The organism is Nostoc sp. FACHB-888 (assembly GCF_014696655.1).
In the GTDB taxonomy this organism is placed as follows: Bacteria; Cyanobacteriota; Cyanobacteriia; order Cyanobacteriales; family Nostocaceae; genus Nostoc.
Window position 1 is genome coordinate 1 of record NZ_JACJQM010000023.1, and the last position, 57671, is coordinate 57671.

51 protein-coding genes and 1 tRNA gene are annotated in these 57671 nt (G+C 42.1%); 24 read left to right on the forward strand and 28 right to left on the reverse strand.

What is annotated here, in order from left to right:
- Positions 1-161: 161 nt before the first annotated feature.
- Both H6G26_RS16080 and H6G26_RS16085 read left to right on the forward strand, forming a co-directional pair.
- Positions 162-1316, forward strand: coding sequence for a hybrid sensor histidine kinase/response regulator (locus H6G26_RS16080; protein WP_190730216.1), 1155 nt, complete (start codon positions 162-164; stop codon positions 1314-1316).
- Between the two features lie 154 nt (positions 1317-1470).
- Positions 1471-2853 (forward strand): aldehyde dehydrogenase, encoded by a 1383-nt coding sequence (locus H6G26_RS16085; protein WP_190730217.1) that lies wholly within the window; start codon positions 1471-1473, stop codon positions 2851-2853.
- Between the two features lie 81 nt (positions 2854-2934).
- Here the strand turns inward: H6G26_RS16085 and H6G26_RS16090 are convergent, their stop codons facing one another.
- From H6G26_RS16090 to H6G26_RS16100, 3 genes are all read right to left on the reverse strand, one after another.
- The gene (locus H6G26_RS16090) at positions 2935-3540 is read right to left on the reverse strand and encodes a sulfite oxidase-like oxidoreductase (protein ID WP_190730295.1); all 606 of its coding nucleotides are present in this window, start codon (positions 3538-3540) and stop codon (positions 2935-2937) included.
- A gap of 278 nt (positions 3541-3818) precedes the next feature.
- Positions 3819-3989: a 50S ribosomal protein L32 gene (rpmF, locus tag H6G26_RS16095; RefSeq protein WP_190730296.1), complete on the reverse strand. Its 171-nt coding sequence runs from the start codon at positions 3987-3989 to the stop codon at positions 3819-3821.
- A 168-nt stretch (positions 3990-4157) separates the two neighbouring features.
- Positions 4158-4649 (reverse strand): hypothetical protein, encoded by a 492-nt coding sequence (locus H6G26_RS16100; protein ID WP_190730218.1) that lies wholly within the window; start codon positions 4647-4649, stop codon positions 4158-4160.
- Between the two features lie 199 nt (positions 4650-4848).
- Between H6G26_RS16100 and H6G26_RS16105 the strand changes: the two genes are divergently transcribed.
- Positions 4849-6738: a caspase family protein gene (locus H6G26_RS16105; RefSeq protein WP_190730219.1), complete on the forward strand. Its 1890-nt coding sequence runs from the start codon at positions 4849-4851 to the stop codon at positions 6736-6738.
- Between the two features lie 84 nt (positions 6739-6822).
- On the opposite strand, the gene H6G26_RS16110 is transcribed toward H6G26_RS16105, so the two are convergent.
- Positions 6823-7200 (reverse strand): Mo-dependent nitrogenase C-terminal domain-containing protein, encoded by a 378-nt coding sequence (locus H6G26_RS16110; RefSeq protein WP_190730220.1) that lies wholly within the window; start codon positions 7198-7200, stop codon positions 6823-6825.
- A gap of 523 nt (positions 7201-7723) precedes the next feature.
- Here H6G26_RS16110 and H6G26_RS16115 point away from each other — a divergent pair.
- Entirely contained in the window at positions 7724-8920 is a 1197-nt protein-coding gene (locus tag H6G26_RS16115) for an SLC13 family permease (RefSeq protein WP_190730221.1), read from the forward strand.
- A gap of 18 nt (positions 8921-8938) precedes the next feature.
- On the opposite strand, the gene H6G26_RS16120 is transcribed toward H6G26_RS16115, so the two are convergent.
- The 4 genes from H6G26_RS16120 to H6G26_RS16135 all read right to left on the reverse strand — a co-directional run bounded on the left by H6G26_RS16120 (position 8939) and on the right by H6G26_RS16135 (position 13758).
- Positions 8939-9499, reverse strand: a complete 561-nt coding sequence (locus H6G26_RS16120; protein ID WP_190730222.1) for a Uma2 family endonuclease — start codon at positions 9497-9499, stop codon at positions 8939-8941.
- Positions 9500-9647: 148 nt separating this feature from the next.
- Positions 9648-11420: a ribonuclease J gene (locus tag H6G26_RS16125; RefSeq protein WP_190730223.1), complete on the reverse strand. Its 1773-nt coding sequence runs from the start codon at positions 11418-11420 to the stop codon at positions 9648-9650.
- Between the two features lie 276 nt (positions 11421-11696).
- Positions 11697-12581 (reverse strand): 4-hydroxy-tetrahydrodipicolinate synthase, encoded by an 885-nt coding sequence (dapA, locus tag H6G26_RS16130; RefSeq protein WP_190730224.1) that lies wholly within the window; start codon positions 12579-12581, stop codon positions 11697-11699.
- A 133-nt stretch (positions 12582-12714) separates the two neighbouring features.
- Positions 12715-13758 (reverse strand): aspartate-semialdehyde dehydrogenase, encoded by a 1044-nt coding sequence (locus H6G26_RS16135; RefSeq protein ID WP_190730225.1) that lies wholly within the window; start codon positions 13756-13758, stop codon positions 12715-12717.
- 1016 nt (positions 13759-14774) lie between these two features.
- Between H6G26_RS16135 and tig the strand changes: the two genes are divergently transcribed.
- From tig to H6G26_RS16155, 4 genes are all read left to right on the forward strand, one after another.
- On the forward strand, positions 14775-16208 hold the full coding sequence (tig, locus tag H6G26_RS16140; RefSeq protein ID WP_190730226.1) for a trigger factor: 1434 nt from the start codon (positions 14775-14777) through the stop codon (positions 16206-16208).
- A 336-nt stretch (positions 16209-16544) separates the two neighbouring features.
- Entirely contained in the window at positions 16545-17243 is a 699-nt protein-coding gene (gene clpP / locus H6G26_RS16145; RefSeq protein WP_190730227.1) for an ATP-dependent Clp endopeptidase proteolytic subunit ClpP, read from the forward strand.
- Positions 17244-17252: 9 nt separating this feature from the next.
- Entirely contained in the window at positions 17253-18593 is a 1341-nt protein-coding gene (gene clpX, locus H6G26_RS16150) for an ATP-dependent protease ATP-binding subunit ClpX (protein ID WP_190730228.1), read from the forward strand.
- A 104-nt stretch (positions 18594-18697) separates the two neighbouring features.
- Positions 18698-19612 carry an alpha/beta hydrolase gene (locus H6G26_RS16155; protein ID WP_190730229.1) on the forward strand — a complete coding sequence of 305 codons (915 nt, stop codon included), beginning with the start codon at positions 18698-18700 and terminating at the stop codon, positions 19610-19612.
- Between the two features lie 12 nt (positions 19613-19624).
- Here H6G26_RS16155 and H6G26_RS16160 read toward each other — a convergent pair whose 3' ends face one another.
- Together H6G26_RS16160 and H6G26_RS16165 are read right to left on the reverse strand one after the other, a co-directional pair.
- The gene (locus H6G26_RS16160; protein WP_190730230.1) at positions 19625-20821 is read right to left on the reverse strand and encodes an FAD-dependent oxidoreductase; all 1197 of its coding nucleotides are present in this window, start codon (positions 20819-20821) and stop codon (positions 19625-19627) included.
- A 44-nt stretch (positions 20822-20865) separates the two neighbouring features.
- The gene (locus H6G26_RS16165) at positions 20866-21849 is read right to left on the reverse strand and encodes a GntR family transcriptional regulator (RefSeq protein ID WP_190730231.1); all 984 of its coding nucleotides are present in this window, start codon (positions 21847-21849) and stop codon (positions 20866-20868) included.
- 317 nt (positions 21850-22166) lie between these two features.
- Here H6G26_RS16165 and H6G26_RS16170 point away from each other — a divergent pair, with 317 nt between their 5' ends.
- The 4 genes from H6G26_RS16170 to H6G26_RS16185 all read left to right on the forward strand — a co-directional run bounded on the left by H6G26_RS16170 (position 22167) and on the right by H6G26_RS16185 (position 24960).
- Complete coding sequence (locus H6G26_RS16170; protein ID WP_190730297.1) at positions 22167-22907, forward strand: dienelactone hydrolase family protein; 741 nt, start codon at positions 22167-22169, stop codon at positions 22905-22907.
- Between the two features lie 121 nt (positions 22908-23028).
- Complete coding sequence (locus H6G26_RS16175) at positions 23029-23931, forward strand: S1 RNA-binding domain-containing protein (RefSeq protein WP_190730232.1); 903 nt, start codon at positions 23029-23031, stop codon at positions 23929-23931.
- A gap of 252 nt (positions 23932-24183) precedes the next feature.
- Positions 24184-24519, forward strand: a complete 336-nt coding sequence (locus H6G26_RS16180) for a transposase (RefSeq protein WP_242053740.1) — start codon at positions 24184-24186, stop codon at positions 24517-24519.
- 153 nt (positions 24520-24672) lie between these two features.
- Positions 24673-24960 (forward strand): hypothetical protein, encoded by a 288-nt coding sequence (locus H6G26_RS16185; RefSeq protein WP_242053742.1) that lies wholly within the window; start codon positions 24673-24675, stop codon positions 24958-24960.
- A 41-nt stretch (positions 24961-25001) separates the two neighbouring features.
- Here H6G26_RS16185 and H6G26_RS16190 read toward each other — a convergent pair whose 3' ends face one another.
- Positions 25002-25964 (reverse strand): GUN4 domain-containing protein, encoded by a 963-nt coding sequence (locus tag H6G26_RS16190; protein WP_190730233.1) that lies wholly within the window; start codon positions 25962-25964, stop codon positions 25002-25004.
- Positions 25965-26557: 593 nt separating this feature from the next.
- Here H6G26_RS16190 and H6G26_RS16195 point away from each other — a divergent pair.
- Together H6G26_RS16195 and H6G26_RS16200 are read left to right on the forward strand one after the other, a co-directional pair.
- A complete protein-coding gene (locus H6G26_RS16195) occupies positions 26558-27433 on the forward strand; it encodes an SDR family oxidoreductase (RefSeq protein ID WP_190730234.1) in 876 nt (291 codons plus the stop codon).
- A 93-nt stretch (positions 27434-27526) separates the two neighbouring features.
- Positions 27527-29023 carry an HlyD family efflux transporter periplasmic adaptor subunit gene (locus H6G26_RS16200; RefSeq protein WP_190730235.1) on the forward strand — a complete coding sequence of 499 codons (1497 nt, stop codon included), beginning with the start codon at positions 27527-27529 and terminating at the stop codon, positions 29021-29023.
- A gap of 176 nt (positions 29024-29199) precedes the next feature.
- Here the strand turns inward: H6G26_RS16200 and H6G26_RS16205 are convergent, their stop codons facing one another.
- From H6G26_RS16205 to H6G26_RS16220, 4 genes are all read right to left on the reverse strand, one after another.
- Positions 29200-31068: a S8 family peptidase gene (locus H6G26_RS16205; protein WP_190730236.1), complete on the reverse strand. Its 1869-nt coding sequence runs from the start codon at positions 31066-31068 to the stop codon at positions 29200-29202.
- A 387-nt stretch (positions 31069-31455) separates the two neighbouring features.
- Entirely contained in the window at positions 31456-34158 is a 2703-nt protein-coding gene (locus tag H6G26_RS16210; RefSeq protein ID WP_190730237.1) for a type I secretion system permease/ATPase, read from the reverse strand.
- The gene (locus tag H6G26_RS16215; protein WP_190730238.1) at positions 34107-34889 is read right to left on the reverse strand and encodes a peptidylprolyl isomerase; all 783 of its coding nucleotides are present in this window, start codon (positions 34887-34889) and stop codon (positions 34107-34109) included. Before H6G26_RS16215 ends, H6G26_RS16210 begins: the two co-directional genes overlap by 52 nt.
- 411 nt (positions 34890-35300) lie before the next feature.
- Entirely contained in the window at positions 35301-36098 is a 798-nt protein-coding gene (locus tag H6G26_RS16220) for a TIGR00297 family protein (RefSeq protein ID WP_190730239.1), read from the reverse strand.
- A gap of 427 nt (positions 36099-36525) precedes the next feature.
- On the opposite strand from H6G26_RS16220, the gene H6G26_RS16225 reads away from it, so the two are divergent.
- Positions 36526-36957, forward strand: a complete 432-nt coding sequence (locus tag H6G26_RS16225; RefSeq protein WP_190730240.1) for a VOC family protein — start codon at positions 36526-36528, stop codon at positions 36955-36957.
- Positions 36958-37003: 46 nt separating this feature from the next.
- Here H6G26_RS16225 and H6G26_RS16230 read toward each other — a convergent pair whose 3' ends face one another.
- Positions 37004-37639, reverse strand: a complete 636-nt coding sequence (locus H6G26_RS16230; RefSeq protein WP_190730241.1) for a triacylglycerol lipase — start codon at positions 37637-37639, stop codon at positions 37004-37006.
- 510 nt (positions 37640-38149) lie between these two features.
- On the opposite strand from H6G26_RS16230, the gene H6G26_RS16235 reads away from it, so the two are divergent.
- Positions 38150-38686, forward strand: a complete 537-nt coding sequence (locus tag H6G26_RS16235) for a hypothetical protein (RefSeq protein ID WP_190730242.1) — start codon at positions 38150-38152, stop codon at positions 38684-38686.
- A 41-nt stretch (positions 38687-38727) separates the two neighbouring features.
- Here the strand turns inward: H6G26_RS16235 and H6G26_RS44275 are convergent, their stop codons facing one another.
- The 6 genes from H6G26_RS44275 to H6G26_RS16265 all read right to left on the reverse strand — a co-directional run bounded on the left by H6G26_RS44275 (position 38728) and on the right by H6G26_RS16265 (position 45203).
- Positions 38728-39804 carry a VIT domain-containing protein gene (locus H6G26_RS44275; RefSeq protein WP_199326934.1) on the reverse strand — a complete coding sequence of 359 codons (1077 nt, stop codon included), beginning with the start codon at positions 39802-39804 and terminating at the stop codon, positions 38728-38730.
- Positions 39805-39867: 63 nt separating this feature from the next.
- Positions 39868-40941 (reverse strand): tetratricopeptide repeat protein, encoded by a 1074-nt coding sequence (locus tag H6G26_RS16245; RefSeq protein ID WP_190730243.1) that lies wholly within the window; start codon positions 40939-40941, stop codon positions 39868-39870.
- A 68-nt stretch (positions 40942-41009) separates the two neighbouring features.
- Positions 41010-41717 carry a 16S rRNA (uracil(1498)-N(3))-methyltransferase gene (locus H6G26_RS16250; protein WP_190730244.1) on the reverse strand — a complete coding sequence of 236 codons (708 nt, stop codon included), beginning with the start codon at positions 41715-41717 and terminating at the stop codon, positions 41010-41012.
- Between the two features lie 13 nt (positions 41718-41730).
- Positions 41731-42375 (reverse strand): Uma2 family endonuclease, encoded by a 645-nt coding sequence (locus H6G26_RS16255; protein ID WP_190730245.1) that lies wholly within the window; start codon positions 42373-42375, stop codon positions 41731-41733.
- Positions 42376-42482: 107 nt separating this feature from the next.
- Positions 42483-44399, reverse strand: a complete 1917-nt coding sequence (gene sir / locus H6G26_RS16260; protein ID WP_190730246.1) for a sulfite reductase, ferredoxin dependent — start codon at positions 44397-44399, stop codon at positions 42483-42485.
- A gap of 264 nt (positions 44400-44663) precedes the next feature.
- Positions 44664-45203 carry a hypothetical protein gene (locus tag H6G26_RS16265; RefSeq protein ID WP_190730247.1) on the reverse strand — a complete coding sequence of 180 codons (540 nt, stop codon included), beginning with the start codon at positions 45201-45203 and terminating at the stop codon, positions 44664-44666.
- A gap of 392 nt (positions 45204-45595) precedes the next feature.
- On the opposite strand from H6G26_RS16265, the gene H6G26_RS16270 reads away from it, so the two are divergent.
- Positions 45596-46537, forward strand: coding sequence for an ADP-ribosylglycohydrolase family protein (locus H6G26_RS16270; RefSeq protein ID WP_190730248.1), 942 nt, complete (start codon positions 45596-45598; stop codon positions 46535-46537).
- Positions 46538-46683: 146 nt separating this feature from the next.
- Here H6G26_RS16270 and cutA read toward each other — a convergent pair whose 3' ends face one another.
- From cutA to H6G26_RS16290, 4 genes are all read right to left on the reverse strand, one after another.
- Entirely contained in the window at positions 46684-47016 is a 333-nt protein-coding gene (cutA, locus tag H6G26_RS16275) for a divalent-cation tolerance protein CutA (RefSeq protein ID WP_190730249.1), read from the reverse strand.
- A gap of 5 nt (positions 47017-47021) precedes the next feature.
- Entirely contained in the window at positions 47022-48023 is a 1002-nt protein-coding gene (locus H6G26_RS16280; RefSeq protein ID WP_190730250.1) for a transposase, read from the reverse strand.
- A gap of 21 nt (positions 48024-48044) precedes the next feature.
- Positions 48045-48896 carry a hypothetical protein gene (locus H6G26_RS16285; RefSeq protein ID WP_190730251.1) on the reverse strand — a complete coding sequence of 284 codons (852 nt, stop codon included), beginning with the start codon at positions 48894-48896 and terminating at the stop codon, positions 48045-48047.
- Positions 48897-49033: 137 nt separating this feature from the next.
- Positions 49034-49693 carry an Npun_F0813 family protein gene (locus H6G26_RS16290; protein WP_190730252.1) on the reverse strand — a complete coding sequence of 220 codons (660 nt, stop codon included), beginning with the start codon at positions 49691-49693 and terminating at the stop codon, positions 49034-49036.
- 357 nt (positions 49694-50050) lie between these two features.
- Between H6G26_RS16290 and H6G26_RS16295 the strand changes: the two genes are divergently transcribed.
- The 7 genes from H6G26_RS16295 to H6G26_RS16325 all read left to right on the forward strand — a co-directional run bounded on the left by H6G26_RS16295 (position 50051) and on the right by H6G26_RS16325 (position 54661).
- A tRNA-Arg gene (locus H6G26_RS16295) sits at positions 50051-50123 on the forward strand.
- 68 nt (positions 50124-50191) lie between these two features.
- The gene (locus tag H6G26_RS16300; RefSeq protein WP_190730253.1) at positions 50192-50881 is read left to right on the forward strand and encodes a group I intron-associated PD-(D/E)XK endonuclease; all 690 of its coding nucleotides are present in this window, start codon (positions 50192-50194) and stop codon (positions 50879-50881) included.
- 292 nt (positions 50882-51173) lie between these two features.
- Positions 51174-52286 carry a tyrosine-type recombinase/integrase gene (locus H6G26_RS16305; RefSeq protein WP_190730254.1) on the forward strand — a complete coding sequence of 371 codons (1113 nt, stop codon included), beginning with the start codon at positions 51174-51176 and terminating at the stop codon, positions 52284-52286.
- Positions 52287-52356: 70 nt separating this feature from the next.
- Positions 52357-53460: a site-specific integrase gene (locus tag H6G26_RS16310; protein WP_190730255.1), complete on the forward strand. Its 1104-nt coding sequence runs from the start codon at positions 52357-52359 to the stop codon at positions 53458-53460.
- A gap of 211 nt (positions 53461-53671) precedes the next feature.
- On the forward strand, positions 53672-53902 hold the full coding sequence (locus H6G26_RS16315; protein WP_190730256.1) for a hypothetical protein: 231 nt from the start codon (positions 53672-53674) through the stop codon (positions 53900-53902).
- Positions 53892-54134 carry a hypothetical protein gene (locus H6G26_RS16320; protein ID WP_190730257.1) on the forward strand — a complete coding sequence of 81 codons (243 nt, stop codon included), beginning with the start codon at positions 53892-53894 and terminating at the stop codon, positions 54132-54134. The genes H6G26_RS16315 and H6G26_RS16320 overlap by 11 nt, the downstream gene beginning before the upstream one ends.
- 152 nt (positions 54135-54286) lie before the next feature.
- Positions 54287-54661: a hypothetical protein gene (locus H6G26_RS16325; RefSeq protein WP_190730258.1), complete on the forward strand. Its 375-nt coding sequence runs from the start codon at positions 54287-54289 to the stop codon at positions 54659-54661.
- A gap of 437 nt (positions 54662-55098) precedes the next feature.
- Here the strand turns inward: H6G26_RS16325 and H6G26_RS16330 are convergent, their stop codons facing one another.
- Positions 55099-56856, reverse strand: coding sequence for a hypothetical protein (locus H6G26_RS16330; RefSeq protein ID WP_190730259.1), 1758 nt, complete (start codon positions 56854-56856; stop codon positions 55099-55101).
- Positions 56853-57047 (reverse strand): hypothetical protein, encoded by a 195-nt coding sequence (locus H6G26_RS16335; RefSeq protein ID WP_190730260.1) that lies wholly within the window; start codon positions 57045-57047, stop codon positions 56853-56855. Before H6G26_RS16335 ends, H6G26_RS16330 begins: the two co-directional genes overlap by 4 nt.
- Between the last annotated feature and the right edge of the window lie 624 nt (positions 57048-57671).

A 57671-nucleotide genomic window follows, 5' to 3' on the forward strand; every position in this document is an offset into this window, starting at 1 on the left:
TGTCAATGATTGCAATGCTTTTAGTAATTTTTTAATATAATTTTTAATATTGTTTTGTATTTGTAACTAAGAATTTAGCATAACAAGTACTGAAGAACCAAAACTATACTAATAAACCAGTTTTCCTAAAAATTTACTTTTACCCCATACCTTGCGTCTATATGACTTCACAATCTTCTCACTCTGACAAAATTCTAGTTGTTGATGATTCTCCTGATAACGTGTTTTTGATCAAAACTATTTTGGAGGAAGAAGGTTACACCATTAGCACCGCAGAAAATGGTATTTCGGCCTTGGCAGAATTAAAAGCTTCTCCTTGTGACTTGGTTCTGCTGGATCTGATGATGCCAGATATGGATGGGTACGAAGTCACCAAGCACATTCGTGGAGATATGAAATTGCCACAATATATCCCCATATTGCTGATAACTGCCCACGATGCGCCCAACGTCGCCCACGGATTAGACTTAGGTGCTGATGATTTTATCCGCAAACCTGTAACAGTAGATGAATTGCTGGCACGAGTGCGATCGCTTCTGCGTTTGAAGCATAGTATGGATGAACGTGATGAAATTGCCCGTCAGCGAGAAGATTTTGTCTCCCGTCTCACCCACGACTTACGCACTCCCTTAGTGGCGGCTGATCGTATGTTGATGCTATTTCAACAAGGCGCTTTAGGAGAATTATCATCCCAAATACAGGAAGTAATCGCCATCATGGCCCGTAGCAATATCAACCTGCTTTCTATGGTCAACACCTTATTAGAAGTTTATCGTTTTGAAGCAGGTCGCAAAACTTTGGCATTTCAACCAGTTAATCTGGGGCAATTGCTAGAGGAGGTGACTGGAGAATTGGCACCTCTAGCTCAAGACAAAGCACTGTCTCTAAATTTGGACTTTACTGAAGATTCAAGCACAAACACAGTGATGGGCGATCGCTTAGAATTGCATCGTCTATTTACAAATCTTATTGGCAATGCAATCAAATTTACCGACTCTGGGTCTGTGACTGTTCATTTCACTTTTCAACACCAGTTAGATAAAAGTAGTCAATCTCAGTTATCTGAAAAATCTAATTCCGTCGAATATATTAGCATTGAGATAGCGGATACTGGCCCAGGTATTCGTCCTGAAGAACAAGCAACTATATTTGAACGATTCCGTCAAGGTAGCCACAAGAGTTCTGGTAGTGGCTTAGGACTCTATCTTGCTCGCCGAATTGTCGAGGCACATCAAGGCATTATTTTGTTGAATTCTGAGTTAGGCAAAGGTAGCGTATTTATTGTCCTTCTACCGACTACAAAATTAGAAAAATAGTAGTTATAAATTATGAATTACCGAATTTTTACCCTGATAATTCATAACTTATAATTTGATTATTATATATTAGAAAATAATAAAAATTAATAAATTAAGTGTGCTGAGATAGCAACGATAACATTGAATAAATAGTTTTTTATGGAACGAAACAATGATTACCACTGAATTATCTAATATTGGCAATATTATCCAGAATCAGCGTGAGTTTTTTAAAAGTGGCAAAACTAAAGATGTCACTTTTCGTATTGAACAACTCAAAAATCTTAGGCAAGCAATCATTGAGCATGAAGAGTCAATAGTCGAGGCACTAAAAGCAGATTTACATAAACCAACAGTGGAGAGTTACCTTACAGAAATCGGTGTCATCAAAGAAATCGATTATGCTATAAAACATCTCAAAACCTGGACTAAGCCCAAAAAAGCACCCGTTTCTTTTGATTTTTTTTCCTACTCAGCGAGAATTTATCCAGAACCGTTAGGGGTTGTTTTAATTATCGGGCCTTGGAACTATCCATTTCAGCTAATTATCTCACCGTTAGTAGGTGCGATCGCAGCCGGGAATTGTGCAATTCTCAAACCTTCAGAAATTGCTTCTCATACGTCTGATGTTATTGCTAAGATTATTGCCAAACATTTTGACCCAGCTTATATTGCAGTGGTGGAAGGGGGTGTTGAAGCTAGTCAAAAACTACTTGCAGAAAAATTTGACCATATCTTTTTTACTGGTGGCACAGCCGTTGGCAAAATCGTTATGGTAGCAGCAGCAAAATATCTTACACCAGTTACTTTAGAATTAGGCGGCAAAAGTCCTTGTATCGTAGATAGTGATATTAATCTTGAACACACTGTCAGACGAATTACTTGGGGCAAATTTATTAATGCTGGACAAACTTGTATCGCTCCTGACTATCTTTTAGTTAATAAAACAATCAAAAAAGATTTAATAAATGGGCTGGAAAAATGCCTAAAAGAATTTTATAGTGATAATCCTGTAAACAGTCCTGATTATGCTAGGATTATCAGTCAAAAACATTTTGAGAGATTGGTTAACTTTCTCAAAGATGGTGAAGTTATCATCGGTGGAGAAAATCAACCTTCAGAGCGTTATCTTGCCCCCACAGTGATTGATAATGTCTCCTTAGAAGATTCTGTAATGCAGGAAGAAATTTTTGGACCCATTCTACCCATTATTGAATATACTGACATTGCCGAAGCGATCACTTTGATTAACTCTAGACCTAAACCCTTGGCGCTATACTTGTTTTCCCAAAACAAAAACCTACAAAAGCGAGTTTTGCAGGAAACTTCATCGGGTGGAGTTTGTATCAACGATACAGTGATGCAGGTTGGTGTTTCGTCTTTACCATTTGGTGGGGTGGGAGATAGCGGTATTGGCAACTATCATGGCAAAGCTAGTTTTGACACCTTTTCCCATAACAAAAGCGTATTGCAAAACTCATTCTGGCTCGATTTAAAATGGCGATACGCTCCTTATGAAGGCAAATTACCAATAATCAAGAAATTTTTGGGATAAAAAGGTTAAAGGATACAGGTTATAGGGTACAGTTTTTCTTGACTGTAACCCATAACCTGTAACCTATTCCCTTCTGAACTTTTAAAACCCAAAAGCATTACTGTAACGCTCCTCAGCCCAAGGTTCACCACGGCGGTGGTAGCCATTGCGTTCCCAAAAACCAAGTTCTTCACCAGCTAAAAACTCTAAACCATTAATCCACTTAGCACTTTTCCAAGCATAAAGATGGGGTACAACTAGCCGCATTGGGCCACCGTGTTCAGATGGAAGGTCTTCGCCAAAGACTTTAAAGGCAAAGAAGTTTTCTTCGCGCATAAAATCTTCTACAGAAATATTGGTAGTGTAGCCGCCGTAGCAGTGTTCCATAATATGGGCTACTTTCGGTTCTAGCTCAATCAGACCCATGAAATCTATAACTTTAATGCCAGTCCATTTAACATCGAGTTTAGACCAGCGCGTTACACAGTGGAAGTCTGCTGTGAATTCATGTTGAGGCAGCGCCATAAAGTCTGACCAACTAAAGGTAGCAGACTTTGCCAAACCCCAAACTCGAAACTCCCATTCCTGAGTGCTGACTTGGGGAGTTGCACCGTAAGTTAATACGGGGAAACCTTTAGCTAAGTGTTGACCAGGAGGAACGCGTTCCCCCTCTTCATTCCCTGGTTTCTGAAAAAATTTTCCTAGCATAGTTAGAGAAAACTTGTTTTTCTTAAGATATTTACAAGCTTTTTGCTGAGTTGCCAACAGCACCAAATTTTTTACTTTCTATATGATTACTTGATCATTACTCATCGATAATAGGTAATGGGTAATGGATATTCCCAATTACTCACTACCAATTTTTCTCGATCTAATGAGCTTGTTTAGAGTATCTATAATTCAAAATGCAATCAGGAAAGCTAATAAAAAGCGTTTATCCAGTGGTAAGAAGATTGGTGCTGTTTATGCTTTTCCTGACTGGAGAATTATGATTCTTCCTCTTCTTCAGCAGTTGGATAGACAAATGTAGAACGTCCAGTCAAAATTGACTTACCCAAAGAGAGGGCTTTTTGAGCTTCGATGACGGCTTTGTGCCTCCAGGTAGCTCGACGTTTATCTCGTTTTGATTTGGAAGTTTTCTTCTTAGGAACAGCCATGTCAGCAGATATTGCGATTTTTGACAACCTTCTTATTCTAGGCCATCCAATGACGCGAAGAACAACAGGTAAATTTAATTGATCGGTTGAGACTGAAGTAGGGCATGGGGTAGAGGGAATTCCAATTACCTCTTTTCATCTCCTGAAGCCCGTGTCAAGCTAAACTCGTCATTTTTGGGTTGGTAGACTGCTAGCTGCTGGAACTGCATTAGAGCTATTTTCAAAGAAAAGTAATGATCGCGCAGTTTTAAAATAAGTCGCCCAATTTTGAGCATCGGGACGCGATCGCCATTGGGGACGACTAACATCTAATGTCAGAACTGGTGCGATCGATCCATAATTTTGTACGGATACTATGATTGAAACATCAGTTACCAAGATATCTTGGTCGAAGCTTCTCTGAGCGGCTGCCCTAGCGGCTGCTTCCGCCCTCCGGAGAATGGTTTCATAGTTTTCTTCCGGCAGACGGTCAATAGCTAGATCAATTCTAGCGGTGTAAGCTCGCACAACCTGAGGCGCGATCGCTTCCGTCAAAAACCACGCAGGAACCGTAGATATGAGCAAAATTACTAAAGGAACTATCCGGATTCTTCTGGCAATTTGGCTAATAACTGAAAAGGGAGTGATCGATGATGGTAGGTGAGCATAAGTCTTGCTCATGACCTTTTATCTCCTTAGTGATGATCTGTTATTGAAATTAGGTGGAAGTATTTCCCGAATATCTAACGTAATAAAAATTACATTCTAACTTAAGATTCGATCAGAATCATCTAGACTATAAGACATAGGTTAGCTTTGTTTTTTTAGCAAAGCTAACCGCAATTTTAAGACCAGCAAACAATAACTGACAAAGAGCGGGATGGCAAATTACTGGGCGATCGCGATTGGCATCAATCAATATCAGTTATTTCAACCTTTAAGTTGTGCCCAAGCAGATGCTGAGGCAGTAGAGGATTTTTTGGTGACAGAGGCAGGTTTTCTCCCCAAACACTGTCTAGTCATGACGGACACCTCGCCACCGATTGGCGACAGATCAACTTATCCGACTAAAGAGAATATTCTGCTGCTGCTTGAGGATTTGGCAGCGACAAGTTGGCAACCGGAAGATTATCTGTGGTTATTCTTTAGCGGTTATGGGGTCAACTACCAAGGCAAAGATTACTTAATGCCAGTAGAAGGTAACCCCGAACTCGTACAAGAGACTGGCATAGAATTGCGATCGCTAATGCAAAGCCTGCAACTTGCTGAGTTGAATGTATTGCTACTACTCGATATCAACCGCGCTTTTGGCACTCAAGCTGATGCTCCCGTTGGTGAAGAAACAATAGAATTAACCCAAGAACTACAACTTGCGACAATTCTTTCTTGTCAACCAGAGCAATTTTCCCATGAAAGTAGCGAACTAGGTCACGGATTCTTTACAGCAGCCTTGTTAGAAGCTTTGCGTTCTGGTAATGGCAGTAATTTGGCAGATTTAGAAAGCTACTTAAGCCTGCTTATGCCAAAATTATGCCACCACCACTGGCGTCCTGTGCAAAACCCTGCCACGATCATCCCATCAAGGACGCAGGTAATCTTGCCAGAATTAGCAATGGAAAGTGATTTCCAATCAGAAGCAGTGATTTATCCTGAAGAATCTTTTGCTATTGCCCGTGCGGCTCCTCCCCTTGACGATTACCCTAGAACTTTAGCAGAACGGGGTAGATGGGGAGAAGCTATTGTGAATTCCTCCCAACACAAGGTCGAAAAGTCTAAAGCTCAACCAGTTCAGGAGTCAGCTACTAGCTTAGTTTCCCAGCCAATAGCGGAAACTTCTTTAGGAGCGAATCCAAAGGGAAGATTTATCCCCAATTCTTCCAAAGGTTACGTCTCTCGATTGCCATCGAATCAACCAAGCATCCCTTTTTGGAAACAGTTTATTTTATGGGGCGGAGGCAGCCTGCTGGTAGCAGGTTTAATCGCCGTAGTTTTTCTTCGTAATCAAGAAACTTTTAGAATTAAGCAAATATCAAGCACATCACCCAATGCTACTGCTAGCGATCGCCAGGTTATCGAGAATTTACCAAGCGATGTCTACGACGGGCTACGCCTACGCACTCCGGAAGTTAGATTTAAAAATCAATCTAGCGCCCAAATAACTTCTAGTTCAGAGTCAGAAAAGCGAAATCAAGCAGTCTTAGACTTGGCGAAAATGTCGCTCAAACAAACTCAAGCTAGTGATTTGAGCATGGCGATCGCTACAGCCCGGAAAATTAAACCCGGTGAACCACTGTACGAACAAGCTCAGGAGAATATTAAGATTTGGAGCCGGATGATTTTAGATTTAGCAGAGGGTCGTGCTAAACAAAGACAGTATGCTAGCGCTATCGCTGCCGCTCGATTAATCACCAAAGATGAAGCCCCCTACGCGAAAGCACAAGCAGCAATAAACCTGTGGCGTCTAGAGGGCAAGCAGTACGTGAGTAACAAAACTCTTTTAGATGCAGCTAATGCTTTAATTAAGTCTGGACAGGCATCTACCTACAATCGTGCGATCGAAGTTGCTAGGAAAGTACCACCAGGTCAACCTGGCTTCGATACTGCCCAAAAATCGATCAATAAATGGAGTGAGAAAATTTTAGACTTGGCCAAGCGTCGCGCTGCCCAAGGAGAACGTAATGCCGCGATCGCAACAGCTGCTTTAGTGCCAGAGGAGACGGCCGCTTACGAAGATGCTCAGGATGCCATCCAAAAATGGCAAAAAAAATAGTAAAAAAATAGCAGGGAGTTAGGAGTTAGGAGTTATATTTTTTTTAATTCCTTACTCCTGACTCCTCAACTTTACTCTTAGCACTCAGCAGTACTGTGATACATCTTCGCTGCATTCATCAGCTAGATAGCACAGCGCTCGGAAACGTAAACCAACCACTTCTTCATATAAGGGGTTGAGTTTACACATGGGCGGAATGTGAAACAGGGTTTTCCCAAATAATTTGACATCTCGCTCAAAGGGACACTGAGATGGAATCAATTTACACAAGCGGTGAGCTAGTTGGCGATCGCGGATTTGAATATTTTCTACACGCTGCCGTAGGGGTTGGAGAATATCCCAGTAAGGCTTGGAAATAGAAGGGTTTAGCTGGGTTGCTTTGTCGTCACTAGTCTCTGCTTGATTGATCGATACCCAGCTTGCCAGAAAAATCTTTTTTGTGGTATTGTCGAATACCTTCATGGTTAATCCTCTGTGTTATTGAGGTTATTCATCTTTTTGATGAATATATACAATGTGGCAACTAACTTTTCCAGAAAAATCGCGTTCTGACTGCGATATAATGTAATACCTGATTAGCCACTTAAGTCAGAACCTAATTTATTACTACGTCAAGTTAATCGCAATTTTCTGGGGATCGGTAGTGTAATATTACGATCTTGTTCATAACTTGATATAGTTTAAATTTTAATAAAGACATCCATCATTGGATAGGTATTAGTGTAACATTTACAGAACTTAATATCAGATATTCTTGAGAGCATTTTTGCTAAGTATAAATATCAGTAAAACCCTAGCAGGCGCTTTTCCCCCCGGTATTCCCACTTCCCACGTTCTCGCATCTTTTTTATTGCTGGCTGAATTTCGTAGAAGCAGAGAGAAATCTGTAGACGCTGCTACGCTTTAAAGCCAAGTGGGTTGGCTTTCGCAGTAGATGCAAAGCGGCTAGTCATGAATCGGTCGTCGCAAAGCCTCAGTAAAGAAAGTGATTTTTCTTCAATTTGCAGTCTATAGCGTCTTAGGGCTAACTTATCTGGGGTTAGCATTGGGTTACATTCCTGGTTTACGCATGAACCGCGCCACCATTGCTTTGGTCGGTTCTGCCTTTTTAATTGCTTTAGGTGTTCTGAATTTAGAGGAAGCATGGCAGGCTATTGATGCCAATACCATCGTATTTCTGTTGAGCATGATGGTAGTTAATGCAAACCTATCCTATGCAGGGTTCTTTAGACGATCGCTATCAGTGATATTGAGTATCACTCGCAGTCCTCTAGGTTTGTTGATGGCTTTAACTTTTGGTAGTGGTATTCTCTCTGCCTTTTTTCTCAATGACACTCTGGCGCTAGTTTTTACACCATTAACCTTGAGTTTGACCCAAGCTTTGGGTTTAAATCCGATACCTTATTTACTAGCAATCGCAGGTGCAACTAATATAGGCTCGGTAGCAACTTTGAGCGGTAATCCCCAAAATATTTTGATTGGCTCCTTTTCAGGTATCTCCTATCTAGATTTTCTGCGTGTATTGGCCCCAGTTGCCCTAGCAGGGTTGGTAATTCAGGTGATATTACTGTGGCTACTTTACCCCGATGTCCGCTCAGTCAAACCTTGCCAAATATTACCCACCACCAACCAACGGATTTATAAACCCTTATTTAATAAAACATTAGTCATTACAACTGGGCTGCTAATTGCATTTACTGTTGGCTTACCCTTAGCGCAGTCTGCTTTAGTTGCTGCTAGTTTGTTGCTAATTACTCGGCGGGTTAAACCCCAGCGCATTTTGCAAAAGGTGGATTGGAACCTGCTGGTAATGTTTTCTGGATTGTTTATCCTGACGCGAGTCACACAAAAGTTGAATTTGCTCCAGCCATTGACTCACACAGTAAACTCTGCCGCGAGTTTATTGGGTGTAACTGTCGTTTTATCTAACTTGATTTCTAATGTTCCGGCTGTACTCTTATTACAACCGCTGATTTCTCAAGGTGATACTAAGTCTTGGTTATTGCTAGCAGCAGGCTCAACATTGGCAGGGAATTTAACCTTATTTGGCGCAGTCGCCAACCTGATTACTGTAGAAGCTGCTGCTGATTTAGGTTACAAGTTAACTTTTTGGGAACATCTAAGGTTTGGAGCGCCTTTAACAGTGTGTACTTTGGTTTTAGTGTACCTCTGGGTTCATTGAGGATATGTAGCAACAACCCTAAGCTGAAAACACCTGCTGGGCTGTCAGGGTTAGTTCTGCGAATGTTTGAGAAATAATTTGCTGGTTTCCAGTAAACACAGTTCGCTTATAACTACCATTGTTTAGCAAACACACCGTCACCTTATTTTTTAAGGGATCAACAATCCAATACTCGACCACACTAATAGCTGCATACTCAGAGGTTTTTTGGTTATAGTCCCGCTCAACAGATTCAGGACTTACCACCTCAACTAATAGGGGTGGAGCAGTTTTGAGGATAGCCGAAGTACTCTCAATACTTTGTGCCTGTTGGTTAGTAATTACACAAATATCAGGTCGCCTGGGTTGTTTATTGGTCAGCACCTCTGTACCGTTAGGACGCGGTTGTAAAGGCAGCCCCATTTTTTGAATTTCTAAAAAGAAGCGAACTAAGAGTAAGGTGATAATCGCCTCATGCTTACCAGTACCAGGAGGCATTTCTAGCAGCACCCCATCCTCAAGTTCATATTGCTTGTCTGTACCGTCATTAAAATTGATATATTCTTCAAGTGTATTAATTTTTATTGGTGTTTTAGTCATAGCGATCGCCTTCAAGAGCTATAGGCAAGTACTATTTACTGAGGTTTCTATACCCATAATAAAAGACTATATCTCACGGCAAAGCGCAAAGACGTTAGAAAAAATCTACGTCTCTGCGCTTTAGCGTGAGATTTTTATATTAAATTCTCTACGATGCTACTTGAGCAGCAGTCCGAGTGCGCCGTCTTCTGCCATCAGCAACTTTCACAGGCGGTTCATCAGGGATTTGCATCAACAGAGTCACAGATGGCTGACATTGCAATTCCCGACGGATGGAACGTTGCAATTCTCGTTCTAAAGTTCCTTGCAATCCACCCCAGTCTATATCTGCTGCTTCGCCTTCGCTAGGTGCAAATTCTGTCCAGCGCACAGTGAGGATTTCTTCAATGCGTTGTTTTACCCAGGTTTGTAGCAGCGATCGCTCTACACTTGTAACTACACCCCGTAGGTGAACTTCTGGTTTTGCCAACAGTTTACCATTCCAATCAATGGCAGCTGCGATCGTGATAATGCCTTCTGAAGCCATGCGTTGCCGTTCTTGCAGCACTTTGGCACTTACCATACCGGAACTAGTGGTATCCACCAATTCGATACCAGATGGCACTTTACCAGCGACGCGAATAGCATCTTCAGTCAGTTCGACAATATCACCATTCTGAATAATGATCATGTTTTCTGAAGGAATGCCCATACTCTGAGCCGTTTCTGCGTGCTTCACTAGCATCCGATGTTCGCCGTGAAATGGCACAAAGAACTTGGGTCGAGTTAAGGCAATCATCAGCTTTTGCTCTTCCTGACAGCCGTGACCGGAAACGTGAATCCCTTTATCCCGACCATAGACCACTTTTGCACCTTGAATCATTAATTTATCAATGGTGTTGACTACTGCGATCGTATTTCCGGGAATTGGGTTAGCAGAGAATACTACTGTATCTCCTTCGCGGATTTTAATGTGAGGATGTTCTTTGTTGGCAATGCGGGTCATTGCTGCCATCGTTTCACCCTGAGAGCCTGTAGTTAAAATCAGTACTCTTTCATCAGGTAGATTGCGGACTGCGTGCAATGGTTGCAGCAGATTATCTTCACACTTGATGTAACCTAAATTCCGGGCATGAGCAATCAAGTTCAGCATTGAACGCCCCACAATCGTCACTACACGATTTTGCTTCTTGGCGATATCCAAAATCATGTTGATGCGATGGACGCTAGAAGCAAAGGTAGTGACAAATAATCGCCCAGTGGCTTGACTAAATACTCTCTCAAGATTTGGATAAACTGAACGTTCCGAAGGTGTAAACCCTGGAACTTCAGCATTAGTGGAATCACTTAGCAGACAAAGAACGCCTTTTTCACCATGTTCTGCTAACCGCTGCAAGTCAAACTTTTCACCATCCACTGGGGTATGGTCAATTTTAAAATCCCCTGTGTGAATGACTACACCTAGAGGAGTATGAATGGCAACAGTGAAACTATCAGCAATGGAGTGGGTGTTGCGGATATATTCAACTAAAAAGTTTTTGCCAATTCGCACCACATCGCGTGGTAGAACTGTTCTGATTTCTGTGCGATCGCGCACTCCTGCTTCTTCCAATTTACCCTCTAGCATTGCCATTGCTAGCCTGGGCCCATAAATTACGGGGATATCAAATTGCTTGAGATGGAAAGCAATCCCGCCAATATGGTCTTCATGACCGTGAGTAACGATCATCCCTTTAATTTTGTGGCGATTTTCCCGCAGATAGGTCGTATCTGGCAAAACAATATTTACTCCATGCATCGCCTCTGTGGGAAAAGCCAATCCTGCATCTAGCAGGATAATTTCATCGTCATATTCAAAAAGACAGGTATTTTTCCCAATTTCGTGTAAACCGCCCAAAGGAATAATTTTCAAGGCGGAATTATTAGCTTCGTTTTTAGCCATTTTCTCCTTAGATCGTTACTTGTGGTTAATTTAGTTGATAGTTAACGAACTTGTATTTAAGACAACATCATTTGTCTCTTAATCCAGTCCCAAAGCAATCAAGTTTTAATTGAAGATTTCAATTTTTTATTCAATAAAATCGACTGTACACTGAAGAATTTATAGTATGTCTATCAGTCCTAGCACAGATTTTTAAATTGCAACTTATGAACAATTATGAGCATTGTTTATATGTATCTTTAGAAAGCGGCATAACAACGTTTAATCGCATGGTGGCTAGATTAAACTAAGTTCTTTCAGAACCGCTTCTAACTTTTGACTTACTTCTAAATCAGCTTCACATAGTGGCGGACGAGTTGAACCAACCTCCCAACCTTGAAGTTTGAGTGCTTCTTTCACTGGAATGGGATTTGAAGTGAGAAATAAAGCTTTAAACAACGGGAAGAGTTGGAGATGAATGTCCCTTGCTACCTCAATTTTACCCGCACTAAAAGCTTGGATCATCTGCTGTAGTTGGTTTCCTACCAGATGAGAAGCCACACTTACTACACCCTTTGCCCCGATCGCTAACAAGGGCAAAGTCATGTAATCATCACCAGAATAGATGTGGAATTCTTTTGGTGTCAAGCGACGAATTTCGCTTGCCTGATCTATATTACCAGTGGATTCTTTAATCCCGACAATATTGCTAACCTTAGCTAACCGGGCAACTGTTTCTGGCTGAAGGTTTTGCCCGGTACGACCTGGGACATTGTATAACAACAATGGTAAGTCGGGACAGGCTTGTGCTATTGCCTGAAAGTGCGCTTCCAATCCCGCTTGTGGCGGTTTGTTGTAATAAGGGACAACTTGTAAGGAACCATGTACTCCTATTTTAGACGCTTTTTGGGTAGCTGCGATCGCTTCTTTGGTGGAATTTGAACCACAACCTGCGATCACCTTGGCTTTTCCTGCCACAGATTTCAGTACCTCGACAAACAACTGATATTCCTCATCCCAAGTCAGGGTAGGGGATTCCCCTGTTGTGCCGCATACCACCAATGTATCTGTGCCGTTATTAGCTAGATGTGCTGCCAGTTCTGCCGCTACATCATAATTGACACTCCCATCTGCTTTAAACGGCGTAATCATAGCGGTTAAAACATTGCCAAAATCTCCCACCCTGTTTTCACTCCTGATTAGCCATATTTTTATATCTTGGTGGTTTTCTCTTGTAATAACCTATCTGCAAATTACTTTCAACAGTAATTTGCACATTTGCTTTTTTTCATTAGTTGTTTATTTTTACTAATGACTAGCTTGAAACGTAAGCTTTAGCAGGTTTGAGTAGGTTTTGTTCTACTAGTAATTCGGCGATTTGTACTGCATTCAATGCTGCGCCTTTGCGGATTTGGTCGCCGCACAACCATAATTCCAAGCCACAGCTATGAGAAATATCTTGACGAATTCTTCCCACTAAAACTTCATCTCTACCAGTTGCTTCAATTGGCATCGGAAAATAATTAGTTTCCCAATTCTCTACCAATTTAACTCCAGGAGAGGAATTTAAAATTTCTCTGGCTTCCTCTGCACTAAAGGGAGTCTCAAATTCTAAATTAATGGCTTCTGAATGGGCGCGGAGTACGGGAACCCGTATACAGGTCGCAGTGATTCTGATTTGCTGCGTGCCAAATATTTTTCGGGTTTCGTTGACCATTTTCATTTCTTCCTCACAATAACCCAAATCGTTTAATGGAGAGTTATGGGGGAATAAATTAAATGCCAGTGGGTAAGGCAATACCTCAGCAACTGGTGGCTGTCCTTGTAGTATAGCGCTTGTTTGGATTTTGACTTCTGCCATTGCTCTAGCACCAGCACCACTAGCAGATTGGTAGGTTGAAGCTACGATACGTTGCACTGGTTTAACTTTATGTAATGGCCATACTGCCACACTCATTAAAATTGTTGTGCAATTGGGGTTAGCAATAATGCCTTGATGATTAGCTGCGGCTTGTGGATTCACCTCTGGCACTACTAAAGGAACTTCCGGGTTCATCCGAAAGGCACTGGAGTTGTCAATTACCACTGCGCCTTTTTCGACGGCAACTGTTGCCCAAGTTTTGGATATAGAACCACCTGCACTGGCTAGTACTATATCGACATTTTCAAAGGCGCGATCGCTCACTGGCTCTACTGGTATATTCTCACCTTTAAACCTTAGCGATCGCCCGACACTCCGCTCTGATGCCAATAACTTTAAGTCAGCAATCGGGAAATCACGTACTTCTAATAATTCCAGCAACTCTGTGCCAACTGCACCAGTTGCTCCCAAAATAGCTAAACGATAGGATTTTGACAAATTTGCTTCCTCCTTTAAAATATTTATCTGCAATTTTTTGGAACAATTGACTATGTGCTTATTTTGCTTATATTTAAATAGCGATCGCAGCTTTAGAAATAAAGTTTGAATAGATTTAGATTTTTTTCTAATTAAATCTATAAAGATAGATTTAATAAATTTATTTGCTTGGTTATTTAATTAAGTTAATTGATATTGCATTTTACAAAACCGCCGTTCGATTTTTTCATGTATCTAAAACTAGATTATTGTAATATTATACAACAAACCGCCATTTAGCATAAAATATAGATATATCTGCACTTAGGCGTTTGATTTGTAAGGTGAATAAACATCTTGGCTGTAAATTGGGTTGCCAGGATGATGAATGTATTATGATGCAAATGTTGTAAAATCGGCAAACCATAAAATCGAGCTATGTGGCTAGGCAGCAGATTTACTCGCGCACCACAAGATAGCTAAAGTCAATGCTATAACTTTAAAATACTAAACTACTGGCTGAAAACCAGGATATCACGGTGGTAGCCCACTGAAGAATTAATTCCTGGGTTTTCAGTGCTAAATTCACACCAACTGAAGATTAGGGGCTGGCGAATAGGGATTGAATTTTCCCCCTTCCCGATACGGGAAGGGGGTTAAGAGGTTAGGTTTTCGTGGACTTTTCCAGATAACGTGAAAAGTTAGCAGCTAATAGCCCCCTTCTCCCTGGTTCTTTGTTAAACTCTTCCCAATCCGCAATAGATTCAGCAGTTATTACAAATATTAGGCAAGAAGCCCAGACGCTCTTATGCCTGGAAGTGTCAATAATTGTTATGAGAGTAAATTGTCAAGTCCTTGGCTATTGGCAGTAAACTGGATCTCTGTGGCAGGACACAGTATCCATCCTTGGATGTCATGTCATGAAGCTTTATGACAATTTCCCATCCTCCTTAAGAGACATCAAGCCATAAACGCGAACAATTATTGCGTCTTATGTGTACTCGGAGATTAAAATACCAGAAAACTAGAGACGAAGCATGAAAGTTACCCAGGAAAAACTTCCCGCCAGCCAAATTGGTCTGGAAATAGAGATTACGTCGGAAATTACCAAGCAAACTTACGAACAGGTCATTAAAAAATTAGCGAGTACTGCCAATATTCCTGGGTTTCGTAAAGGCAAGGTACCTCGGCCAATATTGCTACAACAACTGGGTACAACTCGTATCAAAGCAGCAGCGCTGGAAGAACTAATTCAAGACGGCATTGAGCAAGCAGTCAAACAAGAAGCTATCCCGGCAATAGGTCAGCCGCAATTGCGCTCCTCTTTTGAGGATTTAATTACGAATTATGAACCTGGAAAACCCCTGACGATTTCGATCGCTGTCGATGTAGAACCCGAAGTGAATTTAGTTCAGTACACTGATCTGCAAGCCAAGGCTGAAGAAGTCAAGTACGATCCAGAACGAGTAGACGCAAACCTTGATAAGGAACGTCAAGAATTGGCGACATTGATTCCTGTGGAAGGACGTGCAGCCCAAATTGGCGATATTGCCGTAGTCGATTTTAAAGGTTCATTCGCCAGAGTGGAGGGTGAAGACGAAACAACTGAACTAGAACCGATTCCTGGAGCCGAAGCAACTGATTTTCAAGTTGAATTGCAGGAAGATAAGTTTATTCCAGGCTTTATTGCTGGAATAATAGGAATGAATCCTGAGGAAACCAAAGAAATTGCGGCACAGTTCCCAGATCCGTATGCTAATGAAGATTTAGCTGGAAAAGCGGCAACTTTCACCGTAACGCTCAAAGAACTCAAAGAAAAGGAACTACCAGAAGTAAATGACGATTTCGCCCAAGAAATCAGCGATTTTGAAACCTTAGAGGAGTTACGCGCTTCTTTGGTAGAGCAATATCAAAAAGAGGCAGACGACAAAACAAAAGCAAATAAACAGGAAGCCTTGTTAACGGAACTGCTCAACCACGTAGAAGTTGACTTACCAGCAACCTTGATTGAGCAAGAAGTGGATGCAATGCTAACGCAAACAGCAATGCGGCTGTCTCAACAGGGATTGGATGTAAGGAAGTTGTTTACTCAAGATATTATTCCTCAATTGCGTGAGCGATCGCGTACTGAAGCAATTGAGCGGATCAAACGCTCTTTATCCTTGCGGGAAGTTGGGAAACGCGAATCTATTGAGGTAACACCAGAAGAAATTGCAACCAGAGTTAGAGAACTTTTGGAACAGTACCCAGATGAGCAAGACGTTGATGAAGATAGACTGCGCTCAATCGTGGAAAACGAACTATTAACCGAAAAAACCATCGATTGGCTTTTAGAACATTCCTCAGTTGAACTTGTACCCGAAGGCTCCTTAAGTCCCGCAGAGGAAATAGAAGCCGCAGAATCAGATGCTGATGCAGAGCAAGCAGAGGAAGAAAGTAGCGAAGCTTCGACAGAAGTCACAGAAGGATAATTAAAAATCCCACAGCCATATAGTTCACCAGTTCTAAGTTAAAAGTACTGGTGAAATGGGTAAGCTAAAGGAGATGAGGGAGCAGGGGGATAAATAACCAATGCCTCTTGACTCTTAACTCTTCAAAACTCAGGGATGAAGGCAGAATAATTAAAAAATTAATGAATTTTAAGCAAATTGTGACACATATTATCCCCTGAGCTTGATACTGTGTTACACGGGAGGAAATTATATGAGGCATAATGGTTAACACGTAGCTATAAAAATCCTATTCGTCGAAAAGGCAGCATTTGCTGCTGAAACATTTGTCCTAAATTATCGTCAAAGAAAGCTTGTATGCTTGTATCGCAGTCGGGAAACTACCCCATCAGCAACCAAAGTCGAATAAACATTAACTCCCAGTTGAACAGCCCTAGCAACATCGTGCCGATGGTGGTGGAACAATCTGGCATGGGAGAAAGGGCTTTCGACATCTACTCCCGCTTGCTGCGAGAGCGGATTATCTTTTTGGGAACGCCAATAGACGATACCGTAGCCAACTCAATTGTGGCTCAGTTGTTATTCCTAGACGCCGAAGACTCAGAAAAAGACATCCAACTGTATGTTAATTCTCCTGGCGGCTCGGTCTACGCAGGCATGGCAATCTATGATACAATACAGCAAATTCGCCCTGATGTTGTTACCATCTGTTTTGGATTAGCCGCGAGCATGGGGGCATTTTTGTTGACAGCAGGGGCTGCCGGTAAGCGAATGTCTCTGCCCGACTCCCGGATTATGATTCACCAACCACTTGGTGGCGCTCAGGGTCAAGCCATTGACATTGAAATTCAAGCCAGAGAAATTCTTTACATTAAGGGTAAGTTGAATGAGTTAATGGCTCATCACACTGGTCAACCCATAGAAAGAATTGAAGCAGATACTGAGCGCGACTTCTTTATGTCGGCAGAAGAGGCAAAGAACTACGGTTTGATTGATCAGGTCATTTCCAGGCAAAATCTTCCCACAGCAGGGGAAAACGTCACCATTCTGAAATAAGAGGCTGGTATGTCTAAGTACGACTCCCATTTAAAATGTTCGTTTTGCGGCAAGTCTCAAGAGCAGGTGCGTAAATTAATCGCGGGGCCGGGAGTCTACATCTGCGATGAATGCGTTGACTTGTGTAATGAAATACTAGACGAGGAGTTACTCGATACCAATGGTGCGGCAGCACAACCGGCACCAAGAGCAGAACCACCTCAAAAACGACGTACCCAATCTTCTAGTATTTCGTTTAATCAAATACCCAAGCCAAGAGAGATTAAAAATTATCTAGACGAACACGTAATTGGTCAAGACGAAGCCAAGAAAGTGCTGTCAGTAGCCGTTTACAATCACTACAAGCGGTTGGCGGTCATTCAATCTAAAGCCAGTGGCAAAGGTGCGGCAGATGATGCTGTAGAACTGCAAAAGTCTAACATTTTGTTAATTGGCCCAACTGGTTGCGGGAAAACTCTCTTAGCGCAAACCCTAGCGAAAATTCTGGATGTACCCTTTGCCGTCGCTGATGCTACAACGCTGACAGAAGCAGGGTATGTGGGAGAAGACGTAGAAAATATCTTGCTGCGACTGTTACAGGTGGCAGATTTGGATATAGAAGAAGCGCAACGAGGAATTATCTACATTGATGAAATTGACAAAATTGCCCGCAAGAGTGAGAACCCGTCAATTACCCGCGATGTTTCTGGCGAAGGCGTGCAGCAAGCCTTGCTGAAAATGTTAGAGGGAACGATCGCCAATGTACCACCCCAAGGAGGGCGCAAGCATCCCTATCAAGACTGCATCCAGATTGATACAAGTAATATTTTATTCGTCTGTGGTGGTGCTTTCGTAGGTCTAGAAAAGGTTGTGGATCAGAGAGTTGGCAAAAAAGCAATAGGCTTTGTGCAACCTGGAGAAGGCCAAACGAAGGAAAAACGAGCAGCAGATACTCTCCGCCATCTAGCACCGGATGATTTAGTAAAATTTGGCATGATTCCAGAATTTATTGGGCGCGTGCCAATGGTAGCAGTAGTCGATCCGCTAGATGAAGAAGCACTAATGGCGATTCTCACCCAACCACGCAGCGCCTTAGTGAAGCAGTACCAAAAACTGCTGAAGATGGATAATGTCCAGTTAGATTTTAAACCAGAAGCTTTACGAGCGATCGCTCAAGAAGCCTATCGGCGTAAAACTGGTGCCAGAGCGCTACGAGGCATTGTCGAAGAACTGATGCTGGATGTAATGTACGAGTTACCGTCCCGTAAGGATGTGACACGTTGTACAGTAACACGGGAGATGGTTGAGAAGCGATCGACTGCCGAACTGATAATACATCCATCTTCACTACCGAAGCCGGAATCAGCTTAATAGTCATTAGTCATTAGTCATTGGTTATTAGTCAAAAACTAAAGACTAATAGCCATTTAATAAGGGAAAATGACTAATGACAACTGACAAAGGACAAATGACTAATGCCTTATATTAATGTTCGTGGGGTTGAGCATTACTACGAATGGGTGAAAAAACCATCTGGTTCTTTGGTAAAACCAGTGATGGTTTTCATTCACGGTTGGGCTGGTTCAGCTAGGTATTGGCAAAATACCGCCAATGCTTTATCGGAGCAATTTGATTGTTTACTCTACGATATGCGGGGATTTGGCCGTTCTGGTGGGAAGCCAACCATAGCCGAAGCAAGTGAAGCTGTTGCCGAATCTGAGTCCCTCCAAGAAGAATCACAGGCAATCAGAGACTTAACCTATGAATTAGAGGAATACGCTGATGATTTGGCAGCTTTGTTAGATGGGTTGCATCTTCAGGGTGTCTATATCAATGCTCATTCAATGGGCGCGTCTGTTGCTACTTTATTTTTTAACCGCTACCCCCAACGAGTGGAACGAGGAATTTTAACCTGTAGCGGCGTTTTTGAGTACGACGAAAAATCCTTTAGTGCCTTTCATAAATTTGGTGGCTATGTAGTTAAATTCCGTCCCAAGTGGTTAAGCAAAATTCCATTTGTTGACCGAATGTTTATGGCCAGATTTCTACATAGTTCCATTCCACATTCTGAGCGGCAAGCTTTTTTGGAAGATTTTCTCGAAGCAGATTACGATGCGGCTTTAGGAACAATTTTTACTTCAGTCAGTAAGGCTCAATCTGAAGTGATGCCGCAAGAGTTTGCCAAGCTGACAGTGCCGACTCTACTCGTGGCGGGGGAGTATGACAAAATTATTCCAGCCGAGATGGGGCGTCAAGCAGCTGCACTAAGTGACAAAGTGGAATTTGTGATGATTCGCAACACAGCGCATTTCCCAATGTTGGAAGATGCGCCAACTTACTTGCAACGAGTACAAGAGTTTTTGCAAATTAAGACACCTGTTGACTGTTGACTGCGGGGTAGTTCACACGGTTAAGTGTACCTCTGTGATACCTTGACGCATTTTATATTGTCGCCTTAACCAAGACTTTTTAATTATTTTACCGAGTAAGGGAGCAAGTTTAATCAACAGCGATCGCAGCAGTGCATTTTTTCGCAGTAGTTCGCCTTGTGTAGCTTCCTCTAACTGGAGTTGCTGGGCGCGGATAATTTCTGGCTCACGTTCTGCTTGGATTTGCGATAATGCCATGTCAATATCCTGGTGTCCAGCTTCTCTGTGCAACAGTGGTACAAGATGATTAGCCGCGATAATCACATCACGAAATGCTAGATTAATTCCTTGAGCGCGGACAGGAGACATTGGGTGTGCAGCGTCACCCAGAAGCAATATCCCTGGTGCGTGCCATTGTGGACAATAACCTACCACAACAGAAAGCCGAATGGGGGATTCGATGGTGTCTGCATGATTACGAAAATGTTCTGCTAGCCATGAGGGTGATAGTGAGGCAAAAATCTCTGCCCAGTTGGCTTGCTTGGAGTCAGTGTTTTCGGTTGCCGACATTACCCAGGCTAGATGCAGTTTCCCTTCTTCTGCTCCATGAAAGATGCTAAATGTGCGATCGCTATTTACAATAGTACGAAACACATTATCGGTTGCAAACTCAGGACTGGCGGCAAGCTTAAACCAGAGAATATCAATATTTTTGGGCTGGCGTACCAATTCCAATCCTACACGTTGCCGCACAAAAGAATTTCGACCATCTGCCCCAATCACTAAGTCAGCAGTTAGTTCTCTCCCATCGCTTAGTACTACACCTGCGACACGTTGATTACTCCAGCATAAATCTTTGACCGGAACACCCTGGATAAATTCAAACCCATCCTTGGTTTGAGCTTCAGAAATCAGTGCATTGAGTAGCGGTGGTTGTGAAACCAGTGTACAGGGTCGGGTTGCTCCCATTGGTTCATCAACTCGAAACAACTGCTTTTCCCCCAAAATGAATTCCCACGCGTCGAGTTGTCGATGGGGAATATGCTCTAACAATGGGGATAGCCCCATTTGCTCTAAGGCATCTAACCCACTGGGCATTAATCCTTCACCGCGAAAAACACGATGAAAGTCTTTTGCTGCTTCAATTAACGTTACAGTAATACCACGTTTTACAAGGAGCAGGGCAAGTGTTACACCTGTTGGGCCTGCGCCCACAATCACAATTTGCACTACCTTAGCCCTCCTGTATAGATATTGGTCGAATTATCTTTGGATTAACCCAAACCCAGTTCTCGTTTTAGCAAGTTAATCGAGTTAGTACCGATATAATTTTCAACCTTAATCAGCTTCGGTGGACGAATAATATCTTCATCAGATGCTTGCACTGCTGCTTGCACTGCCGCAAAACTGGCTTGATCACTTATGATTACCTCAGCCCGTTTAACCATAGCTTGAAGTTTATAAACATCTTTTGGTTGTGCAGTCATCACTAATAGTTCATCTCCTCGGAGACCGTGGAGGATGACTTCTGCTGCTCGTGCAATCCCGGAACTGAGGCTAACTATGCCTACACAGTTTTCTTTTGGTAGGGTTTTCAATAGGCTGAGTTCTTTGCTGTAGTCGTAGATATCCAGAGGAATTACTCGTGCAGCTTTAGGAGCTGCGATCGCTTCCACATTACTGATAAAATACCGACTTGTAACTACTGTTGCAGAGGTAGTTTTATCTAACACAGCTGTTAATTCTTCCATTGCTACCAACTGGACTGGGATTTTTAGCGATCGCTCTAATTCATATACCATTAACTCACCAGCGCCCATATCATAGGATGGAACTGCAACCAGTACCCGCGCACTACAACGCAAGCGCCAGTCAATTTCTGCTAAAAATAGCTCTCTGGCTTGATTGAGTGAACATCCTTGGGTGAGCAGATCATCAAGTGCTTTCTGGACAACTTGATATGCATCAGGATTTTGTTTGAGTATTGGTGATTGCAGCCTGCTACCCCCCTCATGGCCTTGGGGACGAACATAAATTCCCGAACCAGCCATACTTTCAACAAATCCGTCTTCCTCCAGTTGACGGTAAACTTTGCTAATGGTGTTGCGGTGTAACCCAGTTTGCATTGCTAGTGCCCTTGTGCTTGGCAACTTGTAAGCAGGGGGATATTGCCGAGAAGCGATCGCAAACCGGATTTGATTAAACAGCTGGGTTGATGCCGGAATTTCGCTGTCTGGCTGAATACGGAATTGAATCATCAGCAAACCTCCTGAATACTAAGTGCTGAGTTTTGGAGCGGGGGAGAAACGCGATTAATCGCGTACTAGGGAGTGAGGAGTATACAAGTGTTGCTTTAATACTCAGCACTCAGCACTTTTAACTCAGCCTCCTTTGGTGTCTAGCTGCATTTGCTACATATTAAATATTTTATTTACACATAAAGTTTTTCTGGTACAAATTTCTAATGCGCTCATTATTGGTAATTGATAATTTAATTTCGGAAAAACCTGGGCATACTGGCATAGTTATATCAAATCAAGATACAGCTAATCACATAGCACTGGTAAAAATTATTATGACAGAGCAAGCAATAATTACCACAACGGTTAATCTTTTGCAAGATAATATTGAAGTGTCAGGTTATTTGGCAGAGCCAAAAGAATCTGGATCTTACCCAGGAGTCGTGGTATTACAAGAGATTTTTGGTGTTAACGTTCACATTCGGGATGTTACAGAACGGATTGCCAAACTTGGGTATGTTGCGATCGCACCTGCACTTTTTCAACGAACTGCTCCTGGTTTTGAAACCGGATACACACCCGAAGATATTGAAACGGGCAGAGGCTACGCCATGCAAACTAAAGCCTCAGAGTTATTGAGCGATATTCAATTAGCAATTGACTACCTCAAAAATCTGCCTCAAGTCAAAAAAGATAGTTTTGGCTGTATTGGTTTCTGCTTTGGTGGTCATGTCGCATATCTTGCAGCTACCTTACCAGATATTAAAGCTACAGCTTCCTTCTACGGTGCTGGAATTACTACTCGCACACCAGGAGGTGGCGCTCCCACTGTCACCCGCACCAGAGAAATTCCAGGTACTCTCTATGCCTTCTTTGGCACAGCAGATGCTAGCATCCCAACCGAACAAGTAGATGAGATTGAAGCAGAGTTAGAAAAATATAAAATTCCTCATCGTGTGTTCCGCTACGATGGAGCTGATCACGGATTTTTCTGTGACCGTCGTGCCAGTTATAATCCTAAAGCTGCTGCTGATGCTTGGGAGCAAGTCAAACAACTCTTTAGTCAACTGAATTAGTCATTAGTCATTAGTCATTAGTGAATAATAAACGACAACTGACGAATGACAAATGACAAGTGACTAATGACAATCTAAACTCCAGTTGCACCAATCAAATAACAATTAATCTTCAAAAGTCATGAATTCCGAATCGAAACTATCTCAAACAGCCAATTCGTCGTTTACAATGGACGATTTTGCCAAAGCACTAGAAAAACACGACTACCAGTTTCAAAAGGGACAGGTTGTACATGGCAAAGTGTTCCAACTTGACCATGATGGAGCCTATGTCGATATTGGTGGTAAGTCGTCAGCTTTTCTGCCGCGCGATGAGGCTTCTTTGAGAGCAGTTACCGATTTATCGGAAGTGCTGCCATTGCAAGAGGAAATGCAGTTTTTGATTATCCGAGATCAAGATGCAGAAGGTCAAGTCACCCTTTCTAGAAAGCAGTTGGAAATTCAGCACATCTGGGAACGATTGGCGGAAATGCAGGAAAATGCTCAGACTGTGCAAGTTCGGGTTATGGGTGTGAATAAAGGTGGTGTTACCGTCGATATTCTCTCCTTACGAGGATTTATTCCGCGATCGCACCTGGCAGAGCGTGATAATTTAGAAGCACTCAAAGGTCAAAATCTGACTGTAGGCTTTTTGGAAATCAATAAAAACACCAACAAACTCATCCTTTCCCAGCGATTAGCAACTCGTTCTAGCAACTTCAGCTTATTAGAACTAGGTCAACTGGTAGAAGGTAAAGTTACTGGCATTAAACCTTTTGGTGTGTTTGTTGATTTAAATGGTATGGGGGCCTTGCTTCATATCAAGCAGGTAAGCCAAAAATTCATCGACTCATTAGAAAAGGTATTTCAAGTTGGTCAGCAAATTAAAGCTGTAATTATTGACTTGGATGAGGGTAAAGGGCGGGTTGCTCTTTCTACCAGAGTTTTGGAAAACTTCCCTGGCGAAGTGCTAGAGAATATGGATGAGGTGATGGCTTCGGCTGAGGCGCGTGCTAATAGAGCTAATAACAAAGCTGCTGAATAAGTTTTGAAATGGGCTGCTTGCACAAAGCGTTTAAATCTCCATCTATAGCGTTCTCCGATCTGGTGAGATACAAGAACCCCACCCCCAACCCCCTCCCCGCTCTTCGAGAGGGGGCTATGATCTACCTCATTTGATCGGGAAAAGCTATAAAACAATTTTGAATTTTGAATTTTGAATTGTTAATACTCCCCCTGTATCTACAAAGATATGAGGGGATTTTAAATTGGGAAAACTTTTAATGACGAATTGTTTATGACTCGTTCACCACGAAATTTTCAACCTGGATTTTGCTATCACATCACCACTCGTTGTAATAACCGCGAATTTCGCCTCACTCGCCTGGAGTGTCGGGAGGTGTTTCTCTACGCGATTAAGAAAGCAAAAGAGAAATATGGGTTTAAACTCTATGCTCTTTGCATTATGAGCAATCATGTCCATTACCTGGTGGAACCCAAACAGCCAGAAGAATTACCCAAAATTATGCACTGGCTAAACTGGTACACTGCCATGTGCTTTAACCGGATGCTTAACCGTACCGGACACTTTTGGGAAAAACGATATTACAGGAATGGCACTAAGAAAAGCTGAAATAGTTGCCTGATAAGGGGTTTAGAAAACTAATAGTTTTAAGACCGGGAATCAGAATAATCTGCAACTCTCAGTTTGCGATCGCTGCTTCATTAGTCTACATTTTTCCCAAATGATGAAACCCTTGTAAATAATACATTTGCGCTTTTCTTAGTGCCATTTCGATATTACAGTATAGGTTTTGCTAACACAGACACAAAAAGAGCGTTAAATACTCTGCGATATATCCACGCTAACCCCAAAGCGGCAGGAGTGCAGCAAGGATTTTTCTATGATTTCAGCAACTATGGCATTCATGACAGATTGAGTAACGATGGCATCACTCAATGGCATCCGGCATTTTTGCAATTGGGAAGGACTTTAGATGAATGCGCTGCTATATACCGAGGATTTGCCGCCAGTGCCAGATATCGGATCTCGGAAATGTTGATTATTTTGTAGAAAATAAGTCTGTTACAAATATTTTTAAAAGTCTGAAGTGCTTAGATGTTACAGTTCACAAGTCTCGATGCGAAAAAAGAAGTTCTCATAAGCCTCATTTCACCCCACAGAGCATATCCGTGCTCAGTAGGTGTCCGTAATCCATAGTAGGTGTCCGAAGGGAGATGTCCGTCTGGTGCTAAAGTGTTATAAACTACATCTTCTTTTGTAATCCAGTTTCCTTCTCTAGTCCATCCTACGCGATCGCCAAATTTTTCCCACGCTTCTTGATAATATTTACCGTCTGCCTTCCCAGCAACGCTCAGATAAATTTTCTTCTGAACGCTAAAGCCAAAGCGCCCATTGCTGTATTTTACCCAAAGTTGGTCAATGGTGCGTAAGTCAGTACAGGGAAAATTTGTGATGGATTCGTAATCAAACCAGCCTTCCTTTTCCCTGCTAGATACCTTGAGCATAACAGCTAAAGTTTCCTCATCCGCTTCTTTCCACTTGCCTGCTGCTAGCAAATCTCGCAATCGCGTGTAGTTTACTCCCTTCTCAGAACTGAGGTCATCGGCTTGAATTACTGGTTGTAGCTTTGGTTTTCGCTTTGGCGGTTTTCCAGTAATACCCCGAATTAACTGCTCCATAGCCTCAGTATCTGTACGAAAGTCAACCCACGTATGACCCCTAAGAAAAATTGGGAGTTTAGGCTGCTGTGGTGTATTCCCAAGCAAAACGGGAATTACGGGACAGCCTCTCTCTACAAATTCGTTTAAAAAAGCTCTCATCTCTGTACTTTGCCAGGGGCCAAGTCCACTGCTACCTACAAAAACTGCTGCTGATTTAATATTTTCTATTTGTTCTTCTAGTAAAGACTGCCATGCTAAACCAGGACGAAGTTCCCATTTGTCTAGCCAAGGTTTAATTTCTTGTCTTGTTAATTCATTAGCAATTTCTATAACTTCAGGCTTGTCTTTGCTATTGTGGCAAAGGAAGACATCAAACTGATCTCCGTCACTCATCCATAAGTCTCCTTCCATCTACTTCTTTATACTGGCATTAATTGCCAATGCATTATACTTACTACTTTAAATTCTTCTTCAACGGTTCCAACTCAGTATATAGAATGCCGTAAATTCTAGGTAAAAAGCAACGAAACCTGGGATATTAGTACTAATTTAAGCCCTAACGAAGGTCATTCCCGGTTATACAAATCAAAATCTACCTCGTAAGATTGAGTTTTACTCTCCAACGCTAGCAGGAAAGGGGTTGGGGGTTAGGTCTGTATTGGACTCAACTGCAAACCGCATTAACCTATCCCCTGCATCTACAAAGATATGGGGGATCATTTTTGAAGTATTAAGATAAATAAGGTATGACTTATTGGCTTAGTTGGCGTGAGGATATCTTGAGCGTGGTAACAAAGTATAAAAATATGCTCATATCTCTGTTCAAGTATTGCTCAAGGGGTTTTAAGCATATATCGAGTATTTCACAAATGAGTTAGATAGCCCCCTCTCGAAGAGCGGGGAGGGGGTTAGGGGTGGGGTTCTTCTACCTCACTCAACTGAGAACCGCTATATAAACGCTGTAACTATTCAATTTAGGTATTTATATGTTTCTAGTAACTGGAGCAACAGGAGGAATTGGTCGCAGAGTTGTGCGACTCCTACGGCAACGAGAACAGGCTGTGCGGGCATTTGTCCGCCTTAGCTCGCGCTACAGCGAGTTAGAACACCGGGGTGCAGAAATCTTCATCGGTGATTTGCTGCAAGAAAAAGATATTCAAAAAGCTAGTCAAGGTGTGAAGTATATTATCAGCGCTCACGGTTCTGATGGCGATGCTCTATCCTTAGATTACCGCGCCAATATTGAACTCATTGATCAAGCAAAAGCCAATGGCGTAGAGCATTTTGTCTTCATTTCCGTATTGGGAGCAGATCGCGGATATGAAGATGCTCCTGTATTTAAAGCCAAACGAGCAGTAGAGCGATATTTGTCAGCTAGTGGCTTAAATTACACTATTTTACGCCCATCTGGATTAGCATCTAACTTGCTGCCATTAGTAGAACAATTTCGGGAAACGGGATTGTATTTGCTAATTGGCGATCGCAAAAATCGTACTTCAATTGTAAGTACTGATGATTTGGCAAGGATAATAGTGGATTCTGTAACAGTTGAAGGCGCTCGCAACCAAATTTTACCAGTGGGAGGCCCAGAGATTTTATTAAGAGAAGATATTCCTCGGATTTTTGGTCGGATCTTTACCAAAGAACCAGTAATAATTAACTCACCCCTATTGCTCATTGATGGGTTGCAAGGCGCATTGGGTTTATTTAATCCCCAAGTCCAAAAAGCTTTGGGAACTTATCGCACATTACTAGCAAATGAATTTTTCTGTACAAAAGATGAAATTGCTAATTTGGAAGCGATTTATAACTTGCAGTTGGAGACATTAGAAGGTTTTTTGCGGCGCTATTTAGCAGTTTGAATAGTCATTAGTCATTAGTCATTTGTCATTAGTGAATAACAAAGGACAAATGACTAATGACAAAGGACAAAGGACAAAAGACAAAGGACAAAAATGAAATCTCCCCTAGCTGTAAATGCTGCTCAAGCACGTCAGACAAAAGAGCGATTTGCCCAACCAGAGGAACAACTTACCTATGAATTGGGGAAGGCGGTACAGGAATTACCACCTCTATACACTAGATTATTAGCGGGAACGATAAGCTTCATTGTATTTGGGACGATCGCTTGGGCGTACTTCTCACAAATCGATGAAGTAGCAACAGCACCAGGGGAATTAATTGCCTCTACCCAGGTAAGACCGGTGACATCCTTGAATGGGGGGTCAATTGTTGCTGTTAAAGTACGAGAAGGCGATCGCGTTACTAAAGGTCAAGTTCTGATTCAAAAAGATCCAGACTTGCAAATAACTGATGTTGCCCGCCTAACCAAGTCTACTAGATTGATTCAAGACGATTTGCAACGTTTGGATGCAGAACGCATTGGAGGCAAAACTACTGGGACGAAAGTGCAAGATGAACTTTTAAGCTCCCGCCTGCAAGACTTTCAAGCGCGTCAAGCAGGGGCGGAAGCAGAAGCAAATCGCCAATTAGCACTCATAGATCAAGCCAAAGTCCGCTTGACTCGGTTGCAAGACAACTTAGTGAATGCCAAAAGCAGCGTTGCCAATGCCAAAACCAACCTTGTCAACGCAGATAGCATCCGAATTAAAATTGAAAGTAATTTGGCACTTGCACAAGAAAGGGAAAAAAGCCTACGCACCCTAATGACTCCTGGTGCAGTACCTCGTGTGGATTACTTGGATGCCCAAGAAAGATTAACTCGTACACAGACAGAAATCACTAAAGCACAAGATGAAGTGATTAATGTCCAGAATAGAATCACAGAGGCTCAAGATAGAGTCACATCATTAGAAAAAGATATTGCTGCTCAAGTCCAAGAAATTCGCCAAGCAGAACAAGCCTATAATGCTGCACGCAGCCAAGCCCAGCGTGTAGGATCAGAACGCCAAAGTGAAATTTTGACCCAGTTCAACAAGCGTAAAGAAGAACTAACAACTGTTCAAGGTCAATTAGAGCAGGCGAGGAAGCAGCAAGCCTTAGAAACGATTGAGGCTCCTGTTGCCGGCACGATTTATAGAGTTAAAGCCACTAAGGGGCCAGTGCAATCAGGTGAAGAATTGCTATCAATTTTGCCAGAAGGAGAAGAAATGCTCCTAGAGGTAAAAGTTCTCAACCGCGATATTGGATTTATTCGTCAAGGAATGAAGGCAAAAGTGAAAATGGCAACTTTCCCTTTCCAGGAATTTGGCACTGTGAATGGCGAAGTTATGCAAGTGAGTCCGAATGCAATTGTTGATAAAGAATTAGGCTTAGTTTTTCCCACCAGAATTAAGCTAAATAAACACTCAGTTAATGTGCGAGGTCAAGAAGTACAATTTACACCAGGGATGGCTGCTTCAGGTGAGATTGTCACTCGTAAAAAGTCAGTTTTGACGTTCATTACTGAGCCTGTGACACGGCGGTTTAGTGAGGCATTTTCTGTTAGGTAGGTAGAGTCTCTCCTGATTTCATCACCAGTTCAAAAGCTACACCTAGCATCCACAAACCATATCTAAGACGTAAGGGTTTAGAATTGCTAAACCCCTATATTCATTTACGACAGACGAGCAGGTGGTTGATTTTTTAACCGAGCAGTATTAAACTAAACTGCAAATTGTGATAATTTTCAAGCGATACCTAAGAACTTTCTATACTGATCCATTTGTTTTTGCATTCCCTCTAATGATTTCCAAAAATCAGGATTATTCTCATTTTTATTATCATCATTGCTATCCATATTGATGCTGCCTAAAATCTTGTCATAATTTTGGAATTGCGACCATAATTCTAGATTACTTAATCTAGAATTACCTTCGGCTGGTGCTAAATATTTTGTTGTTTCTGTAATTCCCTGATCGATTAGAGAACTGACACTAGTATTATTAAAACTAGCAATACTCTCTGGTGTCAGATATTTTGTTGTTTCTGTAATTTCCTGACCGATTAGAGAACCGACATTAGTATTATTAAAAATAGTGAGGGTTTCTGGTGCTAAATATTTCGCTGTCTCTGTAATTTTCTGACCGAAAAGAGAATAGATACTAGTATTATTAAAACTAGCAATACTCGCTGGTGTTAGATATTTTGCGGTTTCTGCAATTCCCTTACCTATCAAAGATCCGACATCATAACTATTAAAACTAGAAATTGTCTGTGATGTAAGATAATTTGCAGTTTGTGCGCCGATAGTTAGCAGGTTGTCGTCAGACATCACCTGCTTTGCCAGAGAACTGACATTGGAAATATTAAAACTAGAGATTGTAGCTTGTGTATCATCTATTGCTGTGTCTGCAATTACTTGCTTTGCCACAGAACTGACATTAGAAAGATTTAAACTAGAGCTTGTAGTTTGTGTACTATTTCCTGCGGTTTCTGTGACAATCTGACGGACTTGGGCATCAGTCAGGCTGGAGTTAGCACTAAGCATCAGGGCAACTACACCAGCAACGTGGGGAGTAGCCATAGACGTGCCGTTATAAGTGGCATACTGATTATTCGGAACTGAGGAGTAAACTTTGACTCCTGGGGCTGTAACGTAAGCGATTTCATCTGTTCCAGAGCGGTTAGAGAAGTCGGGCATATTATTATTCTTATCCACTGCCCCAACGGCAATTCCCGACTTGTATGCATAGCGGGCGGGATAGTCTGGTGATGATTCACCATCATTACCCGCTGCCATAACGACAATCACTCCTTTACTGCTGGCATAGTCAATGGCTGACTCTAAACTACTATTAGAAGATGCGCCTCCTAAGCTGAGGTTAATCACATTGGCCCCATTATCTACAGCGTAGCGAATACCTTTAGATATGGAACTATAGGAACCAGAGCCAGAGTCATTCAAAACCTTGACAGGCATAATCTTGGCATCATAAGCAATACCAGTTACACCGTAGTTATTATTTTCTCCTGCGATCGTGCCGGAAACATGAGTGCCATGACCATTGTTATCTAGGGTGTTGTTGTTTTTATCAGAGAAGTTCCAGCCGTAATTATCATCAATATAGCCATTGCCATCATCATCTATACCGTTACCTGCAATTTCGTTGGCATTCGTCCAGATATTATTTCTTAAATCCTCGTGGTTATAGTCAACTCCAGTGTCCACAACAGCGACGACAACGCCCTTACCTGTGTTTCCCTGTGCCCAAACTTCTGGTGCTTTAACAAGGTCTGCTCCCCAATTATTGCCACCAAGATTAGGGACATCAGCAAAGGTATTTTGACCAGTTGCTCTAGCTACTGCTGCTGCTCCATTAATTAAGCCATAGCCATTGGTGGAGTTATAATTTTGAGTGCTAAAAGCATTAGTAGTAGCGTTACTACTATTTTTGGAGTCACCATTATTTAGCAACTGCACATCAGTATCGGCTGAGTTGTAGCTACTACTTCTGCTGAAGTTATCCTTTGTATTAAAGCTATCTAATGAAGAGATTGAAGTGACATTTAGCTGTTTATTTGACAACACATTTTTATTAAGATCATCAATGAGCATAAGTATTTTCTCTCAAAGATAGCAATTATTTTTTGGCACTTTGAAGCCTTAAAATCTTTATAAGAAGATTTCAATGTATGAATAAGCTCCATTCTCAATAATTACTATGAAATTTGATAACAAAATGCTAATTCTATTACCAAAAAAAATTCTGATGAGTGCGGCTTTTATTAAGAATAAATTAATTAATTAAATCTTAAATGTTTTAGTTGTATTAATGGAGACTAACGTTAAAAATACTGCGATCGCTCGTTATAAAAGTATTTACACTACTCAAAATTATCAAAATTAAAATTGCGAATGGAGTTATGCTCCATTCGCCAAAGGCTATCATTAAGCCGCTTTACAAACGTTTATTTTCTACAAGCTTTCAGCTAGTTAAATCTACTAAATGTTTGCTTGCTGCCGTTGATATAGTGACCAATACAAACCCTTTTGTTGCAACAATTGTGAGTGAGTACCACGTTCAGCAATCACGCCTTGCTCCAACACCAAAATCAAATCAGCACGTTTGAGGGGAGCAAATCGGTGAGCAATTAAGAATACGGTACGATTAGCAGAAATTTTTTGCAGGTTTTGCAGTACTTGTTGTTCAGTTTCACTATCCAAAGCGCTGGTAGCTTCGTCCAAAACTAAAATTGGCGCTTGGGAAAGAAATAGCCTTGCTAGGGCAATACGTTGTCTCTGTCCGCCAGATAAAGCAGTACCGCGTTCACCAACATTGGTTTCGTAACCGTAGGGTAATTGACTGATGAAGTCATGTGCTACTGCTAGCCTTGCTGCCTCTACTACTTGCTCTGCGGTAATGTCGGGACTACCGAGAGTGATATTTTCCAAAATAGAACCGTTAAATAAAAAGTCTTCTTGGAGAACTACACTAATTTGTTGCCGTAATGATGCTAAATCAGCACTTTTAATATCAAAACCATCAATAAGGATGCGTCCTGATTCAATTTGATAGAGGCGTTGTAATAGCTTAGACAGGGTACTTTTACCAGAACCACTGCGTCCGACAATGCCAACAAATTGCCCTGGTTCAGCAGTGAAAGAGATTCCCCGCAGAATTGCTTCAAAGTTCGGCCGGTAGCGGAAAAATACTTGCTCGAAGGTGACTTGTCCTTTCAGAGGTGGTAAAACTAAACCAGTCCCAAGTTCAGCTTCTGGGGAGACGTTGAGAATATCACCAATGCGATCTACAGAAAGTAGCACTTGTTGGAGATTTTGCCACAACTGTACTAGGCGTAAAAGTGGGCCTGTGACTCTGCCAGACAGCATTTGAAAGGCAACAAGCTGTCCGACTGTAAGCTTTTGTTCGATGACTAACTTGGCTCCAAACCAGAGAATCAGCATGGTGGAAAAATTGGTGAGAAAGTCACCAATGTTGCTGCTGATATTGGAGGTAGTAGAGGCTTTAAAACCTGTGCGGATGAAGCGAGCAAATAAACCTTCCCAACGAGCGCGGGCTACTGGTTCTGCTGCATGGGCTTTAACGGAGTGAATTCCGGTGATTGTCTCTACTAGAAACGATTGACTATCGGCACTCCGGTTAAAGGTTTCGTTGAGCCAGTTACGCAGAATTGGTGTTGCAACTATCGTTAAAGTCGCAAATAGCGGCAGTACTGCTAAGGCAACAAAGGTGAGTGGGATATTATAGTAAAACATCAATGCTAGGTATACCACTGCAAAGATGCTATCCAGAATCACAGTTAATGCTGTACCTGTAAGAAACTGACGAATTTGTTCGAGTTCCTGGACTCGTGCTACTGTGTCTCCGACGCGCCGCGACTCAAAATAAGCTAATGGCAGACGCATCAGGTGGCGAAATAGCTGTGCTGATAAACTCAAATCGAGACGACGAGCTGTATGGGTAAAGATGAATAGGCGGAGAATGCCAAGTATGGACTCAAATATAGCTACGCACAAAAGTGCGATCGCCATTACATCGAGAGTCGGCAAACTCTCCTGCACCATCACTTTATCAATGACGACTTGCGTAATTAGTGGTGTTGTTAACCCTAAAAGCTGCAAGGTAAAAGATGCTAACAATACTTCTGTTAACAATCCCTTATACTTCCAAACTGCTGGAGTGAACCAACTGAGGTTAAATTTTTCTTGCTGGGATATGAGTTCTACTTGCCACAATTGTCCATCCCAAGACGCTTCAACTATCGATTGCGGTAAGCTTTCACAAGTCCGTTCGGGATTTAGAGGGTTAGCGATAATGAGGCGATCGCCTTTAACTCCATAGGCTACTACCCAAGATGGACTCTGAGGTGAGTCAGAATTCCACAACAGTAAAGCTGGAAATGACAACTGTCGCAACTCACCCCAACTCACTTGTAAGCGCCGCAACACTAACCCTAACTTTTCTCCTGCTTCCACAACCTGTTTTGGGCGTTGTCCTCTGAGTTGGCGCTGCACCCATTCCAGTTGCACAGAATTTTCTAACTGTTGCGCCACCATTGTTAAACAAGCAGCAGCAGTGTTCCAGCTGGCAACAAAGGGATAATTTGAGATGATCAGATTGGCAGATGGGAGTCCTCTTTGGGGTTGGAGGCTATGGGGGCTAGAAGTTCTCTCCGAGGCTGGCGCTAGTGAAGGTGTGGAAGAGAAGGAAAATGTATCTCTTTCTCCCTCCGTGTTCACCGGTAACACTTGCCAGAACTCCTGAATTTGTGGATTAGAAAGTTCTGCCCACAGTGCTGTATGCCAACACACTACTACTACTTCTTTACTAGCAGCTACAGCTTTAAAATCCGCAGACAGCTTTTGCAAATCACCAAACCAATCGCCCACATCTAAGGCGGCTATTGGTTTACCAACCCCTTCTTCTCTTAAGCGAACTTTTCCAGCCACAATTAAGAATTGGTAACCGCCGACATCGTTTGACCAGATTTTCTCTCCAAGACGATACTGACGAGTTTGGCACTCCTTTTCCAAAAGGGATTGTTGTTCGGGAGTCAGCCAGCATAGTGGTGGCTGATTCCAAGGCAAAGAAGCTAGCACTTTTAATCGTAAAGATTCATTATCCAGAATATTTAACTCACTTGTAATTTGACTGTCAGTTTTTGAATTTTCTCTGCTAGCCATTTCTCAAACAACTCATTTTGTAGTGCTTGCTTTAGTTGAGTATCTTCTAAAGACGCTGGCAGAAATTGTTCTACTCGAAACAAACCATAAGGTCCTTCTCCTGGGGGAGAGTCTTTGCCAACGATTTCTATTGGGCCTACCAATTGTCCAGGACTGGCCACATCAATAGCTGCCCGTAATATATCCGGCATACTTCCTCGGCTGACTATTCCCATCATGCCGTTTACAATTCGGTCATCTGAAAGCGAATACTCTTTAGCTAGTTGTTCAAAACTACCTCCTTCTTCAATCTGGGTTTGTAGTTCGTCTGCCAATTCTCGATTATCAACAACGATCCGAGAAAGTACTACCCGATCCAAAAAAATTTTGCGTTCAATAAAATATTCTTGGAGTTTTGCTTGGGTCACTACAGCTTTTAGCTTTTCTAACTTGTAACCAAAAACCACCGATGTGTGAAAGGTAGCGTAATCTGTGTTATTTGTCTTTAACCATTCTTGGAAACTTTGAGGGTCAATCAGTTGGTTTTTCAGCCTGAAGTCAATAATTGCTTGTTCAGTTATTGCTGTACCAATCTCAACATCGTCTCGGGTTCGGATTTCTTCCTCAATTACGTACTGGCGGAGAATATCCCCAATAAACTGCCCCAATTTCCCAGAGGCTTGCAAGTACTTTACTGCTTCCTCAATAGAAATTATTTTGTCATTGATTGTTAAAAATGATAAAGATTCCATGAACTAACTATGTGAAAATGGTTAAACATTTATAGGACTTTTAAATTAAATCATATAAAAATCATCTGGTCATTGATGAATAAATATGATAAAGATTTTATGAACTAATTACATTTAAATGGTCAAAAAATTATATACCTAGTAAATAAAATAATTTTCCATAATTACTTTTACGGTCTACTGGAGACAGAACAGGATTGAAAATATCAGTTATAAGGCAAAACAAGTTGTATAACCAAATCTTTATAGATTCAGATAAATAATTAGGTATATAGGCAAAAATAAAGCAAAATATATTAAGAATTGTTTCTTGCCAGTTGCTAAAAGTCAAGCCACTGCGTTGTTCATGTGACCAAAGTTGTAGCAACTGACATGGAAAACCTTAACGAGTAATTGTTTATTCTCACCCGTCTACTGAATTAGACTTATCCATGCCCAGGCAAGTAGCACCGATGCGATCGCACCGATTAATGTATTAAAAATATTTACTACTTCATTGGTCAGCCAATTATACTTAGATTGTAATGTTGCCCCAATCACACTTTCTAAGTTAGTGGCAATAAATGCTGCCAGTACACACCAAGCTACTCCCAATAGATCAATTAAACCAACTGCCCAACCAACAAATGCGATCGCTACAGAAGCCACAATACCTGCTAAAGTCCCCTCCAAGCTTATCGCTCCTTCTGTACCGCGAGGCACTGGTTGGAGTGTGGTAATTAGAAAAGTGCTTTTACCATAGGCTTTACCGACTTCACTAGCAGTGGTGTCAGCCAACTTCGTACTGAAACTCGCTACATAGCCTAACAATAATAGAGACTGGGGATTGGGGACTAGAGATTGGGGACTAGGTACGATAAATCCCGAATTTATGATCCCTACTCCCAAAGCACACAACGCCCCAGTCAAAGCCGAACCCCAAACATTTTCTGGGCCTCTTGCCCCAGAGCGCTTTTCGGCTATTCCTTCAGCCTCCTTCTGCGCCATACCGATACGAGTCACGCCAGAACCAACTAGAAAATAGAACATGACAACTGCATATCCTTGCCAGCCTAGAGTTACCCAAATTAAGATGGCCAGAAACCATGCGTGGAATGAGCCAGCAGGGGTAAGCAGTTTTTTCGGAGCAATCCAAGCTAAACCCAATAGAATTGTGTTTAGTCCTACCGCCACCAACCAGGGATTAACAGAATTAATTAAAAATGACATCAGAAATTAATAAGTAATTTTGTCTGAATATCAACAGAATAACTAATTTGTCACCCCTAGTAACGCAAGGCGGAAGTCAAAAGTAACCCTTCGACTACGCGGCAGTTGAGCGCAGTCGAAACTCAGGGTTACACTGAGTGTTCGCGTAGCGTTCCGCAGGGAAGCCGAGGTGTAAAAGTCAAAATTCCAAACTATTATGGAATAAGCTTTTTAGGAATTTAAAATGGTTGCTCTATTTAGACCGCCTTGTATTAGTACTTAATTTCTGATACCTCCAAAACTAAAGTAATATGTTTGTATCATTAACTAAATAAGAATATAAGTTAATGTCAATTAAAACTGTGTTCAAGTTGACCACAATTAAGACTTAACAACATAAATGCATAAATTGTAGATAATTCAACTACTAGTTTTTTCCACACAAGCTATGAGCCAAACTTTATTCCATCTTGCTTTCCCTGTAACTGACATTGCCAAAACAAAAGCATATTACGTAGATGGCTTGGGCTGCATTCCTGGGCGTGAAAACCATCACGCCTTGATTCTTAATCTTTATGGTCATCAACTAGTGGCTCACGTCACTAAAGAATCGTTGACACCGCAACATACTATATATCCTAGACACTTTGGGCTAATTTTTACCCAAGAACGTGACTGGCAAGACTTATTAGAAAGGGCACAACAACACCAGCTATTTTTTCGTGAGGAAACCAAAAACCGCTTTGTTGGCTCTCCTCTTGAGCATCGCACTTTCTTTTTAGAAGATCCCTTTCATAACCTCATGGAGTTTAAATATTATCGTTACCCAGAGGCAATTTTTGGGAGTTACGAACATACACAAATTGGGGATAGGACTTAAAAAATTCAAAATAGAAAATACAAGACAAGCGTAATAAGTGCCCTGGCTACTGACTGGATACTTTTTTAAGGAAAGGCAGTTTAATACGCTCTGCTAAAGCTGCTGTTACTACTGCTAAACTCCTGGTGTCTGTTAGCATCCAAGGGTGTAGAGCAACTGGTACTATGACTTCGCTTCCTACAGACATTTGTGAACTATTTGCTGGGACAATCATCAAATCATAAGGTGTCCAGATAGATGTAAAATTTAGCTGCCCCAATATTACAGCATCAGAATTTAAATCTTTGAGAAAAATGCTGTCGGGGCGCATTTGTAAACAACCAGGACGCCGGGAACCATAAGCAACCACAGTTCCATTATGGGGCGAAGAGATTGTGATAAACCTCTGCACGCGGTTAATTCCTCCCAGTCGCTGGACATAGTAACGGCTCACAATTCCTCCCATACTGAAGCCTACTAAGTCCAGGTGTTGTTCTGGCGCAAAGGTCGCTGTAACATAATCTGCTACTTGCTTTGCCAACTCATCAAGACCCACATCACCATTATTAGGCACGAGATTTAGGGAATGTACAGACCAACCCTGTAGTTTTAACTGAGCCGCCATTCTATAGAAAACTGCCTCTGTGTCGTCAATACCGTGGATTAACAAAACGGGATTGCGTTGTTGATTTTCAATGTTCATTTACAAAATCTAGCTGAATTAAGGGGTGTATTTCAATTTTGTAGGTACTACTGCTCTACAAACTGAAGCTGTTACTTTTCGGATTCTTTAAAAGAGATTTTTGCAAAACTGAACTGCTCTCAAAGCTAGTTCGTATAAAATTTAACTTATAGCTATCACTATTTGCCAACAGGCTATGACACTCCTTCCACTGGTTGAAAGTAAACCACTTGCTTTTCTCCAATCAATATTTTCAAATAAAGAAATGTTAATTTTTGTTAAGCCTGCTTTCAGAATCTTGCTCTTAGTTACAGTAAAATTTAATAATTAGTTCTCGGTGTGTGCAGGTCGCAAGTGCTTGCAAAAAAACATTTGTCCTGTGGTTTTACTAGAATGTTGATTAAGCACAAACTTATAAGGACTGTCACTTGAACGGGGTGACGCAAAGCAGAAAATGTAACATTTTGTCGTAATTTTTAACAATTACGGTTGATTTTCAAATATAAAAGGTAAAAGGCAGGAGTAATTGTAATGGATTTTATCAAAAACTTAATTTCGGGTATTTTGGGTTTCTTTACCGGACTGTTACGAGGGAAGAAAAGCAATGGCTACTTTTTAGAATTGGATGAAGCCAAAGATGCTGCTAAAGATACTGCTAAAGAGGTAGCATCAAACGCCAAAAAAGTAGCAGAGACAATTGTATCGAATGCTCAGAAAGTAACCGCAACAGTTACATCAGATGCACCAGAAGCATCCAAGCCAACTTCATTGAACGGAACAAAAACCGCCGCAGCTAAGACTAAGGAAGCTAAGACTAAGGAAAAATCAGCTAAAAATCCTAAACCAGCCGATGTTACGTTAGTGCAGACTGCTGAAGGTCTTAAAGTTGAACCTGGCAAAAACGCAAAAGCCGCAGCAGCCAAAGTTCTCAAAGAGGAGCCAACTGAAACAACCTTTGCGCCTAAATATCTCGCACCTTCAGCGACTAGCTCTAATGGTCGTCGCCGTCCAGGGGCGAATATGAGCGCTTATCTAGACATGGCACGTCAGGTTAAAACCCCTGGTTAAATCACAGAGACGCGAAATTTCGCGTCTCTGTACTTGATGAGTCAAGTGTGAATACGCAATATTAAGACAATTTTACCAGTTGTAGATGGGGGAAGTCTCCAAAGTAGGAGCGATCGCTTAATATTCTCCACTACAACTGGATCTTTTAGGGTCGAGGCTTTTTCATCCAAAACTATCCCTCCTACCCGAAGTTTGTTGACAGTGAACTCAAAGACGATTTCACCACTGAACCCTGAAGGAAAGTTTAGTTGTTGAAGGTGTTGGGTTAGGTCAGCAATTCCTGTTTCATCCAAGGCAGTGACGCTGATTACTTCTAACTGATGGCTGATTGCTGCGCCTGGTATTATATTAACTTCTTTGGCTACTGGGGATTGTGGCGATCGCCTTTGCCGGAGAAAATCTGGAGCTTCTGCTGAGGGTGGCGCTGATCGCTTTGAAAGTGATATTTTAGGCGTAAAACCACCAGGAAGACTGCCAAACACTCTTTGGTAACTAACCGCTTCAGGCATTTCTACTGGCACTTGCACAGATACATATTCGCTTCCTGGTTCTTCGACTGTGACATTAATATTGTGACGCGAACGCGTTCCTTCTGGGACTACAGGCGGTGTAATGCGGGAAGCATCAGGAACTTGATCTGTGTCACCGCTACCATCTATCGGCGTTCCTGGAATATATCTTGGCCCCACCACCATCGGGAAAACAAATTCGTAGTTCCCTGCCTCAAATTTTAAACTTTCGGTGTAACGACTCGTGACATCAATTTGTTCACCAGGTTTTATGTTAGCCAGAGATTGGGTAAAGATATTGTCTCGTTCCTGTTCTAGAAGTCCGGCGGTGCGTCCTTCTTGTTTTGCCTTTTCGTAGATGGCTATAGCTTCTTCACGTTTTTTAATATTACCTTTGATAATGCGATCGCCTATTTTTATTTCCATGTCATCTACCGCCGCCTCATCGGGTAACGGAAAGATATACAGTGCTTCTAAAGGCTGCGTGAACGGGTTTTCAAAACTTTGGATCACCTCAACTCGTGACAGATTACCTGCAATTTTTGCTAGAACTTCTGTGTGCTTGTGCGAAAAAAATTGCTGCTCTCCTTGAGGGTATTGTACGTACAAACCCCCCCAATTTTTGGTTTTGATTAGCTACTGTATTCATAAGTTAAATAGGTTTTTTTATAACTAATAGGCATCTTTAACAAATACCAATCCGCTATATAAATGAAAAGCTGAGTCCCAATTAGTCTGTTCCCTACGAAACAGATAAATGTGAGATTTGATATGACCCAGCATTTCTGTTTGATCTAATGTTGTATCTGCAAACGATGTGAAATCTGACCAAATTTTTACTTGAGGTAATTGCTGGTCAATCCAACTCGATAAACTATTCCAATTAATTCTGATTGTATTTTGGCTAGCTTGAGGAATGATTTCTAAACCTTGCTGAAATTCATAACCGTTATCATCAAATCGGAGAATGCAACGTCTACCAGGTAGGTGTAAATCACAAAACTGGGCATAGTCCTGTGTTTGAGTTTTCCTTTCTAGTTTACCGCGCACATCACGATCTACGACTTCCTCAAAAATCGGCAACAGTCCCACTACTCTTGCTGTGACTTCTGACCAGTCAAAGGTGAGAGAACCGAGTTGATTTTTCTCATTACGGCAAATAACAGTAGCTTGTGAGGTAAATTCTTGGAAATGTTTAACTTGATAAACTTGAATCTGCTGAATTTGAGCTATTGTTGCCCAAAAGCAAGGAATACCAGCCTGCTGTAACTGTTTACCGTAAAATTTTAGTTCTCCCACTTGGCCAGTGCGGTACAACCTCCAGCCACGACTTGGTAGTAACAGCCGTGCAGTGTAAGGGTCTAGCTGCATGATTTGGGCAAATTTTCGAGAAGCTTCTGCTTTTAGTTCGTTACTAAGTGGTTCTAAAACTAGTACGCCAGGTTCGGTATTATTCTCTTGGGCTGTTGCTTGGGAAATAGCTCTTTGTCTTTCTTCTAGCTCCATTTCTTGTAGCCGTCGCAAACCTTGCCGTGCGAGCGTCACTATTCTATTATTCCTCGTATCTCGCAACAGTTGCCGATAAACTTTTTCCGCATCCTGGTGCTTTCCAGATACTTCATGCAACCGACCAAGATAATATTGTACCCAAGGATGTTCTGGCGATTCTACTAGCAGCTGTTTCAGTAATTTAGCAGCTGTTTGATAATCTTTATTCTCAAAGGCGATCGCAACTTGCTCAATCATCACTTACTTTAAATACACGCTGGAGTGATGTCTCATGCAAAATATATTTTGCGTGAGCTATAAATCATTTATACTTCACAACTTGCGGTAATTAAGGATAATGCTACTACTGGGGCTGTAACTGCTCTCAGGATGCGGCGACCAAGGGAAACAGGTTGAAATCCAAATGCGATCGCATTCTCGATTTCTTGTGTTGTCCATCCTCCCTCTGGCCCAGTAGCAATAACAATCTCGTCAGAAATGCTATTCAGCACCTTGCTTAAATGGGGATACTCACCGCGAGCCTCACAAATGTAACGGTGAATTGTCTGATTAGCAATGACAGCAGTGTTAAAAGTAACAGGCTCTAAAATTGTCGGCACGAATGAGCGCTCTGATTGCTCGGCGGCTTCCGCAGCGATGCGCCGCCAACGTTCGAGCTTTTGAGGACTAGGATGAAGCAAAGTGCGATCGCTCAACACTGGTGCAATACAAGTTACTCCCAACTCTGTACAACACCGCACTACTTCATCAAATCCATTGCCTTTGGGCAAAGCCACCATCAGCGTAATTGATACAGGTAATTCTGTTTCCACCAAAAGTGCTTCTAAAACCTGTGCTTGTTCCCCTGCTAGCTGCGCTAACCACCATTTCCCTTTACCATCCATTGCAATAAAGCGATCGCCTTCACGCAAGCGCAACACCCGCCCCAAATAATGCTGTTGTTCTTTTGTGAGCAAAATTTGCTCTTGCTGGAGTTGGGAGGGTGCGATCGCAATTCTTTGCAGTTGAGACATTTTTCTTAATAAATTATTGTCCTGCTGTAGATATCTGTTGTCTAACCCAGGTACGGAAAGCACGAGTTGCTGCTATTTGTCCAACTTTCTTACTTTCTTGGATAAATCGGGGAATCTCTGTTACCAGCACAGGCGCAAAAGTTGGACTGCTATTATTCTGGAAGTATTGCCCACCATTCAGGGTGTAAACGTTCAACACATTTCCGTTATACCGCCAGAATTCTGGAACTCCCATTGAAGCATAAAGAGCCAACTTGTCTATCTTCGATCTGGAATATTCCACTTCCAGTACTATGTCTGGTGGTGGATCTGCATTTAGGTCAATATTTTCTTTGTTGCGGACTAAGAATTCATTTTGGATATAGTAACTACTGTCCGGTTCGCCTCCTCGTTCCAAATCATCCCGCGTCATAGTCAACGAGCCGGCACTTTTAACTTCTAAACCAAATTCTTCACACAGCACAAGAACAAAACCTTCAATTAGACGGTTTGAGTTCTCATGCGGCATTAACGGAGTCATAATTTCTACTATTCCGTTGTCATAAGCTAGCCTTTTATTTCGCTCACATCCCATATCTGCCAGCATAGCTTTGAATGTCTGCCAGCTGATGTTTTGCAGCACATCCCTAGTTTCTGCGAATTTTGCTGTTGTTACCATAGTTCAGTTTTCTTGTGGATGTGTTACCTAACTGTATTAGGACTTACACAAAATAGACACAGATGGATTTATCTGTGTCTATCTGTAGTTATCTTAAACTTTTCGGCTTACGAAAGATTCTGAAAGTAAGCTTCTAGAGCTTCAGTCACCAACTGAGTCATCGGCTTCCCTTGGCTTTCTGCTACTTCTTTCAATTTGCCATAAACCTCTTCTTTCAAATTTACCCGGTGGCGTGATTTGTTTGCACCATTGGCTGTTTGGGGATCGTAGCTAGCAGCAAACTCGCGGATGGCATCAAAACCAACGCGATCGCAAAAATCACCAAATTTTTCTTTCGATTTCCGAGATTTCTTAAAGTAAACAAAAATCGGCTCTAAGAAGATTTCTAAGTCATTGTGGTGCAGCTTATCTATGTAAGGTTGCGCCAGTCGAGTCTGATTTGGCGAACCCCCTAACCATAATTGGTAAGATTCTGGAGCGCTACCGACAAAGCCCAATTCTGCCAAGTAGGGACGAGCGCAACCGTTGGGGCATCCTGTCATCCTTACCACAAAATGCTCCTTTTGTAAACCGACTTTATCTAATAGAGCGCGAACCCGCTCTAAAATACCCGGTATTGCTCGTTCTGATTCCGTGATTGCCAAGCCGCAAGTGGGCAAAGCCGGACAAGCCATTGCATACCGCACTAAAGGTTCGATTTTTTTAGGGTCGTCTCCGACACCGTGACGGCTGAGAATGTCTTGAACAGCTTGCTTGCTATCTGGTTCGATATCGTAAAAAATCAGGTTGTGGTTGGCACTCAGGCGGATGGGCAAGTTAAACTGCTCGACAATTTCCCGCAAAGCGGTTTTAAGTTGAAACGAACCTTCATCTTTGATTCGACCATTGTCAATGGAAATTCCTAAGAATAGCTTGCCATCACCTTGTTCATTCCAGCCGAGGAAGTCATAATATTTAAACTCTGGCAGTGGTTTGAAAGCTTCGAGTGGTTTACCAAAATATTCTTCAACTTGGGTGCGGAATTTATCTACACCCCAATCGTTGATTAGATATTTTAATCTGGCATGACGACGATCGGTGCGATCGCCATAATCTCTCTGGGTAGCAACAATCGCTTTCACTATGTCGTAAACATCATCCTTCGCTACATAACCGATGGGGTCTGCTAACCTAGCGAAAGTTTCTTCTTTACCGTGGGTTCTACCTAAACCACCACCAGCAAAAATATTAAATCCTTCTAATTGCTTCTTTTTATTGGTAATCACTACCAACGTTAGGTCTTGAGAATACAAATCAATCGAATTATCCCCTGGCACCGTCACGCAAATTTTAAACTTGCGAGGCATATAGTACGTGCCATAAATTGGTTCTTCGTTGTCATGGATAATTGTACCATTTCCATTGCGTTGTCGCGCCGCCTTCACCTCTGGGTTCTCTTCAGCACTAATTGCTTTTTCCCCATCTAGCCAAATTTCGTAATAAGCGCCTGTCTGAGCTGATAGCAAGTCAGCAATATTCTGGGCATACTCCCAAGCATACTGATACTCTGGGCGATTCTTAAAGGGGGCTGGTGGTGCCATCACGTTGCGGTTGATATCACCACAAGCTCCCAAAGTCGAACCCAAATTTTTGACAATTGTAGCGATTGATGCTTTGAGATTCTTCTTTAAGATTCCATGCATTTGGAAACCTTGACGGGTAGTTACTCGTAAGGTGTGGTTGCCATACTCATCAGCTAACTTATCTAAAGCTAGATACAGCTGCTGTGGTACTAAACCACCCGGATTTTTTGTCCGCAGCATAAACTGGTAATCTTTTTCCTGTCCCTTGGTGCGGTTGTCGCGGTTATCCTGCTGGTAAGAACCGTGAAACTTCAAAAGCTGCACCGCATTTTCGGTAAAATGGGTAGTATCTTCAAGGATCTCAGTTGCTACAGGTTCACGCAAAAAATTGCTATTTTCCTTGATTCCTTCTACTTTAGAAGGCTTACGGGTTGCGATGGGGGAAGGAGCAGATTTAACCATTAGACTTGTATATTATTCTCAATAAAGCATTATGTAGACACCGAATCAGCACCCTTGGGCTACTTGATCCCCGGTAATCCGGCCGGAATAATGAGGAATGATTTAATTTTACCACGGCAAAAGCCGGCTTCGTCAGTGATGTAACACTTAACAAAACCAGCTTTTGGGAGTAGTGAGTTTTGTTAGCGGATAGCTATGGTTAAGCCAGTGCTAAGTCCTGAGTACTTAAGTACAGTATAGAGTGACTCAGGGCTGAATAATCTTTTATTTGAAGCGATAACCAATACCACCGTTGAGGCTAACAGCAGGAGTATCGCTATTTTGGTAGGCACCAAGTCCGACTTTGGCATTAGTGTAGACGAGGAAATTATTAGCAACTTCCGATTCAACACCAGCACCTACTACTACTGAATCTTTGTTACCTATGGGAGTTGGTGAGCCATCTTTCTCTACAAAAGAATAACCACCAGTTAAATAGGCATTAGTTCTATTAGCAATAGGCACATCCACAGAAAGTTCTGGGATAATAGCACTTGTCTTATCACTCCAAAGGACATTACCGCGTGCAGAAAATGGCGTAGTTCCTAATTTCACGCGACCTGTGACATTACCACCAAATGTCGCATCATCGTTGATACCTTGTCCGCCACTGGTAACGCCACCTGCAACACCAGCACCAACATAGCTAGCATTAGTACCTTTTTTAGTTTCAGCAGAAGCTTGGCCAGCTGATAGGAAAAGAGGAGCAATTATTAAAGAAGACAATGCAGAAATTGTCATGAAAGACTTGAGTAAGCGCTTCATAATTTTTACCAAATTTTGTATTTTTTACTTGTATATTCCAAGTCGATAATTGTATGAGAATGTTCCAAATATTTCTTAGATTTTATTAACTTAATGTTTCTATGGATGCATGATGTTTACAGGCTAACTATCCCAAAAAATCAGAAATAAGTTGTTATAATTACATTCAATGTCTTTTCCTCTGGGTTCTTTGTTCCAAAAATAGACGCTTTTAAAACTGGCACAACATTTGGGACTATAACTAAGTCGGGAAATGGGAAATAAAATACCCAGTTAACAATTTTTGCCGAGCTTTTCACATAGGATGAAAAGTAGGCTGTAGCATTCGTTGCAACAAGCTATAGAGGGAATATATAAAGTTAATTTTGAGCAATTATTGTGGAGATTGAATAATGCTAACCGCTGCAAAAACGTTATCTGGTTTGATGGGTTTATGTGTCGGTGATGCATTGGGTGTGCCGGTGGAGTTTACTAGCCGTGCTGAACGAGTAAAATCTCCAGTGACAACGATGCAGGGTTATGGCACATGGAATCAACCACCAGGAACTTGGTCAGATGATAGTTCCTTAAGCTTTTGCTTGGCAGAATGCCTTTGTAGAGGGTATTCGTTGGATGCTATAGCTAATTCCTTCTGGCGCTGGTACAAGGAGGCTTACTGGACTCCCCGTGGCGATGTCTTTGATATTGGTCAAACTACCCACACAGCAATTATGCGCCTGAAACAGGGAGTTGTTCCCCATCAGGCGGGTGGAAAGGTTGAAAATAGTAATGGCAATGGTTCTTTAATGAGAATCTTGCCGATGGCTTATTGTCACAGAAACTTAACTTTAAGCGAACTGCTAGCGCGCGTGCATGATGTTTCGGCTATTACTCATGCTCATGCGCGATCGCAAATGGCCTGTGGCATTTATATTAGTATTGCAGTGGTGCTCTTGGAAGGGGCTGACCTGCAAACAGCTTATTTACAAGCACTGCAAGATATCCAAACAATTTATTCTGTCCGAGAATTTTTGTTAGAGAAGCCGCATTTTGGCAGAATTTTCAGTGGTGAGATTGCCAAGGTACCAGTGGAAGAGATTAATTCTGGTGGCTATGTGATTGATACCTTAGAATCATCCCTGTGGTGTTTGTTAAATAGTTCGTCTTATTCTGAAGCAGTGTTGAAAGCTGTTAACTTAGGCGGAGATACCGATACTACCGCCGCCGTCACCGGTGGGTTAGCCGGAATTTACTACGGCGTGGAAAATATTCCCAAACAATGGATGAACCAAATTGCTCGTAGACAAGACATTATTTACTTGGCAGAGCGTTTTGCAAGGGCTGTTTACGCTTAGTACAACATTTCATTAATTCTTTGCGCCCCTCTGTGCTTACCCCTGCGCTCCTACCCTGGCCCTCAATTGCCACGATTTTACGCAAAGCTGTACTTAGAGTTATTAGTTGAGAGTAAAGATTGAGGAGTTATGAAAATCCTCACTCCTCACTCTTTACCTTTAACTTGCTGAGAAATCCACTGCAAGTAAACTTGAGAACCAGCAACAATTGGTAAAGCAATAATTTCTGGCACTTCATAGGAGTGCAATTCCTTAATTTTGGCTTCCATTGCCGGAAATTGCGCCAAATCAGTTTTAATCAGTAATTGCCATTCTTCCTCTTTATGCAGTTCCCCTTGCCAGGTGTAAATTGAGTGGATTGGTAACAGACTCACACAAGCAGCAAGTTTAGCTTCCACAAGAGCATTTGCAATTGCTTCTGCCTCCTGCATATTGCCAGCTGTCACCAATACCACACCATAGCCAGAAGGTGTCTCCATGACCTCTAAACCGTCGCAGACAAAGAATAGACCTGACCATCAATCAATAGTCGCGTGATGCCCTTAGCTTGCAAATGAGTCCGAGCTTTATGGAGCATTTTACTATCAGGAACTTTAATCACGCGATCGCGCTTCGTAGAAAAACGCTTTGCCACCCGATGGTTATCGAACACCGGCAGAGTTCTTTGCTGGGTTTCCAGGTTAGGAATTTGCCCCAAATCACCAAAGTCCTTGAGAGGTCGGGTAATTAATTCCGAAGAACGGTCAATTACCAAATAACAAGTTTTTGGCAAATTGGCTATCGACAGAGGTAAAACTTGAACTGATGCTTCACCTGGTCTTCGTTTTGTGACTAACGGTCTTTGGTCATCCAGGTCATCGTCGTCATAGTCTTCATCCTCAAAGTCATCATCTTCTAAATCATCATCTTCTAAATCATCCAAATCCTCTGATTCGTCTAACAAATCTTCGCCCAGCATCTGCGCGATGACGGCCGCTCCTGGATGCTCATTTTTTAGCGGTGGAATGGGAATGCTGACTATTTCCGGCGGCTTTTGCTCTGGAGTTTCTAATTTCTCTGTGACTCGGAGCTTCGGTTTTTCTGCCGCCGAGGGGCGTCGCCGGACTCGTCTACTAGCGGCGATTGACTCCGCCGTTTCCTCTGAGAAAAGTTCCTGCTCTACATGAATTACCCGACGTGGCTGCGGCTCAACCTTTGGTACTTCCACAGGTGGAGTTTCGATGGGTGGAACTTCTATTTCCGGCTCTGGTTGAGTCAGCAGAGGTAATTGCTCATAACTTACCTGCGCCCTCCCCTCAGGAGTTCTCGCAGCCCGCTTTAAGGAGACTAAGTATTCATACTCATCTTCTGGCAAAGTGCTTTTGAGCAGGCGACTAATTGTCGAATTACTCACACCATAGCGGTCTGCCAAAGTTGAGGTTGTTTCGGCAGTCTCTCGATATAACTTAAGAATTTCTTGCTTGTCAGAATCTGTTAATTTTCTCACGGTAGATACCAAAAATCTTTACTAAGCTCGTTTTCGTCCACTGGTACGCCGCGTTCGTCTTAGTGATGCGTCATATTCTAAGACAGCGCCCATGCCAAATAACACTCCACTAAACACCCAAAATACTTCTAATATTTCCCCACTTTGATAATTGGGGCCTTGGGCGTATTTAAACCACATATCTGCAATGTAAAGCGAAAAGGCCGCTGCTGCAATCATTCGCCAAGACTGGGAAACTCTTCCCCCCCAAAAGGCTAGCAGCAGAGTGGTAGCAATAATTAACAAAACTACATCGCTAACTACGTAAAACCAATTCAAAATAGCGACTAGCAGTTCTGAGGGTGTTCCCTGTTGCATAGAAATCCACCATGCTAACAAACTACCAAACATTGCAATTGCTAACACAATTAGCCACTGCCATTTTTCCAGATTAATTCGCCTGGAAGCCACAGCTAAAATCATGCCTGCGCCAAGTAATAGATAACTAAGTACAAAAAATATATCGCCTACAGACACATCCGGTTCATCTTTTAAAATTATTTCCGTATATCCGAAAATTATCCCCCCAACGAAATAGGAAAGCATGCCTAAGCCAATTAAGAGCCAAACATTTCGCCCACTGACGATTTGTGGACTCAGCCAGTTCCTCAAGCATAAGATACTGGCACCCAAATAAGCTAAAGCTTCAAAAATATTTGTGCCAATCACATACCATTCGGCCCGGCTTTCTATGCCATCTGCTCCGGGAACTTTGGCACTAAACAACAAAAAGTATAGCAGTGCCAGTACGGCCCAGCCAATATTAGCTAAGACAATGTTCTGAGTGGTGAAAATGGATTTAGAAAGGAGCGAATTCTCGTAAGAGTTATTCATAAAACTTGACTATGTAGATGCACTCTGGCAGTATTTTGAGTTAAAGGACTGTATATGTGGTGTGTCTGCTAGAAAACACACAATCAGACACCAAAAGCAAGTGCCAGTGGCAGGAACTTTGTTAAAGAATTTCCATACTACTGCCATAGTTTACCCAGCGGCGATTGATTTAGCCAAGCGAGAAATAGCGAACGCTCGGCTTCTGGCATATCTTCTAGCTTATAAATCACTTGTTTGGTAAAATTAGCGTTGCCAAAATAGGATTTTCCTAATCTATGTAGTTCTTGTAACAATATAACTACATGATTTTCTTGCCAATCAGGTATTTTGGCTGTCGGTAACGGATTAGTAGATACCAAATATTTAACTGCTTCTAGAGAAGATGTTTGGGGAAATTGTTTCTGCTTGAATACCTCTACAATATCTTTTTCAAATAATGCAGCTTGCCTAGCACCCAAAAACTCTTCAATGTCAATAGAAACACCTTGCAACAGCAAAATACTGGCTTGGATTAAAATTCCCGTTTTACCATGACTACCTGTGTCATTACCTAGCTGCTCTAAACGGATTTTACCCCAAACGCTAAAGCGTTCCGGTTCTTCCAGCAAAACACAGGCTTTACCTCGGTTATCCGTTAATTCTCTCCATAAGGCTCTAGCTTCTTCTTCTTGACTAGCTTTGAAGACACTAATCAAGCGAAAAGTCTGCCCTTGATAACTGAGGATCGGCACTTGCTGATCCTTTTTTGGGTGCTGAATGCTTGATATTTCAACATCCTGCCGTTTGAGAATAAACATGGCACTAGCAAATAACTCCTCACAGGGGCACTCTTAATATGGAATATATAATGGCATTTGGCAGCATCGCCAAGGCTGAAATTACCTAGCGTACTGTGAAAATGGGCCTAGCGATCGCCAGATCCTTCCCAAAGATAGCCGCCCAGAGGAGGGTGGCGTTAAAAGGCAAATAACCCTTTGACAACTCAATATATCTAAACCAATACTCCATCTGTTTCGTTTTCGGTGTAGATTAACTAACTAGCGACTTGCATCTTAGCCTTGCTAGTGGTAAATCTGCAATTTTCGATTGCTTCTTGGTAGCTGAACACGATATAATAGTGCAGATGACTCCTTTGGGAGCCATTATTTTGTTTTGGGCGCGTAGCTCAGTGGATAGAGCAATTGCCTTCTAAGCAATCGGCCGCAGGTTCGAACCCTGCCGCGCTCGTTTTAACTCAATATGAACCCTTAAGCACCGTGAAGTGATACAATGACTTGCACATTTGAGGGTTCATTTTGCTGCATCATACTAAGAACAAAGGTGACATTGCTGCAACAAAAGCAATGGCTGATCTAACCCTTAAAGGTTATTTAGTCCTCACGCCACTTGTTTGTGAACACTTACCTTTTGATTTTGTTGTCTACAAAGACGATAAATTTTACAAAATACAAGCTAAATACGCGGGAGATAACAGGGTAGTAAATAAAACTATTTGGGTAGATAAAAATGGGACTCATCAGAAGAAGTACAAAGTAAATGACTTTGACTTTTATGCGGTTTATCTTCCTGACATAGATAAAGTTGTCTATCCATCAATTAAGTTTAAGGGTTGCTACATAACTACTCAGATACCTAATTCAGCTACACCGTTTTACTGGTGGGAGGATTTTACACACTTTACTGAAGCAGCCTCTAAGCGAACCTACAAGGAGTTTGGCGTTGATTTAACAAGTAGAAAGGTTAACCCAGACTCTAGGATTCATACCAGAAAAGTTGAAAGACCATCAAAAGAAGAACTAGAAAAACTAGTTTGGGAAAAGCCAACTGCACAAATTGGTAGAGATTTTGGCGTGTCTGATAAAGCTGTAGAAAAGTGGTGTAAGGCTTATGGGGTAGAAAAGCCACCTAGAGGGTATTGGGTTAAGAAAGCTTATGGACAAGTAGAAGGACAGTTAATAACCAATGACGAAGGTTCACATCTTTAGTAAGGATGTGAGTTTTACTAGCATGACACCCACTTGATAGCTAAAATTTTGGATTCATAGCCAAATCATAGTCAAAATATCAAGCAAGTCACTCAGTTTTGTCAGCTTTAAATCTCTTTGGAAAGCTGAAACTTTTAACTTTGCCTTGATTGTTATATTAATTTAAAAAGCCCGTGACGAGGATTGAACTCGTGACCTCACCCTTACCAAGGGTGTAGCCTAGAAGCCCAGAAGCCTTACCTGTAAACACCCTAGCGAGTCCTAGCACAACCTTTAAGACGGGGTTAGGACAGTGAGGGAAATCAAGCCAGTTAATAATAATGGTTCTATTCAGCTAAAGTTCTCCGTAGGGGGTAAAAGGTACTCATTTAACCCAATACCGGGGGGTCAGTTTACTAACCACAGGGACTTCAAGACGGCGCAGGTGATCGCTAGCCAAATACAAAATGACATCCTAGCTAAGAACTTTGACCCAACACTAGACCGATATAGGCTAACTCCAAAGCAGCAACCTATACAATCCGGTAGCCAAACCTCAAAACCTCAAACGCTCATAGAACTGTGGGATTACTGGGTAGATAGCCTCAACCTTTCAGTAGCTACCAGACAACATCACTACAAAGCGATTAGGCAGCAGATTATAAAAGCTAATCCTGATTTGATGGATACCCTGTGGCTGACCCAATCCAACTTAGCCCCTTCAACTTTTAATCAACGCTTGGGTTATTTGAAAAGATGCTATCGCTGGGCTATATCAAAAACCCTGGTAAATATTAACCCCTATGACGAGCTAAAAAACCACAGGGTTTACGTGAAGTCAATCAAACCCTTTACTTCCACAGAGATTAAAGTGATTATCCGGGGCTTTGAAGAGTTAGCCATACACTACGCGCCCTTTGTTAAGTTTTTACTGGCTACAGGTGTTAGAACATCTGAAGCTATTGGGTTACGTTGGCTTCATGTGGACTTTGACCAAGGGTTTGTAATCATCCAAGAAAGTCTTTCTAGAGACTGGGCCGGTAACGGGTATCAGAGGGTTAGAAAGGAGACTAAAACAGGCGGTAGCAGACATCTGGGAATGACTGATGAGCTACGGTTACTGTTGTGGTCAATCAAACCCCCTAAACCTGACCAAGATTCCCTAGTATTTACTACGGTTAAAGGAAAACCTATAGATGATGGTAACTTCCGAGAGAGATACTGGGTTAAGGTACTAACTAAAGTCGGTGTAGATTACCGAAGACCTTATACAACTCGGCATACAACTGCTAGTCATGCCATAGACCAAGGCACTCCAGTTACTGGGGTGGCGTATCTACTAGGGCATAGTGACACCCGAATGGTTATGCAAACCTATGGGCACATGATTAACCGCCCAGAGTTACCGGATATGCCTATCAGTTAAAATAGAATATTTAATATGTTCGTTACTCCCTGGGTGCGCTCAAAGCCTACCTAGGTATCCGGGTACGCTCATGGAAAAAGCAAAAACAGGTACAGTAGGTATCGAGAAATATAGGGGTAAATATCGCCTAAGATTACCCAGAGCGATCGCTAACGGTTCTAGTCGCTATATTTTCACTGGATTATCTGTTGATAGCCAGGATGGATATAAAAAAGCCCAGCGATTAGCCTGGGATATCGAGGATGAAATAGTTAAAGGGGCTTTTAACCCTAGTAAGTATAAAGCTACCCGTAAGCATCAAATAACCTCATCACTAACCCTCAGTGAACTTTGGCAGCTATATAGTAACTACCGGAAGCCTAGCCTAGACATAAGTACATATCACGCTCACTATGAGGGGACTTATAAAAGATTAATCGCTGAAATGCCTTATCATTCACCCGATGATGCCGAGAACGTTAAGGTTTGGTTAGTGCGAAACAGACCCGCCAATGTAGCCAGAAGGATATTGATACTACTGAGTGCAGCTATGGACTGGGCAGAGCTACAGGGATTTGTAGCTACTAATAAGTTTAAGGGGCTATATAAAAACATAAAGGTGTTTAAAAAGAAGCTTATTAACCCCTTTACCACCTTTGAGATGCAAGCCATTCTTGAGGCTTTTCAGGGTAGCCACTATGAATCCTTTGTGCGCTTCCTATTTCTCACTGGCTGTAGAACCGGTGAAGCGATCGCCCTACAGTGGAAACAAGTAGCCCCTGATTACAGCTATGTAACCATTAACGCTACCTATTACCCTGAGTTAAAAACTAGGAAACCTACGAAAACACACGCTAACCGTAAAGTACCTTGTAACTCTCAGATAGCTAAGTTACTCCAAAGTCTACCTAAGGGGGATTTGTTAGACCCTGTGTTCACCAGCCGTAACGGGGGGATAATCAGCAACAAGCTGCTCCTAAAAGCCTACTGGAAGCCCAAGCTGACTAAGTTGATTAAGAAGGGTTTAGTAGACCGTTACAGACCTCTATATAACACTAGGCATACAGCTATTACTCGAATGCTTGAATCTGGGTTAACCTCTGCTGAGGTTGCCAGGGTGGTTGGAAATAGCCCCAAGGTAATCACAGAACATTATGCTGGCGTTAGTCGGCTTACAGTTCTACCAGAAATATGAGAGTAGCCGGATTTTAAGCATTAAGAAGCCAAAGGTTAAAATACAATCATCGAATATTGGCTTAATCCTCTGGGAATACCGGGGGATTTTTCTATGGTTATGCTCTTGCCATACATAAACTTTATGCACTATTATGTATACATAAGGCAAGCAAAGCCTAACTAAATCGTCCGAACGTCCATAAAGAGCCAATATTCGAGGATTAATAATCATGAAAGCCACCACTACTGCTACAACCGCTACTAAAACTTACATACCTGTTAGAGAATCTGTTCTTAAAAAAATCCTCAAGGCTATGGAAGCTCTAGGGGTTATTTGGGACGGTTCCATTAACCACATAGATCGGTTCTGTTGGGCATCAGATACGGCTATGACCGACTGGTGTTCACTTAACCCCGCTAAGAACCATAAAAAAGTTGTTTACATTCAATATGTCGCCTAGTCGCACTACTGTAGCTCTAAGTCCTGAGCATAAGAAAGCCCTTGAGGCGATCGCTCAGGACTTACTTGGAAGTCCTAACGTTAGCCTACTCATGAGGAATATTGCTGAGGGTAGGCTAACTGTCACAGGAGTAATGAACCCCCCGATGACATTAAGACATGATCTACCCGCCCTTAAGATGCAAATGGAGGAGACTATTAAGACCATTGATGAGATTATGGGGTTCCATTAAAAGAACCGACTGCGGATAATGTAGGCAGAATGTTCAGTAATAACTCTAGGACTATTACTGAACACTCTGCCGTGGTCAGTCGCTCCATAGTTCTATCAGAGTTTTTAGGGGCAACTTGACTGTGTGTAGATATCACTACGATATCTAAAACAATGACTAAAGCTAAGACCACCCAAGAAACCTCAAAAGTCGCTAGCCTTGACCCCAGGTTAACCCAAATCATCCAACTGTATACGGTAGGCCAGCAAGAGTATGACGGTATCAAAGACTATCCAGAGTTAGAACTGAAAGATTTTGAAAATGAAGTCCAGTTATTGATTTATAAACAAGGTTTTGAGGACGCGGTTTATGACCAATCTTTCAAGCCCGAACTAGACAACCCTGAGTTTTTAAATCATCCAGGAGGTACAGTTTTCCAAGGATGGGTTTTAAAAGGTAAAGAGTATTCTGAGGATGGTTCATGGATCATTAGATGGACTAATGGTAACGGTATCATCGGAAGAACTTTAATAGCGCCTAATGGCTAAAGCCATCTTAAGAAAATAACGGAGAGTTTTTAAACTCTCCAATAAACCCTTAAAACAATGAAACCAAAAAGATTAATAATAAACATCAATGATGAACTCTACAGTCAACTTCAAACCCTTTCAGCGATTAACGGACTTTCTATGGCCGGACAAATCCGTTATCTTGTTTCCCAAGCAACCAAAGATGCTTCAAGAAACCATAGAGGAAATGAATAGACATAATGAAAAAATATCGGTTTCCTTAGTCAGAATAGATGACGCGATCAATAAACAAACCAAGGTTACTGAGAGGCTTCTGGATTGGCTTCAGAACAACCCAGAACGCATTAGTAAACCTTAAGACATCCTAATATATTAATGAACAATAAAGAACCCTTCCAAGGCATCCTGGGAGGGCTTTTAGTTGGACTAGGAATCTAAGCTGACGTTAGTCAGGTCTAGGCTAAACTGTTAGCCCTGTAGTTTCTCCAGTCTTCATTAATGGTATTTCTGATCAAAGCTACCAGGCCATCTGTATTGGTTCCCTCTGGGGCATTAATGGTAAATGATGGATTAAAGGAAACCGACTTGGTACTGTTTTCAGTCTTGGGGATAACCAAGGGAGTACTAATAGTTTCCTTGGCGGTTCCCGGCTGTTCTAAAGGTCTGATGGAGTCTGATAGTCCCCGAACAGGTTTTCCGATATCCAAAATAGCGTCAGAAGGTTTAATGGAAGCCGAAGGCGCTTGTTTAGCCTCCTTAGAACCAAACAGGCGATCGATACCAGAACCTACAAAAGCCTGAGTATTTTTAATGCCTTGATCGGCAAAGTTTCTGATACCTGCTATAGGATTCAAAGACGCGCCGATGTCTCTTATTTTCTCAAAGATAAAAACAAAAGCTCCTTTGATCATCTGGGCTATTTCTGAGGCTGTATTGGCTATCCCCCCGGCTATTATTTGTACTGGCGCGATTACAAGCGCTTTGAATAATATTGAGGCTACCGAACCCCAATCTATTTGGTATATACCCTTCCATATAGACACGCCGAGTTTAGACAAACCCGCACCTACTTGTAACCAATCGGTCTTACTAATAGTTCTCTCTAGTCCTTTTAAGAATCCGTTGGTTATCCCGGTTAACCCTCCGACCATATTGGAGAAAACAGAGTCCAAACTGTCTAAACTTTCGCCATAGTTCAGCCCTGTAAAAACTCCTGTTAGATCAGAAAACCAATCAGTAACCTTGATAAATCCGGTCATGAAGCTATCGCTATTTAACCCTATGGAGTTCATAAAGGGCGTTAGGGACTGACCGAAGCTACCCAAGGACATCATTAAGCCTTGAACCGCATCTAGTCCTGTCCGGTTACCCATCTCTGGTATTTTCTTCAAGAAACCAAAGATACCGACATCCTGATTAAAGATATTGGTTTTCATGATCTGAATCATCGAGTCTACTGTACCGTCGAAGCTGTCTAGGGTTTCCTTGGTAATGGCTTTTTTCCTAGCAGCATCCATGATATTAAAGCGCGTTTCGGTAGTTAACTGCTTCCAGTCCTGCCCCATGCCTTGCTTGGCGAACTCGGATAAAAGTTCCTCTTTTAGTACTGGGTTTCTGGCAAATAACTCAATCCTAAAAACTTCGGATAAAGTACTAGAACCGCTAAGGGCTTTGTTAAGAGCCATACCGCCCATGTTCATATTGGCTCCTCTGATAGCCCCCAGGACTCCGTAGCCTTCCGTTAGACCCAACAAACGCTCTTTGTATGTTTTCTCATCTCCTCCGGATATCCCGGCGACTGTCGCAGATATAGATGATGCGATGGTATTGAAGTCTCCATTCTCCCCAGGTAATGCCGCCGCCATTTTGACTATCTCGGCTCTAGTTTCAGCTACCAGGTCTTTGGCTTTCCCAAAGTTTACCCCTAAGCGCCCTGCTAAGTCCCCAGCTTCTGCCAGTCCCAAAGTTTGTATTTTGGCGGCATCCTGGATGGAGTTACTGATACCGGAGATAGCCGAGGAAACAGCCCCTAGAGTCCCCATGATCGCCGATGCGCCTAAACCGCCCATCATGGTACTGAAAATACCGCCATTGGAACCCATAGAGCCAACTTGAGCGCCCATGACCCCCATGTTTTCTCTGATGCGGGCGATCGCCGGGCTAATCAAATCGGTAGCTGTTAACCGGACATTAACTCGGTTTTGGTCGCTCATGAGGCTTTACCACCTTGGGTTGTTTCAATGGCGGTTTCTAGAGAGTCTTTTAGAACAGTTCTAAGGAAATCAGATACAGACAGCCCAAATCGCTCTGCGTACCATTTCAAAGCTTCTGATTCAGTCTCAGTAGTTCTAAAGGTAGTCCTTATTACCTTTCTTTGTTCGCTGTCGATTTTTGGTCTCACCATTATGTTTTCTAAGTATTTTTGTCCGTCATTAATACTTAGTCATTAATGGGTGGTCTTAAGGTCACAGCAAGGCAAATGAAAAGATTGCCAGTGATCACCATTAGTATTTATACTTATAAGAGATAAAACATCGCTATCCTTAGCTGGTAAGGGTTACAGAGGATAAGTTAGTTACCCTTTTGGGGGTAACAGGGATAACTTATAGCTTAGGTATAGAAGTGCATATTCTACTTATGTTCGGTTCACTGGTGCGTATGTGGCATCTTTGAGGCTCCCTTGCTGCTACCATAAATGCTTACTGTGGGCTGACTTCAGGCTATATCAGGGGCTTTTAGTTGCGGTCAGTCGGCTCCCTGGTTGCTTTTTTTTTAACCCGTAAATATTACTGATTTAGAACCGGATCATATTTCAGGCAGTAAAAAGCACTCATGATTTTGCCACCCTAGAATGGCTACAAACTATGCAGAGCATGACTTTACTACCCGTGAATAGGTAGGAAATAGATAATCTGGCTCGGTAAACAGGTGGATTAGGTCGTACAAAATAACCCCATCTACTCAAACCGGGTTAACCCATGTGCCAGTTATTACAAAAATATACCACTTTAGTGCTGACAGTTCAGTG

What these genes read in the sequence shown, in the direction of transcription:
- H6G26_RS16100 (WP_190730218.1), bottom strand. Translation starts at nt 4,649, where the DNA reads ATGAGCAAGACTTATGCTCACCTACCATCATCGATCACTCCCTTTTCA.
- H6G26_RS16180 (WP_242053740.1), top strand. Translation starts at nt 24,184, where the DNA reads ATGACTCGTTCACCACGAAATTTTCAACCTGGATTTTGCTATCACATC.
- H6G26_RS16270 (WP_190730248.1), top strand. Translation starts at nt 45,596, where the DNA reads ATGCTAACCGCTGCAAAAACGTTATCTGGTTTGATGGGTTTATGTGTC.
- H6G26_RS16210 (WP_190730237.1), bottom strand. Translation starts at nt 34,158, where the DNA reads ATGGCTAGCAGAGAAAATTCAAAAACTGACAGTCAAATTACAAGTGAG.
- H6G26_RS16090 (WP_190730295.1), bottom strand. Translation starts at nt 3,540, where the DNA reads ATGCTAGGAAAATTTTTTCAGAAACCAGGGAATGAAGAGGGGGAACGC.
- H6G26_RS16255 (WP_190730245.1), bottom strand. Translation starts at nt 42,375, where the DNA reads ATGGTAACAACAGCAAAATTCGCAGAAACTAGGGATGTGCTGCAAAAC.
- H6G26_RS16325 (WP_190730258.1), top strand. Translation starts at nt 54,287, where the DNA reads ATGACTAAAGCTAAGACCACCCAAGAAACCTCAAAAGTCGCTAGCCTT.
- H6G26_RS16290 (WP_190730252.1), bottom strand. Translation starts at nt 49,693, where the DNA reads ATGTTTATTCTCAAACGGCAGGATGTTGAAATATCAAGCATTCAGCAC.
- H6G26_RS16230 (WP_190730241.1), bottom strand. Translation starts at nt 37,639, where the DNA reads ATGAACATTGAAAATCAACAACGCAATCCCGTTTTGTTAATCCACGGT.
- clpX (WP_190730228.1), top strand. Translation starts at nt 17,253, where the DNA reads ATGTCTAAGTACGACTCCCATTTAAAATGTTCGTTTTGCGGCAAGTCT.
- H6G26_RS16205 (WP_190730236.1), bottom strand. Translation starts at nt 31,068, where the DNA reads ATGCTCATTGATGATCTTAATAAAAATGTGTTGTCAAATAAACAGCTA.
- H6G26_RS16170 (WP_190730297.1), top strand. Translation starts at nt 22,167, where the DNA reads ATGACAGAGCAAGCAATAATTACCACAACGGTTAATCTTTTGCAAGAT.
- H6G26_RS16215 (WP_190730238.1), bottom strand. Translation starts at nt 34,889, where the DNA reads ATGGAATCTTTATCATTTTTAACAATCAATGACAAAATAATTTCTATT.
- clpP (WP_190730227.1), top strand. Translation starts at nt 16,545, where the DNA reads ATGCTTGTATCGCAGTCGGGAAACTACCCCATCAGCAACCAAAGTCGA.
- H6G26_RS16310 (WP_190730255.1), top strand. Translation starts at nt 52,357, where the DNA reads ATGGAAAAAGCAAAAACAGGTACAGTAGGTATCGAGAAATATAGGGGT.
- H6G26_RS16235 (WP_190730242.1), top strand. Translation starts at nt 38,150, where the DNA reads ATGGATTTTATCAAAAACTTAATTTCGGGTATTTTGGGTTTCTTTACC.
- H6G26_RS16080 (WP_190730216.1), top strand. Translation starts at nt 162, where the DNA reads ATGACTTCACAATCTTCTCACTCTGACAAAATTCTAGTTGTTGATGAT.
- H6G26_RS16220 (WP_190730239.1), bottom strand. Translation starts at nt 36,098, where the DNA reads ATGTCATTTTTAATTAATTCTGTTAATCCCTGGTTGGTGGCGGTAGGA.
- rpmF (WP_190730296.1), bottom strand. Translation starts at nt 3,989, where the DNA reads ATGGCTGTTCCTAAGAAGAAAACTTCCAAATCAAAACGAGATAAACGT.
- cutA (WP_190730249.1), bottom strand. Translation starts at nt 47,016, where the DNA reads ATGGAGACACCTTCTGGCTATGGTGTGGTATTGGTGACAGCTGGCAAT.
- H6G26_RS16120 (WP_190730222.1), bottom strand. Translation starts at nt 9,499, where the DNA reads ATGACTAAAACACCAATAAAAATTAATACACTTGAAGAATATATCAAT.
- H6G26_RS16085 (WP_190730217.1), top strand. Translation starts at nt 1,471, where the DNA reads ATGATTACCACTGAATTATCTAATATTGGCAATATTATCCAGAATCAG.
- tig (WP_190730226.1), top strand. Translation starts at nt 14,775, where the DNA reads ATGAAAGTTACCCAGGAAAAACTTCCCGCCAGCCAAATTGGTCTGGAA.
- H6G26_RS16250 (WP_190730244.1), bottom strand. Translation starts at nt 41,717, where the DNA reads ATGTCTCAACTGCAAAGAATTGCGATCGCACCCTCCCAACTCCAGCAA.
- H6G26_RS16320 (WP_190730257.1), top strand. Translation starts at nt 53,892, where the DNA reads ATGTCGCCTAGTCGCACTACTGTAGCTCTAAGTCCTGAGCATAAGAAA.
- sir (WP_190730246.1), bottom strand. Translation starts at nt 44,399, where the DNA reads ATGGTTAAATCTGCTCCTTCCCCCATCGCAACCCGTAAGCCTTCTAAA.
- H6G26_RS16330 (WP_190730259.1), bottom strand. Translation starts at nt 56,856, where the DNA reads ATGAGCGACCAAAACCGAGTTAATGTCCGGTTAACAGCTACCGATTTG.
- H6G26_RS16105 (WP_190730219.1), top strand. Translation starts at nt 4,849, where the DNA reads ATGGCAAATTACTGGGCGATCGCGATTGGCATCAATCAATATCAGTTA.
- H6G26_RS16190 (WP_190730233.1), bottom strand. Translation starts at nt 25,964, where the DNA reads ATGAGTGACGGAGATCAGTTTGATGTCTTCCTTTGCCACAATAGCAAA.
- H6G26_RS16285 (WP_190730251.1), bottom strand. Translation starts at nt 48,896, where the DNA reads ATGAATAACTCTTACGAGAATTCGCTCCTTTCTAAATCCATTTTCACC.
- H6G26_RS16200 (WP_190730235.1), top strand. Translation starts at nt 27,527, where the DNA reads ATGAAATCTCCCCTAGCTGTAAATGCTGCTCAAGCACGTCAGACAAAA.
- H6G26_RS16125 (WP_190730223.1), bottom strand. Translation starts at nt 11,420, where the DNA reads ATGGCTAAAAACGAAGCTAATAATTCCGCCTTGAAAATTATTCCTTTG.
- H6G26_RS16175 (WP_190730232.1), top strand. Translation starts at nt 23,029, where the DNA reads ATGAATTCCGAATCGAAACTATCTCAAACAGCCAATTCGTCGTTTACA.
- H6G26_RS16225 (WP_190730240.1), top strand. Translation starts at nt 36,526, where the DNA reads ATGAGCCAAACTTTATTCCATCTTGCTTTCCCTGTAACTGACATTGCC.
- H6G26_RS16195 (WP_190730234.1), top strand. Translation starts at nt 26,558, where the DNA reads ATGTTTCTAGTAACTGGAGCAACAGGAGGAATTGGTCGCAGAGTTGTG.
- H6G26_RS16110 (WP_190730220.1), bottom strand. Translation starts at nt 7,200, where the DNA reads ATGAAGGTATTCGACAATACCACAAAAAAGATTTTTCTGGCAAGCTGG.
- H6G26_RS16315 (WP_190730256.1), top strand. Translation starts at nt 53,672, where the DNA reads ATGAAAGCCACCACTACTGCTACAACCGCTACTAAAACTTACATACCT.
- H6G26_RS16165 (WP_190730231.1), bottom strand. Translation starts at nt 21,849, where the DNA reads ATGATTCAATTCCGTATTCAGCCAGACAGCGAAATTCCGGCATCAACC.
- H6G26_RS16335 (WP_190730260.1), bottom strand. Translation starts at nt 57,047, where the DNA reads ATGGTGAGACCAAAAATCGACAGCGAACAAAGAAAGGTAATAAGGACT.
- H6G26_RS16245 (WP_190730243.1), bottom strand. Translation starts at nt 40,941, where the DNA reads ATGATTGAGCAAGTTGCGATCGCCTTTGAGAATAAAGATTATCAAACA.
- H6G26_RS16265 (WP_190730247.1), bottom strand. Translation starts at nt 45,203, where the DNA reads ATGAAGCGCTTACTCAAGTCTTTCATGACAATTTCTGCATTGTCTTCT.
- H6G26_RS16155 (WP_190730229.1), top strand. Translation starts at nt 18,698, where the DNA reads ATGCCTTATATTAATGTTCGTGGGGTTGAGCATTACTACGAATGGGTG.